At 66.4% G+C, this 57,513-nt stretch carries 46 protein-coding genes and 2 tRNA genes (1 of these 48 running past the window's edge); 24 read left to right on the top strand and 24 right to left on the bottom strand.

The window, feature by feature from the left end; genetic code table 11:
• Positions 1-143 precede the first annotated feature (143 nt).
• Entirely contained in the window at positions 144-1,010 is an 867-nt protein-coding gene (locus tag AB4Y63_RS13430) for an endonuclease domain-containing protein (RefSeq protein ID WP_441791560.1), read from the bottom strand.
• Positions 1,011-1,228: 218 nt separating this feature from the next.
• On the bottom strand, positions 1,229-2,209 hold the full coding sequence (dapD, locus tag AB4Y63_RS13425) for a 2,3,4,5-tetrahydropyridine-2,6-dicarboxylate N-succinyltransferase (RefSeq protein ID WP_441791559.1): 981 nt from the start codon (positions 2,207-2,209) through the stop codon (positions 1,229-1,231).
• A gap of 17 nt (positions 2,210-2,226) precedes the next feature.
• Here dapD and dapE point away from each other — a divergent pair, with 17 nt between their 5' ends.
• The 3 genes from dapE to AB4Y63_RS13410 are packed head-to-tail and all read left to right on the top strand — an operon-like array spanning position 2,227 to position 4,845.
• Entirely contained in the window at positions 2,227-3,354 is a 1,128-nt protein-coding gene (gene dapE / locus AB4Y63_RS13420; RefSeq protein WP_441791558.1) for a succinyl-diaminopimelate desuccinylase, read from the top strand.
• Between the two features lie 35 nt (positions 3,355-3,389).
• A complete protein-coding gene (locus AB4Y63_RS13415; protein ID WP_441791557.1) occupies positions 3,390-4,610 on the top strand; it encodes a hypothetical protein in 1,221 nt (406 codons plus the stop codon).
• A 58-nt stretch (positions 4,611-4,668) separates the two neighbouring features.
• Positions 4,669-4,845: a DUF3117 domain-containing protein gene (locus AB4Y63_RS13410; RefSeq protein WP_441791610.1), complete on the top strand. Its 177-nt coding sequence runs from the start codon at positions 4,669-4,671 to the stop codon at positions 4,843-4,845.
• Between the two features lie 147 nt (positions 4,846-4,992).
• Here the strand turns inward: AB4Y63_RS13410 and AB4Y63_RS13405 are convergent, their stop codons facing one another.
• A complete protein-coding gene (locus AB4Y63_RS13405; RefSeq protein ID WP_441791556.1) occupies positions 4,993-5,625 on the bottom strand; it encodes an O-methyltransferase in 633 nt (210 codons plus the stop codon).
• Between the two features lie 86 nt (positions 5,626-5,711).
• On the opposite strand from AB4Y63_RS13405, the gene AB4Y63_RS13400 reads away from it, so the two are divergent.
• Together AB4Y63_RS13400 and AB4Y63_RS13395 are read left to right on the top strand one after the other, a co-directional pair.
• Positions 5,712-6,107 carry a Sec-independent protein translocase TatB gene (locus AB4Y63_RS13400; protein WP_441791555.1) on the top strand — a complete coding sequence of 132 codons (396 nt, stop codon included), beginning with the start codon at positions 5,712-5,714 and terminating at the stop codon, positions 6,105-6,107.
• 319 nt (positions 6,108-6,426) lie between these two features.
• Entirely contained in the window at positions 6,427-8,199 is a 1,773-nt protein-coding gene (locus tag AB4Y63_RS13395; RefSeq protein WP_441791554.1) for a beta-propeller fold lactonase family protein, read from the top strand.
• A 99-nt stretch (positions 8,200-8,298) separates the two neighbouring features.
• Here the strand turns inward: AB4Y63_RS13395 and AB4Y63_RS13390 are convergent, their stop codons facing one another.
• Positions 8,299-10,095: a PucR family transcriptional regulator gene (locus tag AB4Y63_RS13390; protein ID WP_441791553.1), complete on the bottom strand. Its 1,797-nt coding sequence runs from the start codon at positions 10,093-10,095 to the stop codon at positions 8,299-8,301.
• Between AB4Y63_RS13390 and AB4Y63_RS13385 the strand changes: the two genes are divergently transcribed.
• The 5 genes from AB4Y63_RS13385 (at position 10,036) to AB4Y63_RS13365 (ending at position 14,964) form a co-directional block, all read left to right on the top strand.
• A complete protein-coding gene (locus tag AB4Y63_RS13385; RefSeq protein WP_441791552.1) occupies positions 10,036-10,974 on the top strand; it encodes a hypothetical protein in 939 nt (312 codons plus the stop codon). The genes AB4Y63_RS13390 and AB4Y63_RS13385 overlap by 60 nt on opposite strands.
• A complete protein-coding gene (gene menC, locus AB4Y63_RS13380; protein WP_441791551.1) occupies positions 10,971-12,080 on the top strand; it encodes an o-succinylbenzoate synthase in 1,110 nt (369 codons plus the stop codon). The genes AB4Y63_RS13385 and menC overlap by 4 nt, the downstream gene beginning before the upstream one ends.
• A 133-nt stretch (positions 12,081-12,213) precedes the next feature.
• Positions 12,214-13,143, top strand: coding sequence for an ABC transporter substrate-binding protein (locus AB4Y63_RS13375; protein WP_441791550.1), 930 nt, complete (start codon positions 12,214-12,216; stop codon positions 13,141-13,143).
• Between the two features lie 4 nt (positions 13,144-13,147).
• On the top strand, positions 13,148-14,152 hold the full coding sequence (locus AB4Y63_RS13370) for an amino acid ABC transporter permease (protein WP_441791549.1): 1,005 nt from the start codon (positions 13,148-13,150) through the stop codon (positions 14,150-14,152).
• The gene (locus tag AB4Y63_RS13365) at positions 14,149-14,964 is read left to right on the top strand and encodes an amino acid ABC transporter ATP-binding protein (RefSeq protein WP_441791548.1); all 816 of its coding nucleotides are present in this window, start codon (positions 14,149-14,151) and stop codon (positions 14,962-14,964) included. Before AB4Y63_RS13370 ends, AB4Y63_RS13365 begins: the two co-directional genes overlap by 4 nt.
• Positions 14,965-14,970: 6 nt before the next feature.
• Here AB4Y63_RS13365 and AB4Y63_RS13360 read toward each other — a convergent pair whose 3' ends face one another.
• On the bottom strand, positions 14,971-16,521 hold the full coding sequence (locus AB4Y63_RS13360; RefSeq protein ID WP_441791547.1) for a succinic semialdehyde dehydrogenase: 1,551 nt from the start codon (positions 16,519-16,521) through the stop codon (positions 14,971-14,973).
• Between the two features lie 170 nt (positions 16,522-16,691).
• On the opposite strand from AB4Y63_RS13360, the gene AB4Y63_RS13355 reads away from it, so the two are divergent.
• Positions 16,692-17,642 carry a cyclase family protein gene (locus AB4Y63_RS13355; RefSeq protein ID WP_441791546.1) on the top strand — a complete coding sequence of 317 codons (951 nt, stop codon included), beginning with the start codon at positions 16,692-16,694 and terminating at the stop codon, positions 17,640-17,642.
• Here AB4Y63_RS13355 and AB4Y63_RS13350 read toward each other — a convergent pair.
• The 4 genes from AB4Y63_RS13350 to AB4Y63_RS13335 form a co-directional block, all read right to left on the bottom strand.
• Positions 17,618-18,046, bottom strand: coding sequence for a PGPGW domain-containing protein (locus tag AB4Y63_RS13350; protein ID WP_441791545.1), 429 nt, complete (start codon positions 18,044-18,046; stop codon positions 17,618-17,620). The genes AB4Y63_RS13355 and AB4Y63_RS13350 overlap by 25 nt on opposite strands.
• A 274-nt stretch (positions 18,047-18,320) precedes the next feature.
• Positions 18,321-19,472, bottom strand: coding sequence for an Mrp/NBP35 family ATP-binding protein (locus AB4Y63_RS13345; protein WP_441791544.1), 1,152 nt, complete (start codon positions 19,470-19,472; stop codon positions 18,321-18,323).
• On the bottom strand, positions 19,465-20,055 hold the full coding sequence (locus tag AB4Y63_RS13340; RefSeq protein ID WP_441791543.1) for a DUF1003 domain-containing protein: 591 nt from the start codon (positions 20,053-20,055) through the stop codon (positions 19,465-19,467). Before AB4Y63_RS13340 ends, AB4Y63_RS13345 begins: the two co-directional genes overlap by 8 nt.
• Complete coding sequence (locus AB4Y63_RS13335; protein ID WP_441791542.1) at positions 20,042-21,403, bottom strand: magnesium transporter MgtE N-terminal domain-containing protein; 1,362 nt, start codon at positions 21,401-21,403, stop codon at positions 20,042-20,044. The genes AB4Y63_RS13340 and AB4Y63_RS13335 overlap by 14 nt, the downstream gene beginning before the upstream one ends.
• 56 nt (positions 21,404-21,459) lie before the next feature.
• Between AB4Y63_RS13335 and AB4Y63_RS13330 the strand changes: the two genes are divergently transcribed.
• Positions 21,460-22,182: a general stress protein gene (locus tag AB4Y63_RS13330; RefSeq protein WP_441791541.1), complete on the top strand. Its 723-nt coding sequence runs from the start codon at positions 21,460-21,462 to the stop codon at positions 22,180-22,182.
• A 160-nt stretch (positions 22,183-22,342) separates the two neighbouring features.
• On the opposite strand, the gene AB4Y63_RS13325 is transcribed toward AB4Y63_RS13330, so the two are convergent.
• Complete coding sequence (locus AB4Y63_RS13325) at positions 22,343-23,884, bottom strand: aminopeptidase P family protein (protein WP_441791540.1); 1,542 nt, start codon at positions 23,882-23,884, stop codon at positions 22,343-22,345.
• A gap of 146 nt (positions 23,885-24,030) precedes the next feature.
• Between AB4Y63_RS13325 and AB4Y63_RS13320 the strand changes: the two genes are divergently transcribed.
• Positions 24,031-24,900, top strand: coding sequence for a PHP domain-containing protein (locus tag AB4Y63_RS13320; protein ID WP_441791539.1), 870 nt, complete (start codon positions 24,031-24,033; stop codon positions 24,898-24,900).
• Positions 24,901-25,113: 213 nt separating this feature from the next.
• Here the strand turns inward: AB4Y63_RS13320 and AB4Y63_RS13315 are convergent, their stop codons facing one another.
• Positions 25,114-26,835, bottom strand: coding sequence for a DEAD/DEAH box helicase (locus AB4Y63_RS13315; RefSeq protein WP_441791538.1), 1,722 nt, complete (start codon positions 26,833-26,835; stop codon positions 25,114-25,116).
• A gap of 220 nt (positions 26,836-27,055) precedes the next feature.
• On the opposite strand from AB4Y63_RS13315, the gene AB4Y63_RS13310 reads away from it, so the two are divergent.
• Positions 27,056-27,772 (top strand): ferritin-like fold-containing protein, encoded by a 717-nt coding sequence (locus AB4Y63_RS13310; protein ID WP_441791537.1) that lies wholly within the window; start codon positions 27,056-27,058, stop codon positions 27,770-27,772.
• Between the two features lie 28 nt (positions 27,773-27,800).
• Here AB4Y63_RS13310 and zapE read toward each other — a convergent pair whose 3' ends face one another.
• The 3 genes from zapE to AB4Y63_RS13295 are packed head-to-tail and all read right to left on the bottom strand — an operon-like array spanning position 27,801 to position 29,436.
• The gene (gene zapE / locus AB4Y63_RS13305; RefSeq protein ID WP_441791536.1) at positions 27,801-28,853 is read right to left on the bottom strand and encodes a cell division protein ZapE; all 1,053 of its coding nucleotides are present in this window, start codon (positions 28,851-28,853) and stop codon (positions 27,801-27,803) included.
• A gap of 41 nt (positions 28,854-28,894) precedes the next feature.
• Positions 28,895-29,203: a hypothetical protein gene (locus tag AB4Y63_RS13300; protein WP_441791535.1), complete on the bottom strand. Its 309-nt coding sequence runs from the start codon at positions 29,201-29,203 to the stop codon at positions 28,895-28,897.
• Positions 29,204-29,211: 8 nt separating this feature from the next.
• A complete protein-coding gene (locus tag AB4Y63_RS13295) occupies positions 29,212-29,436 on the bottom strand; it encodes a DUF3107 domain-containing protein (RefSeq protein WP_441791534.1) in 225 nt (74 codons plus the stop codon).
• A gap of 98 nt (positions 29,437-29,534) precedes the next feature.
• On the opposite strand from AB4Y63_RS13295, the gene AB4Y63_RS13290 reads away from it, so the two are divergent.
• On the top strand, positions 29,535-32,858 hold the full coding sequence (locus tag AB4Y63_RS13290) for an ATP-dependent helicase (RefSeq protein ID WP_441791533.1): 3,324 nt from the start codon (positions 29,535-29,537) through the stop codon (positions 32,856-32,858).
• The gene (locus AB4Y63_RS13285; RefSeq protein ID WP_441791532.1) at positions 32,855-36,343 is read left to right on the top strand and encodes a UvrD-helicase domain-containing protein; all 3,489 of its coding nucleotides are present in this window, start codon (positions 32,855-32,857) and stop codon (positions 36,341-36,343) included. Before AB4Y63_RS13290 ends, AB4Y63_RS13285 begins: the two co-directional genes overlap by 4 nt.
• Here the strand turns inward: AB4Y63_RS13285 and AB4Y63_RS13280 are convergent.
• A complete protein-coding gene (locus AB4Y63_RS13280) occupies positions 36,265-37,599 on the bottom strand; it encodes a phosphotransferase (RefSeq protein WP_441791531.1) in 1,335 nt (444 codons plus the stop codon). The two genes, AB4Y63_RS13285 and AB4Y63_RS13280, sit on opposite strands and share 79 nt — an antisense overlap.
• A gap of 94 nt (positions 37,600-37,693) precedes the next feature.
• Here AB4Y63_RS13280 and nudC point away from each other — a divergent pair, with 94 nt between their 5' ends.
• Both nudC and AB4Y63_RS13270 read left to right on the top strand, forming a co-directional pair.
• Positions 37,694-38,734, top strand: a complete 1,041-nt coding sequence (nudC, locus tag AB4Y63_RS13275; protein WP_441791530.1) for an NAD(+) diphosphatase — start codon at positions 37,694-37,696, stop codon at positions 38,732-38,734.
• Positions 38,731-40,443, top strand: a complete 1,713-nt coding sequence (locus AB4Y63_RS13270) for an ATP-dependent helicase (protein WP_441791529.1) — start codon at positions 38,731-38,733, stop codon at positions 40,441-40,443. Before nudC ends, AB4Y63_RS13270 begins: the two co-directional genes overlap by 4 nt.
• Here AB4Y63_RS13270 and AB4Y63_RS13265 read toward each other — a convergent pair.
• Positions 40,334-41,323, bottom strand: coding sequence for a TOMM precursor leader peptide-binding protein (locus AB4Y63_RS13265; RefSeq protein WP_441791528.1), 990 nt, complete (start codon positions 41,321-41,323; stop codon positions 40,334-40,336). The two genes, AB4Y63_RS13270 and AB4Y63_RS13265, sit on opposite strands and share 110 nt — an antisense overlap.
• A 64-nt stretch (positions 41,324-41,387) precedes the next feature.
• Positions 41,388-42,692 carry a zinc-dependent metalloprotease gene (locus AB4Y63_RS13260; RefSeq protein WP_441791609.1) on the bottom strand — a complete coding sequence of 435 codons (1,305 nt, stop codon included), beginning with the start codon at positions 42,690-42,692 and terminating at the stop codon, positions 41,388-41,390.
• Positions 42,693-42,902: 210 nt separating this feature from the next.
• Between AB4Y63_RS13260 and AB4Y63_RS13255 the strand changes: the two genes are divergently transcribed.
• The 3 genes from AB4Y63_RS13255 (at position 42,903) to AB4Y63_RS13245 (ending at position 47,408) form a co-directional block, all read left to right on the top strand.
• A complete protein-coding gene (locus AB4Y63_RS13255) occupies positions 42,903-44,015 on the top strand; it encodes a YlbL family protein (RefSeq protein WP_441791527.1) in 1,113 nt (370 codons plus the stop codon).
• A gap of 192 nt (positions 44,016-44,207) precedes the next feature.
• Positions 44,208-47,120 carry a UPF0182 family membrane protein gene (locus AB4Y63_RS13250; RefSeq protein ID WP_441791526.1) on the top strand — a complete coding sequence of 971 codons (2,913 nt, stop codon included), beginning with the start codon at positions 44,208-44,210 and terminating at the stop codon, positions 47,118-47,120.
• 214 nt (positions 47,121-47,334) lie between these two features.
• Positions 47,335-47,408 (top strand) — tRNA-Met (locus tag AB4Y63_RS13245).
• Between the two features lie 100 nt (positions 47,409-47,508).
• On the opposite strand, the gene AB4Y63_RS13240 is transcribed toward AB4Y63_RS13245, so the two are convergent.
• From AB4Y63_RS13240 to AB4Y63_RS13225, 4 genes are all read right to left on the bottom strand, one after another.
• Positions 47,509-48,786 carry an NAD(P)/FAD-dependent oxidoreductase gene (locus AB4Y63_RS13240; RefSeq protein ID WP_441791525.1) on the bottom strand — a complete coding sequence of 426 codons (1,278 nt, stop codon included), beginning with the start codon at positions 48,784-48,786 and terminating at the stop codon, positions 47,509-47,511.
• 79 nt (positions 48,787-48,865) lie between these two features.
• The gene (locus AB4Y63_RS13235; protein ID WP_441791524.1) at positions 48,866-49,807 is read right to left on the bottom strand and encodes an aldose 1-epimerase family protein; all 942 of its coding nucleotides are present in this window, start codon (positions 49,805-49,807) and stop codon (positions 48,866-48,868) included.
• Positions 49,807-51,354 (bottom strand): GMC family oxidoreductase, encoded by a 1,548-nt coding sequence (locus AB4Y63_RS13230; RefSeq protein ID WP_441791523.1) that lies wholly within the window; start codon positions 51,352-51,354, stop codon positions 49,807-49,809. The genes AB4Y63_RS13235 and AB4Y63_RS13230 overlap by 1 nt, the downstream gene beginning before the upstream one ends.
• Before the next feature lie 36 nt (positions 51,355-51,390).
• Complete coding sequence (locus tag AB4Y63_RS13225) at positions 51,391-52,848, bottom strand: glucose-6-phosphate dehydrogenase (protein ID WP_441791522.1); 1,458 nt, start codon at positions 52,846-52,848, stop codon at positions 51,391-51,393.
• A gap of 289 nt (positions 52,849-53,137) precedes the next feature.
• Here AB4Y63_RS13225 and AB4Y63_RS13220 point away from each other — a divergent pair, with 289 nt between their 5' ends.
• The 3 genes from AB4Y63_RS13220 to AB4Y63_RS13210 all read left to right on the top strand — a co-directional run bounded on the left by AB4Y63_RS13220 (position 53,138) and on the right by AB4Y63_RS13210 (position 55,710).
• Positions 53,138-54,526 (top strand): cytochrome ubiquinol oxidase subunit I, encoded by a 1,389-nt coding sequence (locus tag AB4Y63_RS13220; RefSeq protein WP_441791521.1) that lies wholly within the window; start codon positions 53,138-53,140, stop codon positions 54,524-54,526.
• Positions 54,527-54,548: 22 nt separating this feature from the next.
• Positions 54,549-55,583 carry a cytochrome d ubiquinol oxidase subunit II gene (cydB, locus tag AB4Y63_RS13215; RefSeq protein ID WP_441791520.1) on the top strand — a complete coding sequence of 345 codons (1,035 nt, stop codon included), beginning with the start codon at positions 54,549-54,551 and terminating at the stop codon, positions 55,581-55,583.
• Between the two features lie 53 nt (positions 55,584-55,636).
• Positions 55,637-55,710: transfer RNA gene (locus AB4Y63_RS13210), tRNA-Met, on the top strand.
• Between the two features lie 90 nt (positions 55,711-55,800).
• On the opposite strand, the gene AB4Y63_RS13205 is transcribed toward AB4Y63_RS13210, so the two are convergent.
• The 3 genes in view from AB4Y63_RS13205 to AB4Y63_RS13195 are tightly spaced (each overlapping or abutting the next) and all read right to left on the bottom strand, a layout consistent with a single transcriptional unit that may run on beyond the window.
• Positions 55,801-56,613, bottom strand: coding sequence for an ABC transporter permease (locus AB4Y63_RS13205; protein ID WP_441791519.1), 813 nt, complete (start codon positions 56,611-56,613; stop codon positions 55,801-55,803).
• Positions 56,613-57,485, bottom strand: coding sequence for an ABC transporter permease (locus tag AB4Y63_RS13200; RefSeq protein WP_441791518.1), 873 nt, complete (start codon positions 57,483-57,485; stop codon positions 56,613-56,615). Before AB4Y63_RS13200 ends, AB4Y63_RS13205 begins: the two co-directional genes overlap by 1 nt.
• Positions 57,464-57,513, bottom strand: the end of a protein-coding gene (locus AB4Y63_RS13195; RefSeq protein ID WP_441791517.1) for an ABC transporter substrate-binding protein. The gene runs 1,162 nt beyond the window's last position; only the last 50 of its 1,212 coding nucleotides appear in the window; its start codon lies beyond the right edge, outside the window; it ends in the stop codon at positions 57,464-57,466. The genes AB4Y63_RS13200 and AB4Y63_RS13195 overlap by 22 nt, the downstream gene beginning before the upstream one ends.

The raw sequence follows: 57,513 nt of genomic DNA, 5'->3' as shown, positions 1-57,513 counted from the left end.
GGCAGTGGGCCGGTGCTGTTGCCCGAAAACATCGATTCGCTCATCGGCCGGGCTGTTCGGAGATGTTTTGGCGCAGTTGGCGCAATTCCTGATGTTTTGGCGCTGTCATTCAGTGATGTTTGTGGCTGCACCGCGTTGAGGCGTCAGGCAGTGATGCCAATTGCGACGGGGCAGCCGCCCGCGAGAATTGTGCGGATGACGTCGAGGCACTGCGGCATCTGACTGATCACTTGATGCGCGCGAAACCGATGGCAGCGATAGCCGAGGAGCGTCACCTCGGCATCGCGGCGGCTGTCTTCATTTCGCGAGCGCTCGTCGTCGTGCCACTGCCCGCCGTCGAGTTCGATAACGAGCCAGCCGTCGATCAAGAGGTCGACCCTTCCCACCCCGGCAATAGTGACTTGCACATCGACCTGCCAACCCTCTGCCTCTGCGGCCACACGCATCAGACTCTCCAACCCAGAGTCGGCCAGCCCGTTCAGCCGGAAGCGGAGCCTCCTCAGACGACGGGGGAGCATGTCGAACACCCCGGGGAGCTGGTGTGGGCGCAACAGTCGCTTGTTGAGCGCGCTGTCAAAGGATGCGATGACGTCGGGTGCAGGGGCGACACGGGCGTACTGCGCCAGAGCATCGGGCAGCGACATTCGCCACAGTTTCTCGCCGGTGTGCGGGAAATGCTCGTGCACCCACAAGCGGTGTTCGCCCGCGGCGGGCGCGGGCAACCGGCTCCGGCCCTGGAGCGTGCCAATCCACAATCCCGATGAGCGAGTGACCCACACTCCATAACTTGCGAGTGCTGACGAGGCAGCCATGCGTCCGCCGAGGGCAACTGCACGGGTCGCGGCTTGATCGGCACCGGGATGTGCAAGCCAGAAGCGGCGGATCGGCCACAACTGGCGATCGGCAATTGCATGCCCAATGTCGTCGCGTGAGTATCCGAGCTCACGCAATTGAGCTCGGGTGGCGAGATTTCCGCAACGCGACATATCGGCGGAGAGTGAGCGCAGCATCCGTTGAGTATCGATCAACAGGTTTGCGCTGTCGTCCTGAACGGGCGGCGCGGTGGACAAATCGCGGGGGAGCAGACTGTGCAGGATAAGCGGCGCAGCGTCAAAACATCAGAGTCGCTCGGTAGCGCGCCGATCGGTGATGTTTTCGTGCAGGATGTGCAATTCCTGATGTTTCCGTGCCGCCGGGTAGCCCGGCGGCACGTCAAGCAGCGTGCGGGTTAGGCGTGCAGCGCCTCGTTCAACTGGATGCCGCCACCCGAGCGCGGTAGCGCCTCAACGGCACCGCTGATCGAGTTGCGACGGAAGAGCAGGTTCGGCACACCGGAGAGCTCCACGGCTTTGATGCTCTGCATCGCTCCGTCGGCGGTGCGCGGCTCATCGGGCAGCAGAACCTTGGTGCCGGCCGTGACGTAGAGGCCGGCCTCGACCACGGTGTCGTCGCCGATGGAGATTCCGACGCCGGAGTTCGCGCCGAGCAGCGCCCGCGCGCCGATCGCGACGCGCTGGGTTCCGCCGCCCGAGAGCGTGCCCATGATGGATGCGCCGCCACCGATGTCGGCGCCGTCGCCCACGACGACGCCCTGCGAGATGCGCCCCTCAACCATCGAGGCGCCGAGCGTACCGGCATTGAAGTTGACGAAGCCTTCGTGCATCACCGTGGTGCCCGGGGCCAGGTGGGCGCCGAGGCGCACCCGCGAGGCATCCGCGATGCGCACGCGGTCGGGCGTCACGTAGTTGAGCAGCGGCGGAAACTTGTCGACGCTCGTGGCCTGGATGCCGTGGCGCACGAGCGCGGGACGCAGACGGTCGAAGTCGGCGGGCAGCATCGGGCCGGCGTTGGTCCAGACCACGGTCGGCAGATGACCGAAGATGCCATCGAGGTTGATGCTGTTGGGCGCGACGAGCAGGTGGGAGAGCAGGTGCAACCGAAGGTAGGCATCCGCCGTGCTGCGGGGTGCCTCGGTGAGGTCGATCTCGACGGTGATGGCCTCGATGCGCACGGCACGACGGGCGTCATCACCGGCGTGCTCCTCGAGCTCGGCCGGGACGATCCAGCGGTCGCGGCCGGCGGGCAGCTCACCGAGCTGCGGAGACGGGAACCAGGTGTCCAAAACGGTGGAATCCTGGGCGATTGTGGCCAAGCCATACCCCCAGGCGTGCGACGAAACGGGGGAACCTGAAGAGGAAGCTGTGACCATAGCTCTAGATTAGTAGAGTGCCCCAGAACACTGCGCCCAGCGCCTCCGCCGCTCCCACCACCCCGTCAGCTCTCGACCTCACCGCCTCGTCGGTGGAGATTACCCGAGTGCTGTGCGACATCGAGTCGGTATCGGGCAACGAGACTCTGCTGGCCGACCTGATCGAGCAGGCGCTCGCCGGTTACGACCACCTTGAGCTGATTCGAGACGGCGACACGATCGTCGCGCGCACGAATCTCGGCCGCGCCCAGCGCGTCGTGATCGCYGGACACATCGACACCGTTCCGCTGAACAACAACCTGCCCACGCGCACCGAGGTCATCGACGGCGTCGACTACCTCTGGGGCCGCGGAACGGTCGACATGAAGGCCGGCGTCGCCGTGCAGCTGAAGCTCGCGGTGGAGCTGAGCGACCCCTCGGTCGATCTGACCTGGATGTGGTACGACAACGAAGAGGTCGACTCGTCGCTCAACGGTCTCGGCCGCCTCGCACGCAACCGTCCCGATCTTTTCGTCGGCGACTTCGCCATTCTCGGCGAGCCGAGCAACAGCCAGGTCGAAGGCGGCTGCAACGGCACCCTCCGGGTCGAGGTGCGCGCCTTCGGGCTGCGGGCGCACTCCGCGCGCGCCTGGATGGGCGAGAACGCCATCCACAAGATCGCCCCCGTTCTGAACATCCTGGCCGCCTACACTCCGCGTGAGGTCGAGGTCGAGGGGCTCGTCTACCGCGAGGGCTTGAACGCGGTCGGCATCAGCGGCGGCGTCGCCGGCAATGTCATTCCCGACGAGGCAATGGTGCACGTCAACTACCGGTTCGCACCGAGCCGCACCGCCGCAGAAGCGGTGGCCCATCTGCGGGAGCTGTTCGACGGCTTCGAGGTGACCGTCATCGACGAGTCAGAGGGCGCTCGCCCCGGACTCGACGCGCCCCTGGCCCTCGAGTTCCTGGCCGCCGTCGGCGCCCAGCCGCGCCCGAAGTACGGCTGGACGGATGTCGCGCGCTTCTCCGCACTCGGCATCCCGGCCGTCAACTACGGGCCAGGCGACCCGTCGAAAGCACACGCCGACGACGAGCGCGTGGCCATTGCACAGATCGACGAGTGCGAGCGCGGCCTGCGTACCTGGCTGACCGCCGCAGAGCGGTGAGTCAGGACGTGGCCTCGCCCGCGACTTCGCCAGCGATGTCGCCGGCTACCGCTGCCGCGGCATCCGCATTGCCCGCGCGCTGGCGTGCCCGGTACCGGCTGACCCCCTGGTGGGCCAAGGTCATCGTGATCTGGGCGCTGTCCCGCGTCGTCACCACGACCCTGATTCTCATTCTGGCAAGCGTTCAGGGCGACAACCCCTGGACCGGCGCGCATCCCACCTACCTGCAGTTCGCGAACATGTGGGACGGACTCTGGTACAACATCGTCGCCGTCTCCGGCTATCCCTCGGTGTTGCCGGTCACCGATACCGGACACATCGCCGAGAACGCCTGGGCGTTCATGCCCGCCTACCCGATGCTCGTACGGCTGCTGATGCTGATCACCGGGCTCGGCTGGGCCCCGCTCTCGGTGTTCGTGTCGCTGGCCTTCAGCCTGGCTACCGCCCTGCTGTTCTACAAGCTGATGCTCCGCGTGCTTCCCGCATCGACGGCGCTCTTCTCCGTCGTGCTGTTCAGTGTCGCCCCGCTGTCACCGCTGCTGCAATTCGGCTACGCCGAGTCGATGTACCTCTTCTTGCTCACGCTCGCGCTCATGCTGCTGCTCGACCGGCGCTATGCACTGCTCTTCCCGGTGATCGCCGTGATGGCCGTGACGCGGCCGAGCGGCCTCGCCTTCGCCCTGGCGCTTGGCCTGCACGTGATCTACCGCTTCGTTACGCGGCGCAGAGACCCGTTCCCGATGCGTGAACGGATGCTCGCGGCATCCGTCGCCCTCTTCAGCGCGGTGATGGGCTTTGCCTGGCTGCTGGCGGCCTGGGCCGTGACCGGCTCGATGTCGTCGTATACCGACACGGAACTCGCCTGGCGCTCGGCCTACATCGGCTACCAGGAGCTTGTGCCGTTCACCGCCTGGTTCCAGAGCGGGGGCTGGTGGCTCGGCCAGCCGTTCGGCTCGATCGTCGTGATCGCACTCATCCTGGCCTTCACCATCTTCATGTTCTCGCCGCCGGTTCGAAGGCTCGGGGTCGATCTGCGTTTCTGGGTGGCGAGCTACGCGCTCTACCTGCTCGCGGTGTTCTTTCCGCAGTCGAGCACATTCCGGTTGCTCATGCCGATGTTTCCGCTGCTCGGCGCGATCGCGATCCCGCGCAACCTGGCCTATCGAATCGCTCTGGTCGTGCTCGGAATCGCTGGTCAGTGGGGGTGGCTTCTGATCGCCTGGGGTGTCGACGGCGCCGACTGGACACCGCCGTGATTATCGGTTAGCGCCTGGGATGGTCGATAATAGAACCAAACGAATGGAAGGGGAGTTCATGGCGGCCATGAAGCCACGGACCGGAGACGGACCAATGGAGGCTGTAAAGGAGGGGCGCCTCATCATCGTGCGGGTACCGCTCGAAGGGGGAGGTCGGCTCGTCGTCTCTGTGAACGACGCTGAGGCCAAGGAGCTTCACGATGCACTTGCTGGGGTTGTCAACCCGGCCAGCTAGCCACAAGATTCACGAAGAACGGCTGCGCGATGACTGCGCAGCCGTTTTTTTGTGCCCAGATTCTGTATCAGGTTCGTGTATCCGGTCGAGCTCGAGGCGTAGAAAACGGCTGCGCGATGACGCGCAGCCGTTTCTGTGTGCCGGGGGTCAGGCGCGAATCTTGGTGATCTGAAGCAGGCCGTCGCCGACGGGGGAGAGCGCGCTGACCACGGCGTTGGAGGCGGCGATCTCGGTCACCAGGGTGCGGAATCCGGTCGCGACGTCATCGCGCTGGGCGGGGTCAGAGACCCGGCCGCGCCAGAGAGCGTGGGCCACGAGCACGGTTCCGCCCGGGCGAGCGAGGCGCAGACCGTGTTCGACGTATTCGATGACCGACTGCGGGTCGGCGTCGATGAAGACGATGTCGTAGGAGTTCTCGTTCATCCGCGGCAGCACATCAGCGGCCTTGCCGGTGATCAGGCGCACGCGCTTGGCCGGGATGCCCGCATCGAGAAAATGCGCGCGAGCGTGCTGCTGGTGGTCGACCTCGGTGTCGATCGAGGTGAGCGTGGCACCGGGGGCGCCGGAGAGCAACCAGATACCGGAGACGCCGGCACCGGTTCCCACCTCGAGAATGTTCAGGGCACCGGTCGCCGCGGCGAGCACGGCAGTCTGCGCGCCAACGGCGGGGGAGATCGCGTCGATGCCGAGTTCCAGCGACTGTGCTCTGGCGCGGGCCACAGCATCGGATTCGACGACCAGGTCGTCGGAAAATTTCCAGTTCAGTTCTTTTTCAGACACGTCGCACTCCAGTAGATGTATGGGATAAGCCTATTGCCGCCGGGCCAATGGTTCGGGGAGGCCTCGCCGCGGGTTATTCTGAACTCATGTTTGGTTTGACGTTCGAGAAGGTGCTGATCATCGGGGTCATCGCTGCCTTCCTGATCGGTCCCGACAAGCTGCCGCACTACACGGCCCAGTTGGCTCGGCTTGTGCGCAGCCTTCGTGACATGGCGAACGGTGCCAAGGATCGCATGCGCGACGAGATGGGTCCAGAGTTCGACGACCTTGACTGGAAGAAACTTGATCCTCGGCAGTACGACCCGCGCCGCATCATCCGTGAAGCGCTGACCGACGACACCACAGTTTCGTCCACGGCGACGGAAGCCGCTGTCATCACCCGGAGCCCGAACCCCGAAGGCGCTTACCTGCAGCGAAAGCGTGCCAAAGAGGCCTCTCTCGCGGCATCGGAGCCCACGCCGTTCGACTCTGAGGCGACCTAGCCGCCATCGGTGGTTGAGGAGCACGCGACGAAGGAGCGCCCGTCTCGAAACCAGCGCGAGCCAACCTCCGAGCTGTGGTGTGTCTGAGGATCGGCTTGCGAGGCCTCGAGACATGGGCTTGCTTCGCTCTCTCGTTCCTTGACCAGGCGAGACGACGGACGCCGACCGTGCGCCGATGCCGTCGATGGGGAGCGACAGCCGATCATCGGCGACCAGGGCAGCACGGTGAGCACCGGCATCAGCTCAAGCACGGGCATCGCTTTCCCGGAGGACGGTACTGTGAAGATCCGCTCATATGATCTACAACAGGGGAAGAAAGATGATCCAAAGCACAGAACCGCTCGTTCGTCGACGTCGGCTGGGGGGATGGCCGGCACGGGTGCTGGCGACCGTCGCGCTTGCGGGTGTGCTTACGCTGAGCGTGTCCGCGGCCTCGGCCGACAGTGTCGTGGCCACCATTCCAAATGCTGGGGGGCCCGGGGGCGGCGGCTACAGCGGCAGCCAGACGGCCATGAGCTCGGATGGGACTCGGCTGTATGTGAGCCAGGGAAGCACCATCGCCGTGATCGATACCGCGACGAGAGCGCAGATCGCTTCGATCGCGGTCCCGGGGCCGGTCGCGGGCCTCGCCGTCTCTCCCGACGGATCGCGCCTCTACTTGACGCAGGGCGGGACGGATTCCGTCGCCGTCGTCGACACGGCGACGCGTGCGATCGTCGCCACCGTGCCCGTCGGGGACAATCCCGCCGGCATCGCCGTTTCCCCGAATGGCTCGCGGATCTACGTGGTGAACGTCAACGGCCCCGGGATCGTGTCGATGTCCGTGGTCGACACTGCCTCGAACACGTTGCTCGCCTCGATCCCGAGCGGTGGCCAGCCACGGAGCGTGGCCGTGTCACCGGACGGCAGCCGCGTGTACATGGTCCACTACTCCCCCCTCAAGCACGACATCGCCGTCGTCGATACCGCCACGAACGCTATCGTCGCGACGATCCTCACTGGCCCGTCCACGAATCGTGTCGATGGAGTCGCGTTCGCCCCGGACGGCTCGCTCATGTATGCGGCGAGCCCCGATGCCGACACGCTGTCGCTGATTGACACGGCGACGAACACCATTACGACGAGCATCCCGGTGGGAGATGGACCAGCGGATGTCGCGGTCACGCCAGACGGTACCCGCGCGTACGTGACGAACACCACCGCCGGAACGGTCTCAGTCATCGACCTCGCGACAAATGCGGTTGTCCAAACTGTTCCAGTGGCGGCTGGTCCGCGGGGGATCACCATCACGCCCGATGGTCGCCACGCCTACGTTGCCGGCACGACGGATGTCTCGGTGCTCGCGCTCGACACCTTCCCCGCGATCGTCACCGCCACCCTGCCCGACGGCACGGTGGACGCTGAGTATGCAGCGAACGTCGAGACGACGGGTTCCCCCGCCCCGCAGGTCACCATCACCGCAGGCACCCTGCCGCCCGGCCTTACCCTCGATCCCCTGACGGGCGACCTCACAGGAACGCCGACGAGCACCGGTACCTATATGTTCACGGTCACCGCGCTGAGCACGGTGAGCGGCATCGTCTCCACCGTCACGCGCGAGTACACCGTGACGATCGCCGATCCGACGACAGCACCCACAGCGCCGCTGAATCTCGCGGCCGAGCTCGATGGCGGCGCCGCCGACCTGACCTGGACTGCACCGACGTCTGATGGCGGATCACCCATCGTCGGCTACCGGATCGAGCGCAGCATCGACGGCGGCCCGTTCAGCGCCATCGTCGACGACACTGGCTCACCCGACACGGCGTACACCGACGCCGAGATCGACGAGGGCGTCGTCTACACCTACCGGGTATACGCCCTCAACGCCGTCGGGCAGAGCGACCCGTCGAACGAGGCATTCGTCGATGTGCCCGGCGCCATCGCCCCGGGAAGCGGCACCGGCGGCAGTGAGCAGCCATCGCGTGGAGCGCTCGCCAGCACCGGCACCAACGCGATCTTGCCCGGCCTCGCCACCGCTGCGCTGCTGCTCGCGCTGGCTGGTGGCGCCCTCCTGGTGCAACGCCGACTCTCGGGGCCAACGCGCGACTAATCCCCGCCGAGCCGCCCGAGGACCCCGGCGATGGTACTCCTCTTCGTCGCCGGGGCCTTGGTTTCTCAGCAGCTCCCAGCCTGACATCGGCGGAACGGTTCAGCCGAACTCGATCACCCGCAGGCTCAACCAGAGCAGCAAGGTGTCATCGGGATTGTCGAGATCGATGCCGAACAGCTCGTGAGCCCGGCGCAACCGGTAGCGCAGCGTGTTCTGGTGGAGCGAAAGCCGGGTGGCGGTGACCGCCGAGTCCCGGCCACAGCTCAGATACGTCAGCAGCGTGTGCGCATAGTCGGAGCCGGTGCGCCGATCGTGCTCCACCAGACCGGTGGCCTGCGGCGACGCCAGATGAGCGGTGTCCCGAAAGACCTGCGCAAGTTCGAGGATGCTCAATTGGCTGCGCACCTCGACGGCACTGGCGACGGATGCCGCGCCCGGCCGGTCGGAGCGCAGCAGGAGCACCAGGTCGGCGTCGTGACGCGAACGGCTGATCTGACCGAGGGAGTGCGCGGCTGACCCGATCGATGCGAGCACCTCGACCTGCAACGAAGACGCAGCCCGCCCGACCAAGCGCTCCGCCATCGCCCGAGTGCGTTCGGCGCCCGCTGCGGATCCGGTGAACAGCGAGTAGACGGTGTTTCCGATGACCACGCACTCGGTGCCCTGCTGGTGCGCCTCGCACTGCATGGCGATCAGATCGATCAGCCGCCCCATCCGGGTCTCCTCGCCCACCGAGGTGAACCGGGGTTGGAAAGCCACAACAATCGACCCGCTGTCGGTGTCGATGCCCAGCTGGTCGACGATGAGCCGCGAGTCCTCGCCGCCCTCGAGGAGCCGCCGCAGCAGGTCGCCGCGCTGCTGTTTGGCGAGATCTGCGGCATTGCGGGCGTGAAGCATGTGAAGGGCGGCGATGTCGGCGGCGCGCTCGAGCGCCCGGTGGTCCTCCGCATCGAACTCGCCATGCGCATCGACAACCCAGATCGAGCCGAGCGGTTGCGACCCGGCCCGCACGGCTACCGCCAGCCGGTCGAGTGCAGGGGGAACGCCCGGCACGTGCACGGCTCCGGTTGCCCGGAACATCTCGGCGTACTGCTCGGCGTTCTCGGGAAGGAACGGCACCTGCCGCCCCAGGATGCCGACCCGGCGGTCCTCATCGATCGGCTGGTCGGCGATTGTCGAATAGGCCAGCACCCGTTCCTGCAAGTCCTCGATGGCCGTCGCGCCGCCCACGAGCGCGGCAATCGAGTTGGCGAGGGCAAAAAGGTCGCCGACGGCCAGGCTCGAGAAGGAGCTGGCCGATTCGGCGCTGGTCGCGAGTGCCGACGCGATCAACACATCGGCCTGTCGCCAGTCGATCTCGTCGTCGGCGACAATGAGCGCGATCTGGGCGGCATCCGCGATCGCGGCCAGCGGTCCCAGATCATGGCTGAGCGACTTCACCACGACGGCACCAAAGCCGTGTGCCGCCGCCGCGCGAACAACCTCGGCGGTTTCGGGCGCACCCGGATGCAGGCCGATTCCGAGCAACACCCCGTCGGGAGCGCCGGTGAGCGGGGCCCAGCGCTCGTAGAGGGTGGGCTTGACGCGCGCCAGTACCGGTTCGGTGCCGATCGTGGCGAGATGCAGCCCTGAACCGTCTAAGACGAGCAGGAGTTCACCGACCCTCAGCCCGCTCGGTGCTGCGGTCGGTGCCGCCGTCGGTGCTGTTTTTGACGTCGTCGCTTCGGCATCCATTGGTCCACCGTACGGGAGCATTGTGCTGCACAACAGTGCGGCCGTGAAATCTTTGTGCCGCACGCCGACGACGCCGGGACATCGATCGATCACACTGATCGCATGCTCCAGAACGTCGATCTCCTCTCGCTCGCCGCCCAGGCCGCGAATGCCGCTGCTCACGCGGCCGAAGCCTCACGGATGCGCCTGGTCGACGAACACGAGATGTCGCGCTTGCGAGACGTCGCCGACCTGCTCATCTCGGTGTGGGGCACCTCAGAGCACGGTGCTCCGATTCCCGCCGACCTGTTGCGCAGCATCAGCCACTCCGGCTGCAACGTCAGCACGGCCTACGACGCCGCCGGAGTCTTGTCGGGAGCCGCGGTGGGCATCGTGTCGCCCGATCGCGACTCGGTCTACTCGCTGATCGCCGGCGTGCGCCGCGGGCTGGCCGATGCCGGCGTCGGCTTCGCGCTCAAGCAGCACCAACGGGCCTGGGCGCTGGCACGAGGACTGACCACCATGGAATGGACCTTCGACCCGCTGGTCAGCCGCAACGCCCGGTTCAACTTGACCAAACTCGGTGCCACGGCCTCGGAGTACATCCCGAACTTCTACGGGGTGATGGACGACGAGATCAATGCCAATGATGAGACGGATCGTCTCGTCGCGATCTGGTCGTTGACGAGCGAGCAGGCAATCGCGTGCAGCGAACGGCGACCCGAGACGGTGGAGCTGCCTGAATTCGGCCCGGGCGACGTGCGGGCCGTTGGGCCTGACGGGCAGCCGGTGCTGATTGAAGCGGACGGCTTTGGCTGGTGCAGAGTTCCGACCGACATCGTCGCTCTGCGCGTCAGTGATCCGGCTGCCGCAGCGGCATGGCGCCAGGGCATCCGCACGATTCTGACCAGCGCTTTCGACAGCGGTTCGGTCGCACGCGGCGTGACCCGAACGGGCTGGTACCGACTCGACAGCCCACACGACAGCTCACGCGACAGCCCACACGACAGCCCACACGACGGCTCCCACGACAACTCACGCGATAACGGAGGACAAGCATGAAGATCGAGAACATCGAGATGCGTCGGGTGACGTTGCCGCTCGTGACACCATTTCGCACGTCGTTCGGAACCGCGTATGAACGCGAGACCACGCTCGTGCGGGTCACCACGGCGAACGCCGAGGGCTGGGCCGAACATGCCGCAGAACCCGACCCGCTCTACAGCTCTGAGTTTCTCGACGGCGGTGATCTCGTCATCCGTGACCACCTGATCCCGCGGCTCCAAGCGCTCGGCGACCGGCTCACGGCCGATCGGGTCGCCACCGCGCTCGCCCCGGTCAAAGGGCACCCGATGTCGAAGGCCGTGCTCGAGACCGCCATCCTGGATGCCCAGCTCAAGGAAACCGGCGTCTCCTTCGGCGATCATCTCGGCGCCGTGCATGAGCGTGTGCCGGCCGGAGTCTCGGTGGGAATCATGGACTCACACGAGGAGCTTCTCGATGCCGTCGGCCGCTACCTGGACGAGGGCTACCTGCGGATCAAGTTGAAGATCGAGCCCGGTTGGGATGTTGTGCCGGTGCGCGCGGTGCGTGAAAGATTCGGCGATGACGTGCTGCTCCAGGTCGACGCCAATACCGCGTACACCCTCGCCGACGCCCGGCATCTGGCCCAACTCGACCCGTTCAACCTGCTCCTGATCGAGCAGCCGCTGCCCGAAGACGACCTGCTCGGACACGCCGGCCTGGCCAAGCTCATCACCACCCCGGTCTGTCTGGACGAGTCGATCGAATCCGCCCGCGACGCGGCAGCCGCCATCGCGCTCGGCGCCTGCAGCGTGATCAACGTCAAGCCGGCGCGCGTCGGCGGGTACCTCGAAGCCCGGCGCATCCACGATGTCGCCGCGGCGAACGGGGTTCCGGTCTGGTGCGGCGGGATGCTGGAGACCGGCATCGGCCGCGCGGCCAACGTGGCCCTTGCCGCACTGCCGAACTTCGTGATGCCCGGCGACACCTCGGCGTCGAACCGGTATTACACGCAGGATCTGACCGCCCCGTTCGTGTTGGAGGACGGCCACCTGGCTGTGCCCACCGGCCCCGGCATCGGCGTCGACGTGTTGCCCGACGTACTGAACGAGCTGACGACCAGGACGACCGACATCCGTTTCTAGCCCCTGTCGCCCCACGCAGCACAAACTCGGTCGACCGCCCCGCACAGCCCCCCCCCGAATTGCCCCACCCGACACCCGTGACGTGCCGACCGATGACGTTCAGCACCTCGCACACAACCCAGGAGTGCCGCATATGAAAACCTCAGCTCGCCACCAATTCTCCGTCACGATCGCCGCAGCACTCGGCCTCGCCGCCGCCCTCGCGTTGTCGGCCTGTTCGGCGACGGGAGACCCGGCCCCGACGTCGGCTCCGCCGGCCGCCGACGTCGACCCGGCAGCATCCGCCGCGCTGCCTGCCGCATTCAAGGAGGCGGGAGTGATCAATGTCGCCTCCGACATCCCGTTCCCGCCGATGGAGATGTTCGACGAGAACCAGAACCTCACCGGATTCGACTACGATCTCGCGCAGGCCCTCGGCGCACGGCTCGGCGTGAAAATGGAGCTGCAGACGCAGGCCTTCGACAGCATCATCCCCTCGCTGCAGTCGGGCAAGCACGACGTGATCATGTCGGGCATGAACGACACCCAGGAGCGTCAGAAGACCCTCGACTTCGTCGCCTACATGCACGCCGGCTTCTCGATTCTGGTGATGGCCGGCAACCCGGAGAACATCACGACGGTGCTCGACCTCTGCGGCAAGGATGTCGCGGTGCAGAAGGCGACGGTGCAGGCCGAGATCTTGCACGGCTACGACGAGCAGTGCATCGCGGCCGGGTCCACGCCGATCAAGACCATGGAACTGCCGATCGAGACCGACGTGCAGACCGCCGTGCGCTCGGGCAAGGCCGTCGCGGATGTCGTCGACTCCGCTGTCGCCGCGTACGCCGCGCAGACCGCCGGCGACGGGGAGATCTTCGATGTCGTCAAGGACCCCGACAACCCGTCGGGCTACAACCCGCTCTACACGGGTATCGGCATCCTGAAGAAGAACAACGACCTCGCGCAGGCGTTGAACCTGGCCATGGAGGCGGTCATCGCCGACGGCACCTACGAGAGCATCCTGGCGAAATACGACCTCACCGACTTCGGCATCGACGCTGCCGGCATCAACCTCGGGAAGTGACCTGATGTCCACTGCCCTGACGAGCGAGCGGCCGCCGGAGGTGAACACCGACGGGGTCGACCCTGACGACATCGTCGCCGTGCCTCTGCGGCATCCATGGCGATGGGTGGTGGCGGTACTGCTGCTGGCCACCCTGGTCACCCTGGCCGTCTCCCTCTGGGAGAACGAGAACGTGCACCACCCGACGATCAGCGAGTTTCTGTTCAACCCGCGCATCCTCTCCGGTGTGGTGCTCACCCTGGTGATCACCGTCATCGCGATGGTCGTCTCGTCGGTGCTCGGCGTGCTGATTGCCGTGATGCGGCTCTCCAATAACCCGGTGATGAACGTGCTGGCCTGGTCGTATGTGTGGGTGTTCCGGGGCACGCCGCTGCTGATCCAGATCGTGTTCTGGGGTTATCTCGGCCTGCTCTACGCCCAGATTTCGCTCGGCGTTCCGTTCACCGACTTCACCCTCTTCTCGATCGACACGAACACGTTGATCCCGGCGTTCACCGCCGGCCTGCTCGCACTCACGCTTAACCAGGCGGCGTACTCGGCGGAGATCATCCGGGCCGGGATGCTGTCGGTCGATCAGGGTCAGTATGAGGCCGCGTACTCGGTGGGCATGAGCCCCACCTTCACCCTGTTCAAGGTGGTGCTGCCGCAGGCCATGCGGGTGATCATCCCGCCGATGGGCAACGAGACCATCTCGATGCTCAAGAACACCTCACTGCTGTCGGTGATCGCGGTGCTCGAGCTGTACACGGTCGCCACCCAGATCTCGTCGCAGAACCTGCGTCAGGTGGAACTGCTCATCGTCGTCAGTTGCTGGTACCTGTTCCTGACCTCGGTGCTGTCGATTCCGCAGTACTACCTGGAGCGTCATTACGGGCGCGGGAATGCGCGCAGCCTGCCGCCGACCCCGATCCAACGGGTCAGGGCCGCGCTCGGACGCGGCCGCCCGGCCGGCATCGTTCCCGACCCCATCAATCCCGCGCAGGTCGTCACCAAAGGGGCCCACTCATGACCGAGACGCTACAGTCCAGTTCGGCCACAAACATCCCGGCCCCGCCCGCACCGGTACCGTTGCTCTCGGCCCGCAAGGTGCGCAAGAGCTTCGGCGGCGTGCAGGTGCTGAAGGGGATCACGCTCAGCGTCAACGCCGGCGAGGTGATGTGTCTGCTGGGCCCGTCGGGCTCCGGAAAGTCCACGTTTCTGCGCTGCATCAACCACCTCGAACGTATCGACGGCGGCCGTATTTCGGTCGATGGGGAACTGATCGGCTACGCGCAGCGGCAGAACCGCATTTATGAGATGAATCCGCGGGAGGTGGCACGGCAGCGCCGCGGCATTGGAATGGTGTTCCAACGGTTCAATCTCTTTCCGCACATGACGGCGCTCGAGAATGTCACCGTCGCGCCGATCGGAGTGAAGAAGCTGCCGAAGCAGCAGGCGACGCAGCGCGGGCTCGACCTGCTCGACCGGGTCGGCCTGGTCGATCTCGCCCAGTCGTATCCGACGCAGCTGTCGGGTGGGCAGCAGCAGCGGGTGGCGATCGCCCGGTCACTCGCGATGGACCCGAAGCTGCTGCTCTTCGATGAGCCGACGAGTGCGCTCGACCCCGAACTTGTCGGCGATGTGCTCGACGTGATGCGCGCGCTCGCCGCCGACGGAATGACCATGATCGTTGTCACCCACGAGATCGGTTTCGCCCGCGGGGCTGCTGACTCGGTCGTCTTCATGGACGGGGGAGTCGTCGTGGAATCCGGGCCGCCGGCCAGCGTGCTCGACAATCCGCAGAACGAGCGCACGAAGGCGTTTCTGAATAGTGTGATGTAGCGCGGCCTAGCGCCGGCGAACCGCCTTCAGCACACCGGCCAGCAACACCATCGGACCGGCCAGCTGCGCAAACTCATGACCGAAACGCGGCAACTGCAACAGCCCCGTCGCACGCGAAACCGTGATCGCGTCGACGAAGCGCAGCAGCCCCTCCGGGCCATTGCGGCGGCCGAGGCCCGACTGCTTGATGCCGCCCATCGGCGCGGCCACCGACGAGAACGAGCCGCGGTAACCCTCATTCACGTTCACGCTGCCGGCTTCCAGAGCTGTCGCCACCCGGAGCCCGCGCTGGGGCGAGCCGGAGAAGACCGAGGCGTTCAGTCCGTAGTTGCTGTCGTTGGCGGCGAGAATCGCCTCCTGCTCCGAGTCGACGATCGACACCGAGACGACCGGGCCGAACGTCTCTGACGCGAAGCAGTCCATCTCCGGAGTGACGCCGGTGAGCACCGTCGGTTCGAAGAAGAACGGTCCGAGATCGGGTCGGGCCCGCCCGCCCGCCTGCACCGTGGCGCCCTGGTCGACGGCGTTCTTCACGTGGGCCGTGACCCGGTCGAGCTGGGCTTGTGAGGTGAGGGAGCCGACGTCCGCCGTGTAGTCGAACGCCGAACCGAGCGCGAGGTTCTTCGTCGTGGCCACGAACTCGTCGAGGAAGCGGGCGGCGACACCGCGCTCGACATAGATGCGCTCGGTCGAGACGCAGAGCTGACCGAGCGACGAGAAGCAGGCGGATGCCGCATTCACGGCCGCCTTCGTCGGGTCGACGTCGTCGAGAATGATCAACGGGTTCTTGCCGCCGAGCTCCAGCGAGGCGCCGGTCAGGGTGGTCGCGGCCTGTGCGGCAACGATCTTGCCGGTGGCGGTCGACCCGGTGAAGCAGATGTAGTCGGCATCCTGGGTGACGGCGCCGCCGATCGAGGGGCCGTCACCGGTGACGATCGCCCAGAGCTGCTCGGGCACTCCGGCGTCGATGAACGCGCGGCGCAGGGCGAGGATGGACAACGCGCCCTGGTTGTCGGCCTTCTGCACGACGCCGCAGCCAGCCGCGAGGGCGGGAACGACATCCATGGCGGCCAGGCTGAACGGGTAGTTCCACGGCGTGATCACGCCGGCGACGCCCTTGGGCCGGTAGCGCACGCGCGTGGTGATGACGAGGGGAATGCCGGCCCGGCGCCGCCCGCCGCGGAGCACGCCGTATGCGGCGAGAGCGTTGAAGCGGGTGACGGAGGCGGCCTGGAAGACTTCCTCGAAGGCTTGGCCGCGTGTCTTGCCGGTTTCGGCCTGCAGGGTGTCAAGAAACAGCTCCCGGCGCTGCAGCAGCAGATCGTGGGCACGCAACAGAACCGCGCGGCGGTGCGCGAATCCGGCCCGCGCCCAGGCGATCTGGGCCAGCCGAGCGCGGGAGTAGGCATCCTGCACATCGCTCACACTGCTCGTGGGAAGGTCGTGCAGCAGAGTTCCGGTGAACGGTGCGATGACCGGCACCGACTCTCCCGACGTGGTGGTGACGTCGCGGGTGAGTTCAGAGGTGAGCGTGTGTTCCAGCAGGGAGGCGGGCATGACGGTCAGTCTAGGTCAACTGACCCACTTGGTGGCAGGGAGTTTCTAGCGAAGAAGTTCTGGCTGGGTTTTGAGTCGACCGAGGTGCACGCGGACGCCTGCACGAACTTGGCAGGATTTCGACGGCCCGATCGATTGTGCACGCGCCGGCGAATCGCCAGGCTGTCAGGATGACGACCCAATACCGAGCCAGCTTCGATGCGACAGTGACCTTTTCGAACAGGGGCGGCCTGAGCGCCGAGGGATTCCGGGTCGACATCCCGTCCCGCGAGACGTCGACGGATGAGATCGGCGCGCTCTTCGTCGCCTCGCTCGGTTTGCTCATGGCCGAGTCGGTGACGCTGCGCAATGTCGAGATCGTCGCCGAACCGCACAAAGGCACGCGCGGGGGACCGAGCGATGCGGCCGCGGCCGGCGACGCGCGACGTGCTGGCGGCCAGGCCGCTTCGGCTCCGAAGCGTTTCGTCGAGCTGAGCCATGTCATCCGGGCGGGGGAAACGACCTACCCCGGCCTTCCTGCGCCGGAGACCACCCCGCACCTCACCCGGGAGGCCTCACGAAGCCTCTATGCGGAGGGCACCGAGTTCGCCATCGACCGCATCTCGATGGTCGGCAACACAGGCACCTACCTGGACAGCCCGTTTCATCGCTACGCGGACGGGGCGGACCTCGCCGGAGTGCCGTTGACGCGACTCGTGGATCTTCCCGTTGTGGTCGTCCGCACGGGCGGAAGCGGCGCGCGGGCCGTGGACGTCGGCCACCTTGCGGCATTCGACGTCAGCGGATGCGCGGTGCTCCTGCACACGGGAGGCGACCGCGACTGGGCACAGCCGAGCTACGCCGTCGACGCTCCGTACCTCACCGAGGCGGGCGCGCGGTGGCTCGTCGAGCACGATGTGGCGCTCGTCGGGATCGATTCGGTCAACATCGACGACACCAGCAGTGGGGGCGCGCGACCGGCGCACAGTCTGCTGCTCGCCGCGGGCATCCCCATCGTCGAACATCTCACCGGGCTCGGAGACTTGCCCCCACACGGGGCCACCTTCACGGCCGCGCCGCCGCTCGTCGAGGCATTCGGCACGTTTCCGGTGCGGGCCTACGCGACCGTTCCCGTCGGATAGTCTCGGCCAGCCTCCGCCTCGGCCTTCGCAGCCTCCGCCTTCGCCGCTCGGTGAGCCTGGGCCTTTCTCACGGCGGCCCGCGCGGCCTTGTTCATCGTGGTGCTGGCCTTCTTCGCGCCTGCAAACTCGGTGCCGAGCAGCGCCAGGCCGCCGAGGGCGATCAGGGAGCCGGGACCAGGCAGAGGGATGAGGAGTACCCCGAGTACGACGGTTCCGGCACCGGTGACACCAACCGTCGTGCGATAGACCCGATTGGCCGTGGGATGGCGGCCGATACCGGCGCGCACACTCGTGAAAGCGCGGGCCGCGGGGCCTCTCCGCGGCGGAGTGTCTGCTGTGGACTCGCCGCCGACCGGGGGAGTACCGAAGTTGGACTCGGTCGCCGGACGCTGACGTGGCTGCATGCCTTCATCGTAGCCAGCCGCACCGCGTGCATGCCGACGGCGGTGAGATCCAGCTGTGGGTGTGCGCAGGCCCCCGGGAGTGATGCCGGTGCCCAGGGCTGAACATTATTGTGCGCTGCGGGCCCGGGATTTGCCCGAGATCAGGCTGGGCGCGGGCTATCCCGGCTGGCGAGGAGTATTACGCGCGCCCAGGGGGATAGACCGCGCCGGCGCGAGGCAGAACAACGCAAGGCGGAGCAACGCGAGGCAGCAAGCGGATGTCCCGGCCGCGACCCTAGAACCGCGGACTGATCCCGAGACTGCGCCCGGCCAAACCGCGGGAGCGCGTCGCCAGCTTCGCAGCGACCGACTCAATCGCGACGGCCGCCGGATCGGACGGGTCGGCCAGCACGACGGGTGCACCGGTGTCGCCACCGGTCCGCAACGCCACGCTGAGCGGCACCTGCGCGAGCAGCGGCACCGGGCTGTCCTGGCCGGCCGAGAGTCGCCGGGCGACCTCCTCGCCGCCGCCTGAGCCGAACAGCTCGAGCACGGTCCCGTCGGCCTGCGCGAGGCCCGACATGTTCTCGATCACGCCATAAATGGTCTGACCGGTCTGCCGCGCCACGATTCCGCTGCGCTCCGCGACATCGGCCGCTGCGGCCTGCGGAGTCGTCACGACGAGTACGTCGGCGTGGGGGAGCAGCTGGCCGACCGAGATGGCGACGTCGCCGGTGCCGGGCGGCAGATCCAGCAACAGGATGTCCAGATCGCCGAAGTAGACATCCGTCAGAAACTGGGTGATCGTGCGGTGCAGCATCGGCCCGCGCCAGGCGACTGCCGCCGCGGCATCATCGATGAACATCCCGATCGAGATGACCTTCACATCGTGCGCGACTGGCGGCAGGATCATGTCGCCGACCTGCGTCGGCTTCACGGACAGACGCGAACCGCCCTCTGAGCTGTCGACGAGACCGAGCAGACCGGGGATGGAGAACCCGTAGACATCCGCGTCGATGATGCCGACGGCCAGGCCACGTTTCGCCAACGCGACGGCGAGGTTCGCGGTGATCGTCGACTTGCCGACACCGCCCTTGCCGCTGGTCACCGCGTAGACGCGGGTCAGCGAATCGGGCCCGAACGGGTTGCTGCGCACGGCTTTGTCGCCGCGCAGTTTCTCGGTGAGCGCCTGCCGTTGTTCGCGGGTCATCACCGACACCTCGACCGTGGCGTTGCCGGCGCCGGCCACGGACTCGGCGGCTTTCAGCACATCCGATTCGATGCGTGTCGCCGCCGGGCACCCGGCAATCGTCAAACGGATGCCGACGGTCACCTGCCCGGCGGCATCCTCGCTCACGCCGGCCACCATATCGAGATCGGTGATCGGTTTGCGGATCTCCGGATCGATGACGCCGGCCAGTGCGGCCAGCACGCGCTCATTAAGCACTCGTCGAACGCTCGGTCAGAGCAGCGGCTGCAGCGGCAGAAGTAGTAGTAGTCGCGGCGGTCGATTCGTCGGCCTCGGCCAGCGCCTCCTGGTCGCGCTCGTCGAGGTGCTCGATCAGGCTGCGGAGTTCGGCACGAATGAAGTCTTTCGACGCCATGTCCTTGATCGCGAGCCGCAGGGCAACGACTTCGCGGGCGAGGTACTCGGTGTCGGCGAGGTTGCGCTCGGCGCGCTGACGGTCCTGCTCGATCTGCACGCGGTCACGGTCATCCTGCCGGTTCTGCGCGAGCAGGATCATCGGGGCCGCGTAGGACGCCTGCAGCGAGAGCATCAAGGTCAGCGCGATGAAGCCGAGCGCGATCGAGTCGAAGCGCAGCTGCTCGGGTGCCAGGGTGTTCCACAGCATCCAACCGACGGCGAAAACCGTCAGCCCGACGAGAAACCAGGGAGTGCCCATGCCGCGGGCGATCGACTCGGTGAAACGACCGAACCGGTCGCTGCCCGGTCCCCGGGTGGGAAAAGTGCTCTGACGCAGCCCCTTGGGCGTGTCGAGGCGGATGTCTGACTTGTTAGCTCGTGCCACGTCGACTCCTCCTTCCGCCCGGAACTGGGCCCTTCGCGTCTTGTCCGCCCGGAAGCGGGATGCTGCCGGTGGCCAGCATCGTGCGTGCGGCAGCGCGACGTCTTACGTCGTCGTTGCCGTCCTGACTTCGCCAGTCATCCGGGAGCAGATAGTCGAGAACGTCATCAATTGTCACCACCCCGACGAGGCGATGGTTGTCGTCGACGACAGGCACGGACACTAAATCGTAGCTGGCCAGGATGCGTGACACCTCAGCGGCCGACGTGTCGGCGGTCACGGGCTCGAGGCCAGAGTCGAGCAACGTGCCGAGCCGTTCGTGCGGCGGGTAACGCAGCATCCGCTGAAAATGCACCATGCCGAGAAAGCGGCCGGTCGGCGCCTCGTACGGCGGCAGTGTGACGCAGATCGCGGCACCGAGCGCGGGAGCGAGGTCATGGCGACGGATGAGGGCGAGGCCTTCGGCGACCGTCGCGTCGGCCGAGACGATGATCGGCTCGGTGGTCATCAGGCCGCCGGCGGTGTCGGGGGCGTAGGAGAGCAGAAAACGCACGTCTTCTGCCTCTTCGGGCTCCATCAGGTCGAGCAACTGCTCGCCGCGGCCTTCGGGCAGCTGCGCGATCAAGTCGGCGGCATCGTCGGGCTGCATGTGGTCGAGCACGTCAGCGGCACGGGCGTCACCGAGGGTGGCGAGGATGCCGACCTGGTCGGTTTCCGGCATCTCCTCGAGCACGTCGGCGAGGCGGTCATCGGAGAGCTCTCCGGCCACTTCGTACATGCGCTCTTCGGGCAGATCGAGCAGGGTGTTGGCGAGGTCGGCCGGCTTGAGATCGGAGTAGGTGGCGATGAGCTGCTCGGCCGACTGGGCTTCGCCCACGGTCGACTTCTCACGCACCTCGCCCCAGGTCGTGAACACCGTCGCACCCTTGGCGAACGGTGACGCACTGGTCTTGGGCCGGCGCACGAACAGCTGGCTGATCGCCCATTCGCCCTGGTCGGTCTCTTCAATCGCAACATCTTCGACCGTGGCGTCGCCGGAACCGTCGTTGAACAGCACCTTGCGACCGAGCATCTCGGCGATGACGCGCACTTCGCCGCCGCGCTGCTCGAACCGGCGCACATTGATCAGACCCGTGGTGATGATCTGGCCGCTGCCGATGCTCGTCACTCGGCCGATCGGCAAAAAGACGCGACGCTTGCCGGGGATCTCAACGATGAGGCCGACTACCCGGGGCGGGTCGCTTTTTCGGTACACGACAAGCACATCGCGCACCTTTCCGACCCGATCCCCAGCGGGGTCGAAAACGGTGCAACCGGCCAAGCGGGCGACGAAGACTCTGGAGGCACTCACAGTACAAATGTAGGCCACTCACCAGGGAACTCCGGCGGTCGTGAAAGAATGGCGACATGAGCAATATGAGTCAATTCGGCGCGCGACGTCCGCTCGTCTCTCCTGTCATGCCGACGGGAGAGGTCGTGGCCACCTATGTCACCTACGCGGAGGCGCAAGCCGCGGTCGACATCTTGGCGAAAGCTGACTTTCCGGTGCGTCAGCTGTCGATCGTCGGCAACGACCTGAAAACGGTCGAGAGCGTCACCGGCAAGTTGAGCTACGGCCGGGTGGCGCTCGGCGGCGCGGCCTCCGGCGCCTGGCTCGGAATCTTCTTCGGCCTGCTCTTCTTCATCTTCTCTCCGACGGGTTCGAGTCTGCCCTTCGTCTTTGCTGCCGTGCTGATCGGTGCCGGTTTCGGCATGCTGTTCGGCCTGGTCAGCTACGCGCTGAATCGCCGTCGACGCGACTTCACCTCGACGATGCAGGTCATCGCCACGAACTATCAGGTGATCGTTGACCACGCTCTGGTGAACAAGGCGCGCAACATGCTCTCGGGGCAGGGTGTCGCCGAGAGCGAAACCCTTGATGTGCCGCATCCGTCCGACCCGCCGCGCGCCTATGTGGCACCGACCTATCAGCCAGGCGCCTATGGGGAGTCGCTGCCGCCGGCGACGTCTGCCGACGACGTGACGGATGACGCAACTCCGGGGCCTGACGCAGCCGACGCCGGGGCCGACGCGCCGGAGCAGTCGGCACAGCCGGGTCAGACCGGACCGACGCAGGGTCCCGCCGCGTAGGCACCGCAGCGTAGGCACCGCAGCGTAGGGACCGCCGCGCAGAAACATCCGCGTGGTCACCGCCGGACGGCCTGACCCGCGACGCCACAATCGCCGCCGCTCCCGAGAATCGCCGTTGCAACGGCGACTCTCGGTCGTGGCGGCGATCCTCGAGCGATTGCTACTTCGTGAGCGTCGCGATCCACGCCTCGACGTCCGACGACGTGCGCGGGATTGCGGCCGACAGGTTCTCGGCGCCATCCGCGGTGATCAGGATGTCGTCCTCGATCCGCACGCCGATGCCGCGGTACTCGGCCGGAACCGTGAGGTCGTCGGGCTGGAAGTAGAGACCGGGCTCGATGGTGAAGACCATGCCTGGCTCGATCACGCCGTCCATGTACATGTCGCGACGCGCCTGAGCGCAGTCGTGCACGTCGAGGCCGAGGTGGTGGCTGGTGCCGTGCACCATGTAGCGGCGGTGGTGGCCGTTGCTGGGCTCCAGGGCTTCTTCGGCCGTGACCGGCAGCATGCCCCACTCGGCGGTGCGACGGGCGATGACGTCCATCGCCGCGGCGTGCACCTCACGGAACACGGCACCCGGACGAGCCGCGGCGAACGCGGCATCCGCGGCTTCGCAGACCGCGTCGTAGACCCGGCGCTGCACCGCGGTGAACGTGCCGTTGACCGGCAGCGTGCGGGTGATGTCGGCCGTGTAGTAGCTGTCGAGCTCGACACCGGCGTCGATCAGAATCACGTCGCCGGGGCTCACCGGTCCGTCGTTGCGGGTCCAGTGCAAGATGCAGGCGTGCGAGCCGGAGGCCGCGATCGTGTCGTAGCCGACGGTGTTGCCGTCGGCGCGGGCACGCGTGTTGAAGACGCCCTCGACCAGGCGCTCACCGCGCTGGTGGGTGCTGGAACGCGGCAGGTCACGGATGACGTCGTCGAAGCCCCGCGCGGTCGCCGCGACGGCGAGACGCATCTGTTCGATCTCGTAGGCATCCTTGACCAGGCGCAGCTCCGACACATCGCGGGCCAGCTGGTCGTCAGGTTCGTGCTCGCCGTTGATCTCCACGCTGAAGGGGCTGTCAGAGGCGTTGTTGCTCAGCACACGTTCTGCGGCGAAACGTAGACGCGCCTCGTCGACCTTGAGAGTGAGTGACGGGTCGGCTTCGCGGATGACGAGGGTCGAGCTGTCGACGGCGGTGAAGACCGCGGTCAGGTCGGCGATGCCGCGCACCTCGAGGCCGAGGTCGCTGGCGACCTGGGCGATCGACGGACGGGGTCCGATCCAGAACTCGCCGATCTCCGCGTTCGCGTAGAACTCGTCGGAGTCGCGGCCGGCGCGCTCACGGAAGTAGAGCGTTGCGGTGTGACCCATGTCGGCGGGCTCGAGCACCAGCACGGCACCGGGTTCGGAGTCGCTGCCCCAACCGGTGAGGTGCGCGAAGCCGGAGTGGGCGCGGAACGCGTAGTCGGTGTCGTTCGAGCGCTGCTTGAGGCGCCCGGCCGGAATGATCAGACGGACTCCCGGGTAGAGCGCCGAGAGCTTGGCACGGCGCGTTGCCGCGAACGAAGCCTGTTCCCGTGCCGACGGCAGAACGTCAGTGCGTTCGGCCCATCCGGTGGAGATGAAGTTCTTGAACCCGTCGGAGCTCGGGGTAGTCGAACGGTTCTCGTTCGAGCGCGGGGCGGGGGAGATTCCGGTGTCGGTGCTATCAGCCATGCGCCCATTCTTTCACCGCCAGCCCGGCTCGTGCTGTGTGCAGGGAGGGGAGCCGGCGGCGCGTCGAGCTTCCGGCCGGAATCTGCGCCGCACGGGCGGTGCGCCGGGGCCGCCGTGCGGCCGGTCGACCCCAGTAACATAGGGGAATGAACGCTGAGAGACGATTTGTGGGTCCGATCGACCTGCACACGCACTCGCGCGTTTCCGATGGAACCGAAACCCCCGGTGAGCTCATCCGTGCCGCCCACGCGGCGGGTCTGGGCACCGTCGCCCTCACCGACCACGACTCGACGACCGGCTGGTCCGAGGCATCCGCCGCCGCGCGCGAGGTCGCCATCACGCTCATTCCCGGTATGGAATTCAGCACACGCCAGGGCTATGCCAGCGTGCACCTTCTGGCCTACTTGTTTGACCCGACGGATGCCGGCATCATCGGCGAGACCGCGCGCATCCGTGAAGCGCGGCACACCCGAGCCGAGGCGATGGTCGCGCGCATCGGCGCCGACTATGCGCTGACCTGGGACGACGTGCTCGCCCAGACGACGCCGGGAACAACCATCGGCCGCCCGCACATCGCCGATGCGCTCGTTGCGCGCGGCGTGGTGCCCACGCGCAGTGACGCTTTTGAGGGAATCCTGCACTGGCGGGCCGGCTACTACCAGCCGCACTACGCGCCTGACCCGTTGCACGCGGTGCAGCTGGTGCGGGCGGCCGGGGGAGTGCCGGTGCTGGCGCATCCGGCCACCCGGGGTGTGGGCGACCTGATGGACGAGGCACGTCTGGCCGAACTCGTCGAGGCAGGCCTCTTCGGCCTGGAGCTGGACCACCGCGAGAACAAGCCGGAGGCGAAGGCGCGGTTGGCTGTGCTGGCTGCCCGGCACGGCCTGTTCGTCACCGGTTCGAGCGACTATCACGGTGCGGGCAAGCCGAACCGTCTGGGCGAGAACACGACGGCTCCGGAGGTGCTGGACGCGATCATCGCGCAGGGCGCCGGTTCGGCGCCGATCTTCGCCTGATCGGCGCTGACACTCCGCCGCCCCGCACCCTCCCGTTCGACGGAGATTTCTGAGAATCGGGCCGGTTTTGCCCCGATTCTGTCTGATTTCGCACGAATCTCCGTCGAATGGGCGACCGACAACGGCTTCACGACAGATAGCCGGACGACTGCATGCCCAACGAAAACGGCCCGCCGCATCCGAAGATGCAACGGGCCGTTCGTGTCGCAAGGACTAGACCTGCGGGGGAGTCTCTGAGTGGTGACGCACGCGGCGACGCGGGGCGCTGTTGCCGTCGCGGTGCTCAATGCCGCCACCGTCGTGGGTGCCGGCGGCCGAGACGGCCTCGGGCGCTGCCGGGTTGGTCACACGGCTGACGCGGTTGCGCGTGCGGGTGCGACCCTCGCGGATCTCCGGCTGGTCGGCCGAGGTCGGCTGGATCGTACGGTTCGCCTCGGTGCGGGGCTCAGTGCGGGTGGTCTCGGTGCGCGGGGCATCCGAGCGTCCGCCGGAACGGCCGCCGCGTGAGGAGCGTGAACGGCTGGAGCCGGTGCGCTCGCCCTCGACCGCGGTGCCTTCGGCGCGAGCGCCTTCGGTACGCGCGCCCTCGGTGCGCGGTGCGCCGGAGCGACCAGAGCCCGAGCCACCGCGGCCTGAGCCACCGCGTCCGGAATCGCTACGTCCTGAATCACTGCGACCGGAATCGCTGCGACCGCCACGACCCGAATCCGAGCGACCGGGGCCGCTGCCGGCCACGACCTCCTTGATCGGGGTCGCACGCAGGCGACCCTTGGAGCCGGCCGGAATGTTCAGGTCGGTGAAGAGGTGCGGCGACGACGAGTACGTCTCGGTCGGCTCCGGCTGACCGAACTCGAGCGCGCGGTTGATGAGCGCCCACTTGTGCAGGTCGTCCCAGTCGACGAACGTCACGGCGATGCCGGTCTTGCCGGCACGTCCGGTGCGGCCGACGCGGTGCAGGTAAGCCTTGTCGTCTTCGGGGATGGTGTGGTTGATCACGTGGGTGACGTCGTTGACGTCGATGCCGCGGGCTGCGACATCCGTGGCGATCAGGATGTCTTTCTTGCCGGCCTTGAACGCGGCCATGGCGCGTTCGCGCTGTTCCTGGTTCAGGTCGCCGTGCACGGCCGCAGCATTGAAGCCACGGTCGTTGAGTTCTTCGACGAGCTTGGCTGCGGCACGCTTGGTGCGCGTGAAGATCACGGTCTTGCCGCGGCCCTCGGCCATCAGAATGCGGCCGATCACTTCGTCTTTGTCCATGTTGTGCGCACGGTACACGAGGTGCTCGATGTTCGCCTGCGTGAGGCCCTCATCGGGGTCGGTCGCACGGATGTGGATCGGCTTGGTCATGAAGCGGCGCGCGAGGGCGACGATCGGGCCGGGCATCGTGGCCGAGAACAGCATGGTGTGGCGGCCGGCCGGGGTCTGAGCGAAGAGCTTCTCAATGTCGGCGAGGAAGCCGAGGTCGAGCATCTTGTCGGCCTCATCGAGCACCATTTCGCGCACGTTCTTGAGGTCGAGCAGACGCTGGCTGGCGAGGTCGAGCAGACGGCCCGGGGTACCGACGACGATCTGCGCGCCGGCCTTGAGCTGTTCGACCTGACCTTCGTAGGCCTTGCCTCCGTAAATGGAGACGATCTTGGTGTCGCGGTTCTTGGCGGCGAGCTCGAGGTCTTCGCTCACCTGAACACACAGTTCACGGGTCGGCACGACGATGAGCGCCTGCACGCCGGGTTCGGGGTTCAGACCGAGGCGCTGGATCAGCGGGAGGCCGAAGCCGAAGGTCTTACCGGTTCCGGTCTTGGCCTGGCCGATGATGTCCTGGCCGGCGAGAGCAAGCGGAATGGTCTGGGTCTGGATGGGGAACGGCTCAACGATGCCTTTGTCGGCGAGAGCGTCGACCATGTCCTGGTCAATATTAAGTTCGGAGAAAGTCACGAATGTATGCCTGTCTTTACTGAAGAAGAGGGTTGCGCCCGTCTTCTGTTTCAGGCGCATGATCACCGATCCGATGCCGGGGATGTGAGGCCAGCTTACCGAACGGGCCTGGCAATCTCCGTGAAGCGCCTCCTCTTTCTGTATGGGGGCCCTGCGAAGACGCCGTTCGCGTCACGAAGATCGCCGCGGCCCGCTCGCTGTGACGCTCTAAGCTGGGCACGTGGTCTCATGGTTTGGTCGACGCGCGAAGCGCCTGGAGATCCCGCGCCTGACGGGCCGCGGGGAGTCCCTACCGACGATGAAAGTCGATCTCGGAGAGCTCGTCCCGCCGCTGCCACAGTTTCTTGGTCAGGCCGCATACATGGAGCTCGGCGTCTTCGAAAGCCTGGCCCAGGCTGCGACGGCCGCACCCACGGTGACCGTCAAAGGACAACTGAGCCGTTCGGCCGGGCTCGCCCTCGCCAAGCATGAAGCACTCGTCGGCGAGCTGCGCCGCCACGGCTCGGATCCGGCCGAGGCGATGGCTCCCTTCGCCGCGGAACTCGACGCTTTTCGACGGATGCGAGCCGGCGCGACCTGGCCGGAATCGTTGATCGGCTGCTACCTGACCACGGGCCTTCTCGACGATTTCTTTGCGGCCCTGGCCGTCGGTCTGCCGGGCGACACCCGCTCGCGCGTGGTGAAGCTCATTGAGCAGGATGCCGGTTTCGCGGTGGTCGTGACCGAGGTCACCCGAGCAATCGCTGTTGACCCGAAACTCGCGTCGTCGTTGGCGCTGTGGGGTCGACGTCTGGTCGGCGACACTCTGCTCGTCGCGCGGTCGGCTTTGCATGTCTCCGGTGACCTCTCCCGCGACGAGTCACGGATCGAGCCGGTCTTCACCGAGATCATCGCCGCGCACACCCGCCGAATGGACGAGCTCGGCCTGACGGCGTAGCCGCTCAGACACGCTCAGACGCGCTCGCTTACCTCGCGCTCCGCAGCAACGCGAGCCTGCTGTGCAGTCGCTCGGCATCGCGCGGTCCGGCCGCGCCGGAGATCTCACTGCGTGAACTGTCACTGATGACGTGGAGCGTCACATCCCGATCGACGAGCACGTCGATGATGTGGGCGAATCGCTGGCGCGCCTGCGGCGTCGCGGTATGAAGCGGGGGGAGTCCTTCGATGACCCAGGTGTGGAACTCTCTCGACCAGATCAGATAGTCGAGGATCGACGTGTCGCCCTCGCAGAGGTCGTCGAAGTGAAACCAGACGAGACCGGCGTCTGCCCGGCGTGCGGTGAAATGGTGCCCGTTCGTCGACAGCACGGTCCCTTCGGCCGCGGTCGGACGTCGGAGGTCGCCGGGGGAGAGTTCATCGAGTTCGGCCTCTGAAACCCAGAAGCCGCTGACGAACCCGGACTCGCGCGGAGTACGAGCGGGAACATCGGTGCGACGGTAGTCGAGCGTGCCGCCGAGTTCGACGGTGTCGAGGTGCGCCCCGATGAGGGCAATCGCCGGTTCGGCCAGCGAATGAAACTCGCGGCTCGGCAGAAGCTCGTCCGGCGCGCTGTTCGACGTGGCGATGAGCAGGATGCCGCGGTCGAACACGGCCTGCAGCACCCGGCCGAGCATCACGGCGTCGGCGGGATCGTGCAGATGAACCTCGTCGAGGTAGAGCAGCTCGAGGTCGCCCAGCATCTCGGCGAGAGCGAGCTCGATGGCATCCGGACGGTCGGCGGAATCCGAGCCGGTGGAATCCGAGCCGGCGGACCGGGCCCGCCAGATGGCCTGGTGCAGATCGTGCAGCAGATCGTGCACATGGATGCGGAGCTTGGCCGTGGTCGGCGCTCCGGCAAAGAAGGCATCGCAGAGCCAGGTCTTGCCGCGCCCGACTGAGCCGTGCACGTAGAGCCCGCGCCGGGCATCCGCGTTTTCGGGGTCAGCCGTCAACGACGAGAGCACCTCGTCGAGCCGGTCGACGAGGTGCTGCTGGTCCGGATCCAGGGCGCGGCCTGTTGCCAGGGTCGTCACCGACACGGTGCGATCATGAACACGGTGAAGTCATCCACACGGTGCGATCAGGATGTGCGCGGTGCGCCCGACCTCATCAGCGTGTGCAGCAGAGCAGTGTCGCCCTGCTGACGCTGACGGGTCAGCAGCAGGTCAACGCCCACCGTCACTGCGGCAGTGATGGCGAACGTCACCCACCAGATCCAGCCGCCGTCCCACTTCATGCCGAGCCAGGTCAAAGCGACCCAGACGACCGAGGCGAGTCCGGTGGCGAATGCGGGAATCAGCACAGCACCCTGTGTCGCGCGGCCCGGAAGGGAATAGCGCACGATCAAACCGATCAGGGCCCCGCCCAGCGCGACGAAGAGCAGTTCCATCGAAATGCCTAAGCGACGAAACCGACGCGGCGCGACTCTTCTGAGCCGAGTTCCACGTACGCGAGACCGACGGACGGAACGACGTAGATGCGGCCCTTGTCGTCGGAGAGCTTCAGATATCCCGCGGGGTCAGCGAGCGCTGCAGCAACGGCTGCCTCGATGTCCGCTGCCGGCTGCGATGTTTCGAAGTTGATCTCACGGGGAGTGTTGAAGATGCCAATGCGGATGTCCACTAGATGCGCCTTTCGTTGCCTACCCGCTCAGATTACGACAGAACCGCACAGGTGCCGCACAGCGTTCACTGTCGGCGCAACCGGCTACCGTTGAAAACGTGAGCAGAATCGGACCCGAGGCAGCGACAGAACTCCCCGTCGACAGTGCGACCGATCCTGTGCTGACCCCTGTGCTGACCCCAGTGCTGACCCCAGTGCTCGCGCCTGTACGTGACCCAGCGCTCGACCCGTCCCAGGCAGCGGTTCTCGGCCTGCCCGACGGCATCTCAGGCGCCGTGATCGGAGCCCCCGGCAGCGGAAAGTCGACGACCCTCATCGAGGTTGTCGCCGATCGGGTGCTTCGCCGCGGCTATTCGCCGAGCGAGGTACTGGTGTTGGTGCCGACGCGGTCGGGCGCCGCAATGCTGCGCGACACGCTGGCCCTCCGATTGGGGGTTCCTACTCAGGGCCCGCTCGCGCGCACTGCGAACTCTGTCGCATTTCAGATCGTGCGCGATTCCGTCTCCCGCTCCGGTGGGGTGAGCCCGACTCTGCTCACCGGTGGCGAGCAAGACCAGATCATCGCCGAATTGTTGCAGGGTCACCTCGACGAGAAGACCGGGCCGGCCTGGCCGACGACGCTCGGCCCCGAGGTCCGACGGCTGCGTGGTTTTCGCACGGAGCTGCGCGACCTGATGATGCGCGCCGTCGAGTACGGTGTGTCGCCCGAGCGTTTGTCCGACTGGGGGCGGCAGACGAACCGGCCAGAGTGGAGCGCCGCCGCCGAGTTCATCCGCGGCTATGAAGAGGTGAAAGACCAGACACGGCCCGGGCAATACGATTCCACCGAACTCGCGCAATTCGCCACCGCCCTGGTGCACGACGCTCCAGCGGGCACGGCCGGGCAGTCGACGCTCGGCGCCTTGGCCGGCCTGCGCCTGATCATCCTCGACGACGCTCAAGAAGCCACGCAGGCCACCCTCGCGTTACTGACCCAGTTCGCGGCTCGCGGCGTCGCGATTCTGGCCGTCGGCGACCCCGACCTCTCGACCGGTTCGTTCCGTGGCGCGCATCCGGATGCCCTCGGCCGGCTGGGTTCCTACCTCGGCCGTCCAGACGTTCAGACTTTCACCCTCGGCTCTGTCTACCGGCATGGGGGCGCAGTGCGCGCCGTGGTGCGGGAGGCCACGAGCCGGATCGGCACCGCCGCCGCCGGTACGCAGCGTGCCGCGACCGTGGCGCGCGCGGATGGCGCGGATGGCGCGGAGGCGGGTGCGGCGACAGAGTTGGAATCCGATTCCTCGGCCCCGACCGACCTCGTGCAGACGGTCGTGGTGACGAACCCCGCCGAACAGCTCGCCGTCATCGCCCGGCGCTTGCGCGAGCGGCACCTTCTCGGCCGGGTGCCGTGGGGGCAGATGGCGGTCATCGTGCGCACCGGATCACTGGTTCCGGCGCTCTCGAAGGGCCTCGCCTCGCTGGAGGTTCCCACCCAGGTCGCCAGCGCGCAAACCGCGCTTCGCGACGAAGCGGCTGTGGGCGCCTTCATCCTCGCGCTCGAAGTGACACTGGGCCGTAAGACCCTCGATGCCGAGGCCGCGACGGCGCTGCTCAGCGGCCCGCTCGGCGGACTCGACCCGATCACACTGCGCCGCCTCCGGGCCGCACTGCGGCAGCACGAGCTCGCCGGCGACGGAGCCCGCAGCGCCGACGAACTGCTCGTCGAGGCACTCCAGGTGGCCGACGCCTTGGCCACGATAGACAACCGCACCGCCCGCAAAGCCACGGCGTTCGGTGCAAGTCTGCGCGCCGCATCCGCCGAATTCGAGGCCGGCGCGACCATCGAGGAACTGCTCTGGGGGCTCTGGCAACGCAGCCGTCTCGCCGATATCTGGTTCGAACAATCGGCCGGCACCGGCATCGTCGCCGATGAAGCCAACCGCAACCTCGACGCCGTCGTCGCGCTGTTCTCCGCCGCTCAGCGCTTCGTCGAGCGCACTCCGCATGCCCCACCCGTGCTTTTTCTCGAACACCTCGTCGACACCGATGTGCCGGAAGACACCCTTGCGCCGCGCGCCCAGAACGACGCGGTCATCGTCGCAACCCCGAGCGCGGTGATCGGGCGCGAGTTCGATCTCGTCGTGCTCGCCGGCGTGCAAGAGAACGTCTGGCCCGACTTACGGGTGCGCGGCTCGCTGCTCGGCGCCGGCGACCTCGCCGCGGTCGCCAGCCACCAAGATCTCGACGCGGCCGATGCGCGCACCGGTGTGCTGCACGACGAGCTGCGGATGTTCGCTCAGGCGACCTCACGAGCCCGCCACGAGGTTCTGGTCACGGCGATCGCGAATGAAGACAATCAGCCGTCGGTGTTTCTGCGTCTGCTTCCCGAGCCAGACAGCAGCCCGGAGACCCTCGGTCGTTACCCGCTGTCGCTGCGCGGCATGGTGGGACGGCTGCGCCGCGACCTCACCACCGCGGTCGGTCCGCGCGTGAGCGACGACCAGATCACCAGCCGCCGGGCCAACGATGCAGCCGCCACCCTCGCCCGCCTCGCTCGCGAGAGCGTCGCCGGTGCGCATCCCGACGAGTGGTACGGCTTGAAGACGCAGAGCACCCTGCGCCCGCTCAACGACCCAGAACCGCGAAGCGACGCGCAGGGCAACGAGCAGTCCGGTGACGACCCGGTGCGGGTTTCCCCGTCGAAGATGGCCTCATTCGAGGCGTGCCCGCTGCACTGGCTGATCGGCCAGGTCGGCGGTGGCGGCAGCAACACCGCGGCGAACCTCGGCACGATCATTCACACGGTGATGGAGCGGGCGACGGATGTGACCCCAGAGGCCCTCTGGACGGGGGTGAATGAGCGCTGGGACGAGCTCGTTTTCGACGCCGAATGGCAATCCCGGGTAGCGAAGCTCGAGGCTCGGGCGTTGACCGATCGGCTTGCCTCCTACCTGGCCGATTTCGATCGCGACGGCGGAACGCTGCTGAGCGCCGAGGGTAAGTTCACCCTCGATGTCGACGGAGCCATCCTGTCGGGCACCGTTGACCGGGTCGAGCAGCTCAGCGACGGCCGGGCCGTCATCGTCGACCTGAAGACCGGAAAGGGCGACCCGATCAACGACGCCGGCGTGGCCGAGCATCCGCAACTCGGCGCCTACCAACTCGCCTTCCAGGAAGGCGCCATCGCCGGGATTCCCGACGGAACCGACCTCGCCGGTGCCCGCTTGGTCATCGTCTCCTCGGGAACGCAGAAGAAGAACTACCGCAACCCGACTCAGCAACCGTTCACTCCCGAGGAGCTCGACGCCTTTCGCACGCGGGTGAAGAACGACGCGGTCGGGATGGGCGGCGCGGTCTTCGTCGCCGAGATCGCCTCGCACTGCCTCGACCCGTGGTCGTTCGGGTCATGCCGTCTCCACATCATCAAGCAGGTCAGCTCATGAGTCACGCCCCGAACCCCGCCCAGAATCTCGCAGCCCAGACGCCGCCGAACTCCGCCCCGCAAATCTCTGCCCTACAGATCGCCGAAGCGCTCGGGATGTTCCCGCCGACCACCGAACAGCAGGCGGTCATCGAAGCCCCCCTCGCCCCGACGCTCGTCGTGGCCGGGGCCGGAAGCGGCAAGACCGAGACCATGGCGAACCGGGTGCTCTGGCTGCTGGCCAACGGGCACGCCCGTCCCGACCAGATCCTCGGCCTCACTTTCACCCGCAAGGCCGCCGGCGAGCTCGCCCAGCGCATCAACGGGCGCATCGAACAACTTGATGCAGCCGGGTTGTTGCCGAGCCGTCAGCCGAGCGCCGAGGAATCAAGCGTCGAGATATCAGGCGCTGCCGTGTCCGTCGAGGGCGCCCGCGACGCCTCCGACTTGTTCAATACCCCCACGGTCTCCACCTACAACTCCTTTGCCAGTCGCCTGTTCAGCGACAATGCGCTCCTGCTCGGCCGCGAGCCGGAGTCGGTGCTGCTCACCGAGACATCCGCTTGGCTGCTGGCGCGCAGCGTCGTGATTCAGCACGGCGATGACCGCCTCGTTCCGTTCGGCAAGAAACTCGACGCGGTGACGGATGCCGTGCTGCAGTTCAGCCGGGTGCTCGCCGAGAACCCGCCCCCGTTTGTGCCAGGCGAGCCGCAGCAGCCGCACGATCTGGCCGGCTTGGCCGACAGTTTCGGCTATTTGGCCGACCTTCCGTACGGCTCCACCCGCAAGACGAAACCCTACGACTCCGTCATCGAGTCGTTGGCCGCCGTCGCACCGTTGCCGATCCTGGCCGAACTGGCCGACCTGTACCAGGCCGAGAAGCGCCGGCAGGGGCTGATCGAGTTCTCCGACCAGGTCTCGCTCGCCCTCCAGGTGTGCCAGCGGGTCGATCGGGTCGTCGCCGGCTACCGCGACCAGTTCCGCATCGTGCTGCTCGATGAGTATCAAGACACTTCTGTGCTGCAGACCGAGCTGCTGAGCACCCTGTTCGCCCACCACCCGGTGATGGCCGTCGGCGACCCGCATCAGTCGATCTACGGCTGGCGCGGCGCCAGCTCCGCGAACCTGCTGGGCTTCTCACAGGATTTCGCGGGGCGTGCGAACCGTGACGCCCCGACCATGTCCTTGTCGTACACCTGGCGCAACCCGTCGTCTGTGCTGGATGTCGCGAACGCGCTCGTCTCGCCGCTGTCCGAGGCCCTGCGGGCCAAGCCCAACGGCATCCAGGTCGACACGCTCAAGGTGCCGGCCGGAAAAGAAGCGGGCCGCGTCGAAGCGGCACTGACCGAGACCCTCGCCGAGGAGGCGGCGCTCGTCGCCCGCTGGTTCGCCGAACGGATCACCGTCGGTGGGGGTAAGACCGGAGCGATGCTGTTCCGGGCCCGCCGCGAGATGGAACTGTTCGCCGACGTGCTGCGCGCCCACGGGGTGCGTGCCCACGTGTTGGGGCTCGGCGGGCTGCTCTCCACCCCCGAAGTGGCGGATGTCGTCAGCGTGCTCCGGGTCGTGCACGACCCGGCGTCGGGAAGCGAACTGATCAGGCTATTGACCGGCGGCCGTTGGCGGATCGGGCCGCGCGACCTGCAGGCGCTGTCCGGGGTGGCGAGTTGGCTCGCCTCCCACGACTGGGCGCAGCAGGCGCTCAGCGACGAGCTCAAGGCCAAGCTGCGGGCGTCGGTCGCCGATGAGGAGACCAGTTCGCTGGTCGACGCCCTCGACTTCGTGGCCACCGCATCAGAGTCGCACAGCCAGCTCGCCGGGTTCAGCGAAGACGGACGCGAACGCTTGCGCGCCGCCGGTCGTCAACTGGCCTGGTTCCGCTCGCGGGCCGGGTTGCCCCTTCTCGATTTCGTGAGGCTGATCGAGCAGGAGATTCTTCTCGACGTCGAGCTGGTCGCCAACGAGACTTTCGGGCTCGGCCTGGCCAACCTCTATGCGTTCCACGACTGCATCTCGGCATTTCTCGACAGCGACGAGCACGGCACGCTCGGCAGTTTTCTGCGCTGGCTCGGCCGGGCCGAGCGCCAGGACGACATGGGTCCCCGCGGCGAGGCAGCAGAGGCCGACGCGGTGCAACTGCTCACCATTCACGGTTCGAAGGGGCTGGAATGGGACTACGTCGCAATTCCGAACCTGGCCGAAAAGAGCCTCCCGGCCGCGGCCAGAGACGGCGCAGGCTGGCTGCGCTTCGGTGAGCTGCCCTACCCGATGCGCGGCGACCGCGACGAGTTGCCCGAGCTGCGCTGGACCCTGCACGACACCCAGCTGTCGTTCGACGCGGAGTTCAAGCAGTACAAGACCGCGCTCACCGAGCGGCATGAAGCCGAGGAGCGCCGCCTGATCTATGTGGCCACGACGCGGGCTCAGCAGGAGCTTCTGCTCACCGGTGCGTTCTGGGCGAACGGAACCACCCAGCGCACGGCAAGCCGCTACCTCGTCGAACTCGTCGAGGCCGGATTGATCCCAGAGCTGCCGGCCGTGAGCAGCTTCGAGGAGAAACCGGAGAGCACCGAGTCCGGAACCGACGCGTGGCCGTTCGACCCGCTCGGCACACGTCGTGTCGTGGTCGAAACCGCCGCCGGGTTCGTCACTCGGGCCCTCGAGTCGCCCGTCGACGCCGACACCGTCTGGTCCCGCGATGTCACCCTCTTGCTTGAAGAGCGGGCGCTCCGCTTGGCCGGGAGCGCGACGGTCCCGCTGCCGACGCGCATCCCCGCGTCACGGTTCAAGGATTACGTTGACGACCCGGCCGCTGTGGCGGCAGGGCTTCGACGCCCGATGCCCGAACGGCCATACCGGGCGACCCGGCTGGGCACCCTGTTCCATTCCTGGGTCGAAACACGCTCGGGTGGCGGGGCCTCCGCCGATCTGATCGACGTCGGGTTCGGCGAGTGTGACCTTGATTTCGATCTGATCGCCGAGGGAGCGGAGGATGGCACGGAATCGACGGGCACGGAGTCGACGGGCACGGACGCAACCGGACCAGCGTCGACGGGCACCGACGCCACCCAACCGCTGCCGACCGGCGACACCACTGCGACCGAGCTCGCCCGACTACAGGCGACATTCGAGCGGTCGCCGTGGGGGACCCTGCGACCCGAAGAAGTCGAGATCGAGATTCACCACGTGCTGGCCGGCCAGGTGTTCATCTGCAAGCTCGACGCGGTTTATCGCACCGCGACGGGCTACCAGGTGGTCGACTGGAAGACCGGAAAGGCGCCGAAGAACGCCGCAGACCTCGAACTCAAGCAGACGCAGCTGGCCCTGTACCGTCTGGCCTACGCGAGCTGGAAGGGGATCGATCCCGATCTCGTCGACGCCGTCTTCTACTTCGTCGCCGACGACACCGTGATTGCTCCCGTTCGGCTTTACTCCGAGGAAGACCTCGTCGAAGCCTGGGCATCGGTGGAGCGAGCGGTCAGCTCTTCAATGTCTTCGAAGGAGTAGGCGACGGTCGCATTCGGGTCGCCTTCACCGTCAAGTTCGGCGAACGGGTCTGAACGGTCTCGTTCTCCGGATTCGTCGTCAGCAGTGCCCGATGCGCTCTCTGAACCCGACGAGTGAGTCGAATCGGCCCCCTCGCGCGCCTCCGCGGAATCAGCATCGGCCGACTCCTCGAACGGGTCACGCAGTGAAGCGAACTCGGAACGGTCGAAACTGTCGGTGAGCATCGCCGAGCCGTGCGGCGACGCACCTGCGTCCCGACCGAGCGAGCCGTGCGGCGTCGCGTCGAGAAGGGTCTCGACGTCCGCGACATCGAGAACCGGGCCGGTGTCGGTCGAGAGCGATTCCATCGTGTTGCTGTGAACCGTTTCGACCAGGCCATCGAGCATGACGACGGCATCGTCGACGATCTCCTGGTTGCGGGTGTCTGAGCCGTGGAGCAACCAGCGGGCCAGCTCGAGCTCGGCATAGAGCAGCGCACGCTGGGTCAGGCGGGGGTCGCCGCCCTGACGGGCGGCGAGGTACGAGGCCACCGCGGTCTCGGCGGCTTCGCCGCGGGCGGCGAGCAGCCAATTCAGGTCGCGGGCGGGGTCACCGACGCTGAGCGCCGACCAGCCGAGAATGCCGGAGACGGCATCGTCGACGATGAGGAAGGACTCGTCGCTCAGCGAACCGTGAACCACAGTGGGCGCGAACTGCCAGAGCGAGTCGTCGTCGGTGGCCTGTTCCCAACGGCGCAGCAGCGCAGCGGGCAGGTAGCCGGTCTCTGCCGCACGGTCGATCAGGGCGATCGTGCTGGTGCGGCAGTCGAGGGCGGTCTGCTGGGGAAGGCCGGCGTCGGTGATGAAGGCGGTCGGCAGTCCGTGGATGGCGGCGATCGAGCGACCGATGGAGCCCGAGACTCCGACGTGGCCGGTCAGGGCATCCGTCTCAAAGGAATCGCCGGGCAGCAGTTCGTAGAGAACCGCGCGGGTCGGTCCGGCCGGCGCTTGGCCGACGAACTCGGGCACGTCGAACGGCAGCCTGCTGCGATTGCCGACGGTGAGGGCGCGCAGCGCCACCAGGTCGGCCGACTGCTCGGTCTCGGCTGCCTGCGAACGGGGAACCCGAATGATGAGCTCTCGTCCGTCGCGGTCGATGATGAGCGCTGAGTCGAAAAGTCCGTGGGCGCGCTGGCTGTGCGCGCGAGCCTGGGCGACGTCGAGCCCAGGCAGAGCGGAGGTGGCCAACGCGGCTAGAGTGAGATGGGATCTGGCCATGCCTTCTAGGTTAGGTCGAGTTGCGTTCCGCGCGCGCGTACGCCACGCCAGCACAGAATTTCGGCGCACCAGCCCCGAACTCGAAGGGGACACCGTGTCATTCGACTTTTCAGCGCAGCTTCCGCTGTCCCGCCACGCAATTGACCGGGATCATGCGGCCCGCGGCAACACCGATTTGATTGTTCAACTCTGGGCGGATGCGGCCACGCGCGTCGTGCCGCTCTGGCGCGGCCGGGCATTGCTGGCCGCCCCGGGAACTGCCGGTGCGGAAGCCCCGCGTCTGGACTTGCTTTCACCAGACCAGCTAGGTGACATCACGCTCTGCGTCTACCTCGGCCGCTCGCTTGATCCCTCCTCCTTCGAACCCGTCGGAACACCGATCGTCGCGGCCGTTGTGAACGATGACTCTGCCGCCCTGCTGCAGCCCGACGAGTCACGCTGGGCGTCGCTGCGTACGGTGGCCGCCACCCTCTCCGACCGTGACGCGGGAGCCTTTGCCGAAGCAGTCGGCGTCGTCAACTGGCACGACTCGCACACGCACTGCCCGCGCTGCGGCACTGCGACAGACGTTGAAGACAGCGGCTGGACGCGACGCTGCCCGCAGGATGGCAGTCAAGTGTTTCCCCGCACCGATCCGGCGGTGATCGTGCTCATCACCGACGATGACGATCGGGTGTTGCTCGGCTCCAACGCGATGTGGGAGAACAACCGCTACTCGCTGCTCGCCGGATTCGTCGAACCGGGGGAGTCCCTGGAGGCCGCGGTGATTCGTGAGATGCACGAAGAATCCGGCATGCGGGTGACCGACGCGACCTACCTCGGATCCCAGCCGTGGCCCTTCCCGGCCTCGATCATGTGTGGCTTCACCGCGCGACTCGCCGCCGATCAATCACCGGTCGCCCTGGTGCCCGACGGTGAAGAAATTCTCGACCTGCGCTGGTTCAGTCGCGCCGATCTGCGGGCAGAGGGCGAGAGCATCCTGCTACCCGGCCCATCGTCGATCGCGCGGGCGTTGCTTGACCGGTGGCTGGCTGAGGGGCACGACGACGATTCCACTGGCATCGACGACGCAGCCCCCTCGACCGGCTCCGCATTCGCGACAGCCGGACTCGACGCACCGCAGGCGAACCGATGAGCGCACCCGACGCGCTGCTCGCCGGACTCGACGACCAGCAACGTGTCGCCGCCGAGGCTCTGACCGGACCGGTCTGCATGCTGGCCGGCGCCGGAACCGGCAAGACCCGCGCGATCACCCACCGGATCGCCTACGGCGTGACCACCGGCGCCTACGCGCCCAACCGGGTGATGGCGCTCACCTTCACCTCGCGCTCCGCGGCGGAACTCCGCGGCCGATTGAGGCAGCTCGGCGCCGGCGGTGTCGCCGCGCGCACCTTCCACGCGGCCGCGCTCTCGCAGCTCAACTACTTCTGGCCGCACGTCGTCGGCGGTCAAGTTCCACGGTTGCTCGACGGCAAGGGGCGCCTGCTCGGCCACGCCGCCGAGGTGTTGAAGCTGAAGCTCGACACCCCGACACTGCGTGACCTCGCCGCCGAAATTGAATGGCGCAAGGTCTCGGGCCTCAGCATCGAGCAGTACGCCGCGGGAATCGCGTCGCGCACCCTGCCCGGCCGGCTGGACGTCGACCAGGTCGCCGCCCTGCAAGAGACCTACGAGCGGCTGAAGGACGAGCGCAAGCAGCTCGACTTCGAAGACGTGCTGCTGGCCATGGCGGGCATGATCGAGAACGAGCCGTCGGTCGCCTTCCAGGTGCGCGAGCAGTACCGCTTCTTCGTCGTCGACGAGTACCAGGACGTCTCGGCGCTTCAGCACGACCTGCTGACCCTCTGGCTCGGCGACCGCCGAGACCTCTGCGTCGTCGGCGACGCCAGCCAGACCATTTACTCCTTCGCCGGTGCCCGCAGCGAGTACCTGCTCGATTTTCCGAAGCACTACGAGGATGCGACGGTGGTGCGCCTGGAGCAGAACTACCGGTCGACACCGGCCATCGTCGCCACCGCGAACCAGTTGATGCGGGGTCGCGCCGGTGCGCTCACCCTGCAGGCGGCTGTGCGCCAGGCCGGCCCCGAACCGACCGTGCGCGACTTCCCGACCGATATGGCCGAGGCGCGCGGGGTCGCCCAGCAGATCCTCGAGCTGATCGAGGCCGGGACGCCGCCCGAGAAGATCGCGGTGCTGTACCGCCTCAACGTGCAGGCTGCGGCGCTCGAGACAGCGCTCGGCGACGTCGGGGTGAGCTTTCTGATCCGCGGGTCGAAGCGGTTCTTCGACCTTCCCGAGGTGAAGCAGGCGGTGATGCAGCTGCGCGCGGCATCCGTGTCGATCGTCGGCGAGCCGCTCTTCAAGTCGGTGAGTGACGTGTTGCGTTCGCTCGGCTGGAGCCAGACCGCGCCCGAGGCCCCGGGTTCGGTGCGCGACCGGTGGGAGTCGCTCAACGCGCTGATGGGTCTGGTCGATGAGGCGCCGGAGGGAACAACTTTTCGGCAGTTCACCGACGAACTCATGGAACGCCAGGCCGGTCAGCACGAACCGACGGTCTCGGCCGTCACCCTGGCCACGCTGCACTCGGCGAAGGGCCTCGAATGGGAGGCGGTTTTCGTGATCGGGCTGTCCGAGGGGCTCGTGCCGATCAGCTACGCCACAACCTTCGAGCAGATCGACGAGGAACGCCGCCTGCTGTACGTCGGCGTCACGCGGGCCAGGCGGATGCTGGCGCTCAGCTGGTCAGGATCAGGCCGCGATCAGCGCGCCCCACGGGAGCGATCGCGATTTCTGACAGAGCTCGGCATCCGCAGCGCTCGTGTGGCCGGTGCGCGCGGCGCGTGATCTGACCCGTTGCCGCGTCGAGCTGGAGCGATGCGGCGGTGAACTCTGACCTGCCCGTCTCGATCCGGTCCGCCACGATGCCGGCCACCAGCGCCGCGACCTCCATGCTGATTCGTGCGGTTTCGGTCGGGGCGGGGCGGTCAGAGAGCTGGTAGGCGATCGCCGGCCAGGCAGGGTCGGCATCGATATGGTGCAGCTCGAGGCAGTACAGGCAGGGCCCGGCCCCCGGTTCGACGAAGGGGCCGATGCTCACCTGACTGTCGCCGAACAGCACCGGCAGGTGCGGAATGTCGCGGCGCAACCACTGCCCGTGCCGGCGCGGATCAAGCGCATAGTTTCCGATCACGAGGGCGACCATGGCCGTTGCTTTCGGCGTTGCCGTCACTGCCGCGCCGACGTGGGCACGTTTCTGCGGATGACGATGGTCGTGCGGGCTCAACGGGTCGAGGGGCGCGGCCGTGACCACCGGGATCCCGAGTCCGAGCACGGAGCGTGCGATGCCGTCGGCCGTCGGTCCCACGCCGTCAATGCAGACCACAGTCCGGGCGGGGGAGTCGGGCCTGCTGGGCGGGTCGGAGTGCGGATCTCGGCCGGGCCGCGGTTCGGCCACCTGTTCACCGCGGGTGCGATCTTCGCCCGTCAGCTCCAAGGCGGGCCGAAGCGCCCGCAGCAGCACTGACAGTTCGGCGTCCGTGGCCCCGACTTCGCGGCTCATCATGACGATGCTCGAGCGTGGCAGGCCGACACGCAAAAGATTCACGACGCGTTCGAGGGCGGCGGAGACATGGGTGACGACCGCAATCGGTCGGTCGATCCCGATCTGGATGCTGTCAGGCGTGCGCCAGACGACCGGGTACTGGGGGTTCAGCCGGATGACCATGCCCCCGATGATGCCTCAGCGCGCGCCTGTGCCGTGCGATCTGTCCACAGGCGCGCACACGTGACTACTGCTCGTGCGGCCGATCCGTTCCCTCATCGCGCAACAGGTCTTCGAGTGCCTGGTCGATTTCGTCGAGCACCGGCGCTTCGCCGGAGGCCGTCGACGTCAGTCGGGCTACCAGCGCCTGCGGGTCGTCGAGGTCTTCGGAGGTGGGCAGAATGTCGGGGTGTGCCCACAGGGCGTCCCTGGCTTCGTTGCCGACGGCATCCGTCACGGCCTGCCACATGGCTGCCGCGTCGCGCAGCCGCCGCGGGCGCAGTTCCAACCCGACGAGGGTCGCGAACGCCGACTCGGCCGGCCCGCCCGATGCCCGGCGGCGCTTGACCGTCTCGGCAATCGCGTCGGCCTTGGGCAGTCGGCTCGTTGCCTCGCGCGTGACGACATCGACCCAGCCTTCGACGAGGGCGAGCATCGTCTCGAGGCGGGCGAGAGCGGCAAGCTGCGACTCGGTCTTCGGCGGGATCAACGAACCGTCGACCATGGCTTGGCGCAGCTCTTCGGGATTCGACGGGTCGAACCCTTCGGCCAGATCTTCGAGTTTCGACGAGTCGATGCTGATGCCGCGCGCGAAGTCCGTGATCGAGCTGATCAAGTGAAGTCGCAGCCAGCGGGAGTGGCGGAACAGGCGGGCGTGGGCGAGTTCGCGCACGGCCAGATAGATCTGCACCTGGTCGGTCGGAACATCGAGGCCCTCGCCGAACTCGGCGACGTTCTGGGGGAGCAAAGCCGCCTGTTGCTCGCTGAGCAACGGGATTCCGACGTCGCCGCCGGAGACGACCTCGCTGGCGAGCTGGCCGATGACCTGGCCGAGCTGCATCGCGAACAGGGTGCCGCCGATGCTGCGCATCATCTGGCTTGCGCCGGCGATCATGCTTTGCAGTTCTTCGGGAGCCTGCTCGGTGAGCACGCGGGTGAGGGAATCGGAGATGCTGCTCGCCACCGGCTCGGCCATCTGTGTCCAGATCGGCGTTGTCGCCGTGACCCATTCCTTGCGGGTCATCAGGCGTGGGGGAGTCGTCAGTTCGGCGACCGAAATCACGTCGTCCAGCCAGAGCGCGGCAATGTTRAACGCGGCGTCGAGCTGCGTGCGCTGCTCAGTCGTCGCGTTGAGCTGGCCGGCAGCGGCGCGCTCCTGGCCCTGCTGAAGGGCGATATCCCAGTTGATGCCGCCATCGGCGCTTCCGCGCAGAGCGCCCTGAAGCTGGTTCATCAGCGCAGCGACGCTGGCCGGGTCGTTGGGCAGCCCCGCGGCCCCCGCCAGCTGGCTGGGGTCGATTGACGACTTTCCGCTCAGGATGTCGCGGAGCATGTCCCGAAATTCGTCTTCAGGATTCTGACCCTCATCGGGTCGGGTGTCGTCGTCCACTTCAGGCACCTCTCAGTTGCTTACTTCTACGCTAGTCCGAGAAACCCGGCCATGACTGGGAAATGTCCTAGGCTTGAGGGCTCAGGTGTCCGCCCGTCGCGAACACCACTTGCCGCAACGCCTCCCGCATCGCGGATCCACGGAAGGAGCACGGTGGCTCTCTTCACCGACGATCACACGGGGCTGCATGGTCAGCCCACCCGCCGCTTGCGTGTCGGCTGGATCGTGCTCCTCATCGCTGTTGTCTGCGGACTGCTTCTTGCGATGGTTCCTTCGCCGTACGTGATCGAACAACCCGGCCCGGTATTCGACACGCTGGGCTCGGCCAAGAACGCCGACGGCACAGAGGTGCCGTTGATCACGATCGAAGACCAGAAGACGTTTCCCACCGACGGCAGCCTGAATATGCTCACGGTCTCAGTGGTCGGCAACCCCGACCAGCGCGTGAGCTGGCTCCAGGTCGCCGGCGCGTGGTTCAACCCCGACAAGGCAGTGGTGCCCCTCGAGGCGGTGTTCCCGCCGAACGTGACCACCGAGCAGCGCAACACCGAGAATCAGGCAGCCATGGTGGACTCGCAGCAGGAGGCCATCGCTGCAGCGTTGACGCACCAGGGCATCGGCTACTCGACGAACGTCGCGGTGATGTCACTGACCAGCGATTCAGCGGCCACAGACATCCTGAAACCGAACGACCAGATCATCACGGTGAACGGTGCGCCGATCGCCGACATCACTGACCTTCGCGCCGCCCTGAAGGCCAACGGTGCCGGAAACCCGGCAGCGTTCGGCATTGTTCGCGACGGCGAAGATGCCACGGTCGAGATCACACCCGTCGAGAAGGATGGCGCCGTGATCGCCGGCATCAACGTGAAGACCGACTACGAGTTCCCGTTCCCGGTCACGATTGAGCTGAACAACGTCGGCGGTCCGAGCGCTGGCATGATGTTCGCGCTCGGCATCATTGACAAGCTCACGCCCGAGTCGCTGACCGGCGGAGCCGACATCGCGGGAACCGGCACGATCGACCCGGCCGGCACCGTCGGCCCGATCGGCGGAATCCAGCAGAAGATGGTCGGCGCGAAAGACGCGGGAGCCAAATGGTTCCTGGCTCCCGCCGCGAACTGCAATGAGGTCACCGGTCACATTCCTGACGGGCTCCACGTCTTTGCCGTCGAGACGCTCGATGACGCGACCACCGCGCTGGATGCGGTGAGTTCTGGACAAGACCTGGACGCTCTCCCCACGTGTCCTGTGAGCGCTCCGTAGACGAGGATTTCTGAGGCATGCTTATCGAGCCGTACTGACGCAGGAGTCGGCTCGGCACAAGCTGGAGTTTCTCCGGAGGGCCCTTCTTGGCTTGTCGATTGTCTAGTCGACTGGACCTTAGCTGGGAATTTTCTCAGGAGCGCTTGTCTAGGATGGGGGCGACCCTGATTCAGTAGAACAAGAGGCCATTTCGTGACATCAGCACCCTCAGCAGACGCTCCACGGCGGAGTCGAGCTCCACTCGCTATCACAGCGGCGATCATCGTGGGGTTGGTGGTCGTGTTCTTCATCGTCGCCGGCCTCTACACCGACGTTCTCTGGTTCGACCAGCTCGGCTTTCTCAACGTCTTGACCACTCAGTGGGTGGCCGCGGGAGTCATGTTCCTGATCGGCTTCTTCGCGATGGCCGTTCCGGTCTGGGTCAGCATCCAGTTGGCGTATCGCCTGCGCCCGATCTACGCGAAGCTGAACTCTCAGCTCGACCGCTACCAGCAGGTCATTGAGCCGCTGCGTCGCCTCGCCATGTGGGGTCTTCCGACGCTGCTCGGTCTGTTCGCCGGTGTCGCTGCGGCGACGCGCTGGCAGACCACTCTGATGTGGCTGAATCGCACCGAGGTGGGCCGGGTCGACCCGCAGTTCCACTTCGACGTGTCGTTCTACCTCTTCGACCTGCCGTTCTTCCAGTCGCTGCTCGGCTTCGCCTCGGCCGTCGTGCTGATCTGCGCGCTCGTCACCGTTGCAACGTGCTACCTCTACGGTTCGCTGCGCATCAGCGGACGTGAGGTTCTGATTTCGAAGGCCGCGCGCGTTCAGATCGCCGTCACCGCCAGCCTCTACCTTCTGCTTCAGGCCATCAGCATCTGGTTCGACCAGTACTCGACGCTGACAGACACCAACGATCTGATCACCGGCGCCGGCTACACCGATGTCAATGCAACGATCCCGGGCCGCGCCATCCTGGCCGGCATCGCCGCCGTTGTGGCCATCCTCTTCCTCGTGACGGCGATCATCGGTCGCTGGCGCCTGCCCATCATCGGCACGGTGCTGCTGATCGTCTCGAGCCTGCTGATCGGTTCGCTCTACCCCTGGGTCGTGCAGCGGTTCCAGGTCGACCCGAGCGCTAAGACGCTGGAGTCCGAATATATTCAGCGAAATATCGATCTCACCCGGGATGCCTACAACCTGTCGAAAATCGACGTGGTTCCCTACAACGCGACGACGACCGCTGAGCCCGGCGCGCTGCGTGCCGACGCCGAAACCACGGCCAACATCCGTATTCTCGACCCGGCCATCGTCAGCGATGCGTTCAGTCAGCTCGAGCAGTTCAAGCAGTACTACCAGTTCCCCTCGAACCTCGACGTTGACCGCTACACGATCGACGGCAAGTCGCAGGACACGGTCGTTGCGGTGCGTGACCTCAAGCTCGAGGGTCTGAACGCGGGTAACACCTGGGTCAACTCGACGGTCGTCTACACCCACGGTTACGGTGTCGTGGCGGCCTATGGCAACCAGCGCACCGTCGATGGTCAGCCTGTGTTCCTGGAGTCGGGCATCCCGAGCGTCGGCTCACTCGGCAAATACGAGCCGCGCGTCTATTTCGGTGAGACATCGCCGACCTACTCGATCGTCGGTGCTCCGAAGGGGGCCAAGCCGGTCGAGCTTGACTACCCGTCGGGAACCGATGGTGCGCAGCAGACCTACACGACCTTCACCGGTGACGGTGGGCCGAAGCTCGACAACGTGTTCACAAAGCTGATCTACGCGCTCAAGTTCCAGTCTGAGCAGATCTTCCTGTCGGACTCCGTGAACAAGGATTCGCAGATCATCTACGATCGCGACCCGATCGAGCGTGTGAAGAAGGTCGCGCCGTATCTCACGCTCGACACGAATGCGTACCCGTCGGTCGTCGATGGCAAGATCAAGTGGATTGTCGACGGCTACACGACCTCGGCGAGCTACCCGTACTCCACCCCGGTCGGCCTGAGTGCGGCTACCGCCGACACCGAGAACCCTGCGCAGCCGTACGCGCTCGACCAGATCAACTACATGCGCAACTCGGTCAAGGCGACCGTTGATGCCTACGACGGTTCGGTCACGCTCTACGCCTGGGACACCGAGGACCCGATCCTGAAGACCTGGGAAAAAATCTTCCCGTCGACCGTCAAGCCGATGAGCGAGATGAGTGGCGACCTGATGAGCCACGTGCGCTACCCGGCCGACATGTTCAAGGTGCAGCGCGCCATGCTCGGTCAGTACCACGTGACCGACCCCGGTTCGTTCTACTCGCACGATGACGCCTGGACCACGCCGAACGACCCGGTGTCTCCGGTGGCGAACCCGACACTGCAGCCGCCGTACTTCCTGACGATGCAGATGCCCGATCAGAAGGCACCGTCGTTCTCGATCTACTCGACGTTCATTCCGGATGCGTCCGGTGCGACGAGCCGTAACGTGCTGACCGGCTACCTGTCGGCCAACGCGGACGCCGGTTCGACGAAGGGGGAGCGAGCCGCCGACTACGGCAAGCTGACCCTGCTCACCCTGCCGAAGGATGACACGGTGCCGGGCCCCGGCCAGGTGCAGGCGAAGTTCAATGCCGACCCGGTCGTCTCGACCCAGCTGAACCTGCTGAAGCAGGGCCAGTCGAAGGTGCTCAACGGCAACCTGCTGACCCTGCCCGTCGGTGGCGGACTGCTCTACGTGCAGCCGGTCTACGTGCAGTCGACCGGTGGTGGTGGGTACCCGCTGCTGCAGAAGGTGCTCGTGGCCTTCGGCGACCAGATCGCCTTCGAGGATACCCTCGACACTGCGCTCAACGTGTTGTTCGGCGGCGTCTCTGGAGCGAACGCCGGTGACACGACGGTGCCGCCGTCGACCGGACCCACTCCGGGAACGGGAACCGCTCCGGGCAACGGAACCACTCCCGGAACGTCGACAGGCAACCCGGCAACGGATGCTGAGCTGCGCAGCTTGCTCGACGTCGCTAAGCAGGCGATGGCCGACAAGCAGGCCGCACTGGAGGCCGGCGACTTCGCGGCCTACGGCGTCGCCGACAAGAAGCTGTCCGACACCATCGCGCAGATGCTCGCGTTGCTGGGCGAGTAAGCGTTGAAGTAGCAGTCGCCGATCGGCCTCGCCGAGAATCGAGCTGACGAAGGGCCCGGCCGGGCGTGGACCTCCACACCCGGCCGGGCCCTTCGCATTCTCGATCGCTCGCCGTCGGTGTGTGTGGGTGTCCCGGATTGGCGGCGAATGACCGCCCGAATGGGGGTCTTGTGGTCACGAGCGTTTCAGACGTGTGGTAACTTTGTTCTTGTAGCGCGGGGTGGAGCAGTTCGGTAGCTCGCTGGGCTCATAACCCAGAGGTCGCAGGTTCAAATCCTGTCCCCGCAACAGATGGTGCAGCTGCACCCGATGGCCCGGAATCATTAGATTCCGGGCCATTTGTCATTTCAGCTCCAGCGAGGGAATTCGCTTTCGGCCTCTTCTGTTTTCACAGCTCGAGGTTGGGACGATCGGATGCGTCATCCGACCACGCGATCCGGCCCACCGATTCTTCGAGCTCGAGGTCGGCGGCGCGTGCGTGGTGGATGTAGTCGTCGGCCCAGTTCATCAGGGCATCGCCCTTCTCATGGAAGCCAGACAAGAGAGCGCCGTGCAGCCCGAGCCAGGCGGCAAAGGCGAACGGGCCCTCCAGCTGGTGGCGGTGACGGCCGACCTCGGCGACCGCGGCGTTGCGGCCGATCATCGCCATGATTCCTTTGTCGTGGTAGTGGAACGGCGCAGGGGTTTTTCCATCCCGGAGCGCACGGATGTTCTTGCCCACCCAGGCGCCTGACTGCTGGGCGACGGACCCGAGCTGTGGGAACGTCCCGCCCGCCGGGTCGGGCACGTTCGCGACATCGCCGATCGCGAACACGTCAGGGTGTCCAGGAACGGTCAGGTCGGCGGAGACGTCGAGACGCCCGCCCCGGCCGGGCGTGATGCCGGTGAGGGCCACGAGCGACGCGCCTGAGATGCCGCCCGCCCAGATCACGGTATCGGTCGCGACCGTCGATCCGTCCGACAGGGTCGCCGAATCGATGTCCACGGAGGACACCGCGACGCCGAACGTCACGTCGACGCCCATCGTGGTCAGCTTTCCCAGCGCGTAATGGTGCGAGCGATCCGTGAACGGGGCGAGCAGTACTTTCCCGAGTTCAACCAGGCGCACCGTCGCCTGCCCGACGAGCTTCCCGTCATCCCGAAGAGCCCGGAAGAGTTCGGCGAGGGCCCCTGCGATCTCGACACCGGTCGCCCCACCGCCGCAGATGACGACTGTCAAAGCGCCGTCACTGTCTGGTTTGCTCAGCTCGCGAAGCCGATCGCGGAGGTGCCGGCGAAGCAGCTCAGCGTCCCGCACCGTATACAGCGGGAAGGCATGCTCGGCGGCCCCGGGGACGCCGAAGAAGTTCGCCTGCGAACCCGCCGCGAGCACAAGCTGATCGGCGGGGCCGAAGGTGCCGGTATCCGTCGTGACGGTTCTCGTGTCCACGTCGATCGCGGTGACCTCGCCGGTGACGACGGTGACCTGCGCCCGGTCTCGGAACATTCGTGCGAGCGGTCGGGCGATGTCCTCCGCCGGAAGCTGCGACGTCGCGACCTGGTAGAGCAGCGGCTGGAACTGGGTGTAATCGTGGCGATCGATGAGTGTCACATCGATGCCGTTCTTGGCCAACTCGGCGGCGCAGGCCGCGCCTGCCATCCCGCCTCCTGCAACGATGACGCTCATGATCCTCCTGTGCGACGGGGCCGGGACGGGCGAAGGTGCGCCCTCACAACCGGCACGAATTCGAATTCGTAGATGGTTGTCATGGTGAGGCCGACGTCCGCAATCCCCAGCTGCCACGCCAGGATTCCCCGGGTGCGAGATCTAACAGGTCGACTCCGCTGTGCAGGGCATCCGGTGGGCAGGTCATCGGCTCGATCGCGATGGCGGCACGGCGGCGCTCGCCCTGACCCACCAGGTCCGCTGTGTAGACCATCAGGTAGCGGTATCCGCCGTCGACCCACAGTTCGACAGACCGGCCACTGTCCGGATCGAACAGCCGTGCGGTGGCGCGACCATCGAGGTCGTGCGCGAGGTCGCCGAACGCGGTATCCAACTCCTGTGACAGGATGCGCCGAGCCTGGGTGAAGTCCCGTGGCGTCCCGGCCACGGGGATCATCGTCGCCCGTTCTGCTGGCTCGTCCGGATCAAGAATGGCTGTCCCCGGCACGGTCAGCTCGAGGGCGTCGACGGCACGGCCGAGCGTGAGGTAGGGATGGAATCCGACGCCGAAGGGGGCCGACTCATCATCCGTGTTTACCGCGGTGAACGTCACCGTCAGCCCGGACCGGTCCAACAGATAGTTGATCTCGAGGTCGAGCTGCCACTCGTATCCGGGCTGTGGCCGAACCGCGCAGGAGAGCGTGACCTGGTTCGAGTCGTGGCGCAGTGGAGACCAGTCCAGCCAGCGCACCAGCCCGTGGATCGCGTCGTGCCTGGCGGGCTCGTTGAGCGGAGCCTGACAGTCTCGCCCGCCGTAGGTGTATCGGCCATCGGTGAGACGGTTCGGCCACGGCGCGAGCACCTGGCCCCGACCATCTGTGCACCGTTCGTCGGCCGGGAAGCCATCGATGACGTCGCGCCCGTCGACCGTGAAGGCGCGGAGAGTCGCGCCGACCTGACTGACCTGCGCCTGTGCGTCGCCCCAGGCGATCTGGAATTGCTCGCCAGAGGGTTGCCGTCGACGTGCAGGTACTTCCGTCATCAGCCGAGCCGAGCGAGCAGATGGTCGCCCACGCGCAGGGCATTGGCCATCGCGGTGAGACCGGGATTCACCGCCCCGATGCTGGGGAAGAAGCTCGTGTCGACCACGTACAGGTTGTCCACCTCGTGAGCCTTGCAGTCGGCGTCCAACACCGACGTCGTGGGATCGTTGCCGAAGCGCACGGTACCGGCCTGATGGGCGCAGCCGGCGATGGGGATGTCATTCTTCATGTAGATGTCGCGGGGGATCAGGTGGTCAGGATGCATTCCGAGGTGACTGAGGTGTTTCTTCACCCGGCGGTAGAGCTGTTCGAGAGGCTCTCGGTTGTTCTGTGTGTAGCTCAGTACGACGTTTCCGTCTTTACCCAGCGTGACGCGATTGTCAGGGTCCGGGAGGTCCTCTGCCGAGAGCCAGAAGTCGACCGCGTGCTCTGCCATCTCCTTGAGCGTGAACCCGGGCGCGAGCTTGGCGATGGGCTGCTCGCCCCGATACATCGGAGGTGAGGATTTTCCGACCATCTGCACGTTTCCCATCGGGTACGTGAAGTCGTCGTCGCCGAGGTACCAGTCATTCAAGCCGAGAGTCTTCTGGAAACGGGTCTCGTTCTTCTCCGTAGAGATGGCGAGGAAGGCCCGACTGTTGTGGAAGACGTAGTTGCGACCGACCTGATCAGACCCGTTGGCCAGTCCGTTTGGGTGCCGGTCGTTCGCGCTGGACAGCAGTAGTTTCGCGGAGTTCGCCGCCCCGGCCGAGATGACGACGATCGCACCGGTGAATCTCTGTTCGGTGCCGTCGACGTCCGCGACCACGGACGTGACTGTGCGGCCGGACGGATCGGTCTCGAGTCTTCTGACCTCCGCATTGCGCACGAGCGTGACGTTGGGGTGCGCGATTGCGGGGCGCACGCCGATCACATCGGCGTCGGACTTCGCATGCACCAGGCACGGGAATCCGTCGCACGTCGCGCAGCGGATGCAGACGCTGAAGGCCGGGTTCGCCTCGTCGAGCATGATCCCGTTGGGGGAGTGGAACGGATGCAGTCCCACTTTGCCCAGGTCATCGAAGAGCTTCTGGATGCGCGGCTCGTGAGACACCGGCGGGTAGGGGTAGGGCCCGCCGGGCGGGTCCGAAGGGTCCTCTCCGCGGATGCCGTGCACCTGGTACAGCTCCTCGGCCTGCGCGTAGTAGGGCTCGAGATCGCCGTACTCGATCGGCCAGGCCGGCGAGATCCCGCCGTGGTGCTTCAGTTCGCCGAAGTCCGCCTCACGGAGCCGGTACAGTGCCGCTCCGTAGAACTTTGTCGCCCCGCCCACGAAGTAGTGGACCTGTGGCTGGAAGGACTTTCCCTTCTTGTCATACCAGGTGTCCTTCGAGACGTAGCGGTTGTCGACGAAGACGGCGGTGGCATCCCAATTCTCGGCTTCCCGGGGCAGCCAGTCGCCGCGTTCGAGGATCAGCACCCGCTTGCCCGAAGGCGCCAGCCGGTGCGCGAGGGTGCCCCCGCCGGCTCCGGATCCCACGATGATGACGTCATACTCGTCGGCCATAAGGTTCTCCTCAGGTAGTTTCGTTTTTCGAGCGACTCATTTGGCGGTCCCGTCCGACGTGACGATCCAGGGACCCTCCCATCCGCCGTGGTCCGCAACAAGAGTGGATGCGATTGCGGGACCCCAGGTGCCGGGGGCATAGGGATGCACGGGCGGCGGGTTGTCGATCAGTGGCTGCATGATGCGCCAGTTCTCCTCCACCTCGTCCTGTCGCTTGAAGCGGCCGGAGTCCCCGACGATCGCGGCGTGCAGGAGCACCTCGTACGGCGTTGCGCCCTCGCCGCCCTCGTTGGCGAACTCCACGTCAAGAGTGACCGCCTCCGGGCCCCGACCATCGGCCCGATGGGCGTCGACAACCAGCCGGGCACCGGTGGAGGGATCCAGCTTGACGACGAACTCGTCACGCACGGGGCCCCGGCCCTCGCCGGCGCCCAGCCCGACGTGGACGGGCGGCGGCGCCCGGAAAATGATGCGCAATTCGGTCTGGGTGACGGGGAGTTTTTTGCCCGTGCGGATGTAAAACGGGACGCCTGCCCACCGCCAGTTGTCGATCTCGAGCCGCACAGCCGCGTAGGTTTCGGTCGTCGAGCCTGCGGCGACTCCGTCGATGTTCTGGTATCCGTCGTACTGACCTCGGACGTAGTGAGCGGGGTCGGCGGCTTTCACGGCTCGGAACAGCGTCACGACCGCGTCGTGCAGCGCGTCCGGGCCCCCTCCGGAGGGCGGCTCCATCGCGGCCGCGGCCACCACTTGCATGAGGTGGTTGACCATCACGTCGCGCAGCGCACCGACGGGGTCGTAGAAATGACCCCTGTCTTCCACACCGAATTCCTCGGCCATCGTGATCTCCACGCACTCCACGTAGCTTCGGTTCCACAGCGGTTCGAGGATGGTATTGGCGAAGCGGAGGTAGAGGATCTCCTCGTAGCCCATCTTCCCGAGGTAGTGGTCGATTCGGTACAGCTGGGCCTCGTCCAGGTACTGGTGCAGTTCGGTTGCCAGAGCCTTCGCGGATTCGAGATCGTGGCCGAACGGCTTCTCCACGACAACGCGGGCCGCCGTTGTGAGACCGGCCTCCGCGAGTCCCTGGGCGACCCTGCCGAAGAGGAAGGGGGGGATCTCGAGGTAGAAGACCGGGTGTTTGGCGCCGCTGATGGCCGCGCCGACCCGTTGGTAGGTTGCCGCGTCGCCGAAGTCGCCCTGCACGTAGGCCAGCCGCCCGGCGAGCCGTCCAAACGCCGCCTCGTCCAGCACCTCTCCCGTTGCGACGATCGAATCCCGTGCGTGCTGCACCAGGCGCTCCAGCGTCCAGTCGTCGACGGCGACGCCGACAATCGGACAGTCGAGCAAGCCTCGGAGTTCCAGACGGTACAGCGAGCGGAATGTCATGACCCGGGCGAGGTCACCCGTTATCCCGAAGACCACCAGGACATCGGCGACCTCCGACCACTGGTCGGGCGCAGGGGCCATCTCCGGCGAAGGTGAAGGGGGCATCGGAGTCTCCATACGTGAGTAAGTCGCGATTTTCGACCTTTATACTCCGCCCGTGCAGTGCGCGATACCCGCGACAGAGAAAATGGCGGAGCGGTGCGCCGGCCGTCCGCACGGCGTTGAATTCGTCGCGGGACTGTCGAAGTGTGTGCCGGAGGGGGGCTGCTCTTGCCCTCTGCCGAGACCGGGGTGACACTGGGTGCGGCTGCTGCGTCCGACCTCGTTGGCGGGCCGGCTTTTCCGAACCTAGTTCGAGTGGATCGGTCGAAAGACGACGGAGGTGACTGATCACATGGACCCGACAGACCTCGCCCGCATCCAATTCGCGTCGACGAGCATCTATCACTTCTTCTTCGTTCCCGTGACCATCGGACTGGCGTTCCTCATGGCCATCCTCCACACCAAGTGGTATCGCACGCGCGAGATCCGGTTCGAGCGTCTGACCCGCTTCTTCGGAACGCTTCTGCTGATCAATGTCGCAATCGGCGTGGTAACGGGGCTCGTGCAGGAGTTCCAGTTCGGCATGAACTGGTCGGCCTACTCCCTGTTCGTCGGTGACGTCTTCGGCGCACCGCTGGCGATGGAAGGGCTTGCCGCATTCTTCCTGGAGTCCACGTTCCTCGGGCTCTGGATATTCGGCTGGAAGGTGCTGCCGCGCGGGGTCCACCTGCTCTCGGCATGGCTCGTGGCGGTGGGGGCGATGCTGTCGGCGGCGTTCATCATGGCGGCGAACTCGTGGATGCAGCATCCGGTCGGCTATACGACGGACTCGGATGGTCGCCCCGTGCTCTCGTCGATCGGGGACCTCTTTACCAACCCCGTCTTCATCTGGGGGTACATCCACGTGATCCTCGCCTCGCTTGTCACGGGTGCGGTCGTGATGCTCGCGGTGTCGGCGTGGCAGCTGCGACGAGGTCATCTGGCCTTCAAGACCTCGGCGCTGGTGTCGCTCATCGTGCTGCTTCCGGCGTCGGCGCTCGCGCTCGGGGTCGGCAGCCACCTCGGGGTGATCGAGGCGACCTACCAGCCGATGAAGATCTCGGCCGCGGAGGCCCAGTGGGAGACCTGTCAGCCGTGCTCGTTCTCGCTGTTCCAGATCGGCGGGTTCGAGAGCTCGGACGAGGAGCCGATCAAGATCCTGCAAGTTCCGCACCTGCTGTCACTGCTGGCGACCGGCACATGGGACGGCGAAGTCGTCGGGTTGAATGAGCTGCAGGCGCAGGATGCGGCTCAGTACGGCCCGGGGAACTATGTGCCAGACGTGCGCATCCAGTACTGGTCGATGAGGGTGATGGCCTACCTCGGCACCTTGTTCTTCCTCGTCTCGCTGTGGGGGGTGTGGCTGGCCGCCCGCAAGAAATTACCGACCTCCCGGGTGTTCCTGTTCKTCGCGACGTGGGCCATACCCCTGCTCTTCGTCATGAATACCGCCGGATGGCTGCTGACCGAGAGCGGGCGCCAGCCCTGGATCGTCCAGGGGCTCATGAAGACAGCGGACGGGGTGTCAACGACCGTCTCGGCCACGGAGATCATTGTGAGCCTCGTGGCGTTCTTGGTGGTCTACCTGTTCCTGATTGTGCTCGACGTCGTTCTCATGCTCAGGTACGCCCGTCGCGACCTCGAGGCTCCTGAGGAAGACCTCGCGAGTGACGACCGTGACACTCCTGCCCTGACCTATTGACGTGACCCGCTGAGGAGGACTCGTGAATCTCGCAGACGTGTGGTTCGTCATCATCGCCGTCTTCTGGACGGGGTTCTTCGTGCTCGAGGGCTTCGACTTCGGAGTCGGTGCACTGCACGCAGTGATCGGTCGATCCGAGACCGAGCGCCGGACGGCGATCAACACGATCGCCCCGTTCTGGGACGGAAACGAGGTGTGGCTCGTGGTTGGTACCGCGGCGATCTTCGCAGCCTTCCCGGCCTGGTACGCCACGTGGCTGTCTGCGCTCTACCTCGGAGTCCTGATTCTGCTCATCGCGCTCATCACGCGTGGGATCGCACTGGAGTGGCGTGGCAGAGGCCGCGGCCACTCCTGGCGCGGAGCGTGGAGCGTCGGGCTCAGCGTCGGAAGCGTCGTGGCCCCGCTCGTGATCGGAATGGCGCTCGGAGCGCTGCTGGCCGGACTTCCCATCAACTCGGATGGTGCATTCACCGGCAACGTCTCGGATATGTTCTCGGGATTCAGCGTGTGGACGGGCCTGACGCTCGTCGCGTTGTGCCTGTTTCATGGCGCGACGTTCCTCGCGATTCGCACGACTGACGACCTCCGGCAGCGCGCAACCCGCTGGTCGGTGACTCTGGGCATCGTCGCGCTGGTGATGGTCGCCGTGTTCGCGGTCTGGACGTCACTCATGGCCCAGCCGGGATGGCCGTCGTACGTGCTGCTCGCGGCCGCGCTGCTCGCGATCGTCGCGGCCCTGTTGGTCGCGCGGCGAAGCGAGAAGGGCGCCTTCACATCGACGGCGATCGCGATCGCGGCGACCGTCGGCTCGCTGTTTGCGAGTCTCTTCCCCGACGTTCTCGTGTCGAGTACCACAGCCGAATACAGTCTCACGGTGGCAGGCAGCGCGTCGAGCGAGTACGCGCTCACGGTGATGACGATCGTGGCCGCCGTCTTCTTCCCGTTGGTGCTGATCTACCAGGGCTACACGTACATCGTCTTCCGCAAGCGGGTGGGAGGCAGCCCGATGCCCGCCGAACGGATTGTGGAGCCTGACCTGAGTGGCCAGGGGGAGTGACGAGTGCACGTGGTCTGCGGGCCTGAAAACGTCAGGTAGTATTGATCTTGTAGCGCGGGGTGGAGCAGTTCGGTAGCTCGCTGGGCTCATAACCCAGAGGTCGCAGGTTCAAATCCTGTCCCCGCAACAGATGGCAGTTCTCGAAACAGCCACACGAAATCGCTCCTGAGATTCTCAGGGGCGATTTCGTGTTTCCGGGCCGGTTTCGCACGGCACACTAGATCCGACTCGTCGTCGAGTCGTCTGAGAAACGCTGCGCCAGCCAGACGGGCACAACCGCGAGCAGCACCAAGACCGCCGCGACCACGTTGACGACGGGCGCCTGGTTCGGGCGGAAAAGGTTGTTGAAGATCCAGAGCGGCAGAGTTTGGATGGTCGGTCCGGCCGTGAAAGTCGTGACCACGATCTCGTCGAAGCTGAGCGCGAAGGCGAGAACGGCGCCGGCAATGAGCGCACCGCGCGCGTTCGGCAGAGTGATACGCCAGAACGTTTGCCAGCCGGTTGCCCCGAGGTCGGCGGACGCCTCCTCAAGTGAGCTACCCATCCGTCGAAGCCGGGCCTGCACGTTGTTGTAGACGATGACGATGCAGAAGGTGGCATGGCCGATGATGACGGTCGCGAGCCCGAGCGCGACGCCGAGTGGGCCGAGCACCTGCACGAAAGTTGCATTGAGTGCGATGCCGGTGACGATCCCGGGGAGGGTGATCGGAAGGATGACGAGGAAACTGATCGTGGCGCGGCCGAAGAACACGTAGCGCTGCACAGCGAACGCCGCCATGGTACCGAGCAGAAGCGCGATCAGCATGGCGCACAGGCCCGCGACGACCGAGATGCCCAAAGCGCTGAGGGCGCCGCTGCTCGCCGCAGCTTTCTGCCACCATTCGAGGGTGAAACCGGTGGGCGGAAAGCCGAATGTGCGTGAACTGTTGAACGAGTTCAGCACGATGATCAGCAGGGGGATGTAGAGGAACGCGAGCCCGACCACCATGCAGACGGTGAGCGTCAGGCGCAAGGGAGTGGGGAGTTTCATCAGACATTCTCCAATGCTCCGGTGCGTCGCAGTGCGAACAGGTAGAGCACGATTGCGGTGAGGGGGATGAGTGACAGCGTTGCCGCGAAGGGCAGATTGTTGGCCGTCACGAGCTGGCCATAAATGAGATTCGCGAGGAGTTGGGTCTTGCCTCCCACGATCCCGACGGCGATGTAGTCGCCGAGCGTGAGGGAGAAGGTGAAGATGGAGCCGGCCGCGATGGCCGGGAACACCAGCGGCAGGACGACTGACCGAATAGTGCGCCAGGTGCTCGCGCCAAGGTCGAAGCTTGCCTCGACGAGAGAATTTGAGACGCGATCAAAACCGGCGTAGACCGGAATGATCATGAACGGCAGCCACAGGTAGGCGAGCGTGATGACGGTTGCAGTGAGGCCGTATCCCGGTGTGATCCCGCCGGTCACAAAGGCGAGCGGTCCGTTTGGAGCGAGCAGGGTGCGCCACGCGTACGCCTTCACCAGATAACTTGCCCAGAGCGGCGTGGTCACTGCGACGAGCAGAACCAGTCGGGCCCGAGGTGAGGCGACCTTGCTCATGTAGAGCGCCATCGGAATCGCGATCACCGCGTCGATCACTGTCACACCGACGGCGACGAGGATGGTGCGCAGGGCGACCAAGCCGAAGAGCGGGTCGGTGAAGAGCCGGGCAAGGTTGTCGAGCGTGAAGGTATGCTCGACCGCCCCGGTGAAGTCATTGACCGTCCAGAAGACGGAGAAGAGCATGACCAGGATTGAACCGAGGTACATCACCACCAGCCACAGCAGCGGCACGCTCAGGAGCAGCGCGAGCCGCGCCTTGGGCCTGGAGGAGAGATAGCTGGGAGGTCGCGCAGCTACCCTCTGATCTGCTGCCACGCGTTCACCCAGTCGGAATACGAGGTGC

The organism is Leifsonia sp. YAF41, from assembly GCF_052113185.1.
In the GTDB taxonomy this organism is placed as follows: domain Bacteria; phylum Actinomycetota; class Actinomycetes; order Actinomycetales; family Microbacteriaceae; genus Cryobacterium.
This window is presented reverse-complemented; position numbering and strand designations above follow the sequence as displayed.

Excerpts from the sequence above, each read along its gene's own strand:
- AB4Y63_RS13430 (WP_441791560.1), bottom strand. The coding sequence starts at position 1,010 with ATGCTGCGCTCACTCTCCGCCGATATGTCGCGTTGCGGAAATCTCGCC.
- dapD (WP_441791559.1), bottom strand. The coding sequence starts at position 2,209 with ATGGTCACAGCTTCCTCTTCAGGTTCCCCCGTTTCGTCGCACGCCTGG.
- AB4Y63_RS13415 (WP_441791557.1), top strand. The coding sequence starts at position 3,390 with ATGTCGCCGGCTACCGCTGCCGCGGCATCCGCATTGCCCGCGCGCTGG.
- AB4Y63_RS13410 (WP_441791610.1), top strand. The coding sequence starts at position 4,669 with ATGGCGGCCATGAAGCCACGGACCGGAGACGGACCAATGGAGGCTGTA.
- AB4Y63_RS13400 (WP_441791555.1), top strand. The coding sequence starts at position 5,712 with ATGTTTGGTTTGACGTTCGAGAAGGTGCTGATCATCGGGGTCATCGCT.
- AB4Y63_RS13395 (WP_441791554.1), top strand. The coding sequence starts at position 6,427 with ATGATCCAAAGCACAGAACCGCTCGTTCGTCGACGTCGGCTGGGGGGA.
- AB4Y63_RS13385 (WP_441791552.1), top strand. The coding sequence starts at position 10,036 with ATGCTCCAGAACGTCGATCTCCTCTCGCTCGCCGCCCAGGCCGCGAAT.
- menC (WP_441791551.1), top strand. The coding sequence starts at position 10,971 with ATGAAGATCGAGAACATCGAGATGCGTCGGGTGACGTTGCCGCTCGTG.
- AB4Y63_RS13375 (WP_441791550.1), top strand. The coding sequence starts at position 12,214 with ATGAAAACCTCAGCTCGCCACCAATTCTCCGTCACGATCGCCGCAGCA.
- AB4Y63_RS13370 (WP_441791549.1), top strand. The coding sequence starts at position 13,148 with ATGTCCACTGCCCTGACGAGCGAGCGGCCGCCGGAGGTGAACACCGAC.
- AB4Y63_RS13365 (WP_441791548.1), top strand. The coding sequence starts at position 14,149 with ATGACCGAGACGCTACAGTCCAGTTCGGCCACAAACATCCCGGCCCCG.
- AB4Y63_RS13360 (WP_441791547.1), bottom strand. The coding sequence starts at position 16,521 with ATGCCCGCCTCCCTGCTGGAACACACGCTCACCTCTGAACTCACCCGC.
- AB4Y63_RS13355 (WP_441791546.1), top strand. The coding sequence starts at position 16,692 with ATGACGACCCAATACCGAGCCAGCTTCGATGCGACAGTGACCTTTTCG.
- AB4Y63_RS13350 (WP_441791545.1), bottom strand. The coding sequence starts at position 18,046 with ATGCAGCCACGTCAGCGTCCGGCGACCGAGTCCAACTTCGGTACTCCC.
- AB4Y63_RS13330 (WP_441791541.1), top strand. The coding sequence starts at position 21,460 with ATGAGCAATATGAGTCAATTCGGCGCGCGACGTCCGCTCGTCTCTCCT.
- AB4Y63_RS13325 (WP_441791540.1), bottom strand. The coding sequence starts at position 23,884 with ATGGCTGATAGCACCGACACCGGAATCTCCCCCGCCCCGCGCTCGAAC.
- AB4Y63_RS13320 (WP_441791539.1), top strand. The coding sequence starts at position 24,031 with ATGAACGCTGAGAGACGATTTGTGGGTCCGATCGACCTGCACACGCAC.
- AB4Y63_RS13300 (WP_441791535.1), bottom strand. The coding sequence starts at position 29,203 with ATGGAACTGCTCTTCGTCGCGCTGGGCGGGGCCCTGATCGGTTTGATC.
- AB4Y63_RS13285 (WP_441791532.1), top strand. The coding sequence starts at position 32,855 with ATGAGTCACGCCCCGAACCCCGCCCAGAATCTCGCAGCCCAGACGCCG.
- AB4Y63_RS13280 (WP_441791531.1), bottom strand. The coding sequence starts at position 37,599 with ATGGCCAGATCCCATCTCACTCTAGCCGCGTTGGCCACCTCCGCTCTG.
- AB4Y63_RS13270 (WP_441791529.1), top strand. The coding sequence starts at position 38,731 with ATGAGCGCACCCGACGCGCTGCTCGCCGGACTCGACGACCAGCAACGT.
- AB4Y63_RS13265 (WP_441791528.1), bottom strand. The coding sequence starts at position 41,323 with ATGGTCATCCGGCTGAACCCCCAGTACCCGGTCGTCTGGCGCACGCCT.
- AB4Y63_RS13240 (WP_441791525.1), bottom strand. The coding sequence starts at position 48,786 with ATGAGCGTCATCGTTGCAGGAGGCGGGATGGCAGGCGCGGCCTGCGCC.
- AB4Y63_RS13235 (WP_441791524.1), bottom strand. The coding sequence starts at position 49,807 with ATGACGGAAGTACCTGCACGTCGACGGCAACCCTCTGGCGAGCAATTC.
- AB4Y63_RS13230 (WP_441791523.1), bottom strand. The coding sequence starts at position 51,354 with ATGGCCGACGAGTATGACGTCATCATCGTGGGATCCGGAGCCGGCGGG.
- AB4Y63_RS13225 (WP_441791522.1), bottom strand. The coding sequence starts at position 52,848 with ATGCCCCCTTCACCTTCGCCGGAGATGGCCCCTGCGCCCGACCAGTGG.
- AB4Y63_RS13205 (WP_441791519.1), bottom strand. The coding sequence starts at position 56,613 with ATGAAACTCCCCACTCCCTTGCGCCTGACGCTCACCGTCTGCATGGTG.